Annotated in this window: 51 protein-coding genes (2 of these 51 running past the window's edge); 20 read left to right on the forward strand and 31 right to left on the reverse strand. The window is 71.7% G+C overall.

Translation table 11 applies throughout. The annotated features are described in order from the left end of the window. A protein-coding gene (locus ABD785_RS00730; protein WP_344821136.1) for a LacI family DNA-binding transcriptional regulator crosses the window boundary here: on the reverse strand, window positions 1–712 show its 5' portion. Its footprint begins 278 nt before the window's first position; only the first 712 of its 990 coding nucleotides appear in the window; the start codon lies at window positions 710–712; the stop codon falls past the left edge of the window. Between the two features lie 224 nt (window positions 713–936). Between ABD785_RS00730 and ABD785_RS00735 the strand changes: the two genes are divergently transcribed. From ABD785_RS00735 to ppk2, 4 genes are all read left to right on the forward strand, one after another. Further along, entirely contained in the window at window positions 937–2430 is a 1494-nt protein-coding gene (locus ABD785_RS00735; protein WP_344821137.1) for a cellulase family glycosylhydrolase, read from the forward strand. A 26-nt stretch (window positions 2431–2456) separates the two neighbouring features. Beyond that, on the forward strand, window positions 2457–4457 hold the full coding sequence (locus ABD785_RS00740) for a glycoside hydrolase family 6 protein (RefSeq protein WP_344821138.1): 2001 nt from the start codon (window positions 2457–2459) through the stop codon (window positions 4455–4457). Window positions 4458–4586: 129 nt separating this feature from the next. Next, window positions 4587–5222: a hypothetical protein gene (locus tag ABD785_RS00745; protein WP_344821139.1), complete on the forward strand. Its 636-nt coding sequence runs from the start codon at window positions 4587–4589 to the stop codon at window positions 5220–5222. A gap of 9 nt (window positions 5223–5231) precedes the next feature. After that, entirely contained in the window at window positions 5232–6023 is a 792-nt protein-coding gene (gene ppk2 / locus ABD785_RS00750; RefSeq protein ID WP_344821140.1) for a polyphosphate kinase 2, read from the forward strand. 7 nt (window positions 6024–6030) lie between these two features. Here ppk2 and ABD785_RS00755 read toward each other — a convergent pair whose 3' ends face one another. Next, window positions 6031–6915, reverse strand: coding sequence for a carbohydrate kinase family protein (locus ABD785_RS00755; protein ID WP_344821141.1), 885 nt, complete (start codon window positions 6913–6915; stop codon window positions 6031–6033). After that, entirely contained in the window at window positions 6912–7817 is a 906-nt protein-coding gene (locus ABD785_RS00760; RefSeq protein WP_344821142.1) for a pseudouridine-5'-phosphate glycosidase, read from the reverse strand. Before ABD785_RS00760 ends, ABD785_RS00755 begins: the two co-directional genes overlap by 4 nt. A gap of 114 nt (window positions 7818–7931) precedes the next feature. Here ABD785_RS00760 and ABD785_RS00765 point away from each other — a divergent pair, with 114 nt between their 5' ends. Further along, on the forward strand, window positions 7932–8750 hold the full coding sequence (locus ABD785_RS00765; protein ID WP_344821144.1) for an S-methyl-5'-thioadenosine phosphorylase: 819 nt from the start codon (window positions 7932–7934) through the stop codon (window positions 8748–8750). 11 nt (window positions 8751–8761) lie between these two features. On the opposite strand, the gene ABD785_RS00770 is transcribed toward ABD785_RS00765, so the two are convergent. Genes ABD785_RS00770 through ABD785_RS00785 form a run of 4 tightly spaced genes read right to left on the reverse strand, consistent with a single transcriptional unit; the run spans window position 8762 to window position 13463 of the window. Beyond that, on the reverse strand, window positions 8762–10486 hold the full coding sequence (locus ABD785_RS00770; RefSeq protein ID WP_344821145.1) for a glycoside hydrolase family 127 protein: 1725 nt from the start codon (window positions 10484–10486) through the stop codon (window positions 8762–8764). Continuing rightward, a complete protein-coding gene (locus ABD785_RS00775) occupies window positions 10479–11267 on the reverse strand; it encodes a carbohydrate ABC transporter permease (RefSeq protein ID WP_344821146.1) in 789 nt (262 codons plus the stop codon). The genes ABD785_RS00770 and ABD785_RS00775 overlap by 8 nt, the downstream gene beginning before the upstream one ends. After that, on the reverse strand, window positions 11264–12193 hold the full coding sequence (locus tag ABD785_RS00780) for a carbohydrate ABC transporter permease (RefSeq protein ID WP_344821147.1): 930 nt from the start codon (window positions 12191–12193) through the stop codon (window positions 11264–11266). Before ABD785_RS00780 ends, ABD785_RS00775 begins: the two co-directional genes overlap by 4 nt. A 7-nt stretch (window positions 12194–12200) precedes the next feature. After that, entirely contained in the window at window positions 12201–13463 is a 1263-nt protein-coding gene (locus ABD785_RS00785; protein ID WP_344821149.1) for an ABC transporter substrate-binding protein, read from the reverse strand. A gap of 116 nt (window positions 13464–13579) precedes the next feature. Here ABD785_RS00785 and ABD785_RS00790 point away from each other — a divergent pair, with 116 nt between their 5' ends. Beyond that, window positions 13580–14593, forward strand: coding sequence for a LacI family DNA-binding transcriptional regulator (locus ABD785_RS00790; protein WP_344821150.1), 1014 nt, complete (start codon window positions 13580–13582; stop codon window positions 14591–14593). A gap of 5 nt (window positions 14594–14598) precedes the next feature. Here the strand turns inward: ABD785_RS00790 and ABD785_RS00795 are convergent, their stop codons facing one another. From ABD785_RS00795 to ABD785_RS00810, 4 genes are read right to left on the reverse strand one after another with little or no spacing between them, the layout of a single operon-like run. Beyond that, on the reverse strand, window positions 14599–15600 hold the full coding sequence (locus ABD785_RS00795) for a LacI family DNA-binding transcriptional regulator (RefSeq protein ID WP_344821151.1): 1002 nt from the start codon (window positions 15598–15600) through the stop codon (window positions 14599–14601). A 22-nt stretch (window positions 15601–15622) separates the two neighbouring features. After that, a complete protein-coding gene (locus ABD785_RS00800) occupies window positions 15623–16516 on the reverse strand; it encodes a carbohydrate ABC transporter permease (RefSeq protein WP_344821152.1) in 894 nt (297 codons plus the stop codon). Next, window positions 16513–17430 carry a carbohydrate ABC transporter permease gene (locus ABD785_RS00805; RefSeq protein ID WP_344821153.1) on the reverse strand — a complete coding sequence of 306 codons (918 nt, stop codon included), beginning with the start codon at window positions 17428–17430 and terminating at the stop codon, window positions 16513–16515. The genes ABD785_RS00800 and ABD785_RS00805 overlap by 4 nt, the downstream gene beginning before the upstream one ends. Next, window positions 17430–18734, reverse strand: coding sequence for an ABC transporter substrate-binding protein (locus ABD785_RS00810; protein ID WP_344821154.1), 1305 nt, complete (start codon window positions 18732–18734; stop codon window positions 17430–17432). Before ABD785_RS00810 ends, ABD785_RS00805 begins: the two co-directional genes overlap by 1 nt. A 159-nt stretch (window positions 18735–18893) precedes the next feature. Between ABD785_RS00810 and ABD785_RS00815 the strand changes: the two genes are divergently transcribed. Continuing rightward, window positions 18894–20858, forward strand: a complete 1965-nt coding sequence (locus ABD785_RS00815) for a beta-galactosidase (protein ID WP_344821155.1) — start codon at window positions 18894–18896, stop codon at window positions 20856–20858. Window positions 20859–20912: 54 nt separating this feature from the next. Here the strand turns inward: ABD785_RS00815 and ABD785_RS00820 are convergent, their stop codons facing one another. Continuing rightward, the gene (locus ABD785_RS00820; RefSeq protein ID WP_344821156.1) at window positions 20913–21536 is read right to left on the reverse strand and encodes a sulfotransferase family protein; all 624 of its coding nucleotides are present in this window, start codon (window positions 21534–21536) and stop codon (window positions 20913–20915) included. Window positions 21537–21647: 111 nt separating this feature from the next. Here ABD785_RS00820 and ABD785_RS00825 point away from each other — a divergent pair, with 111 nt between their 5' ends. From ABD785_RS00825 to ABD785_RS00835, 3 genes are all read left to right on the forward strand, one after another. After that, a complete protein-coding gene (locus tag ABD785_RS00825) occupies window positions 21648–22796 on the forward strand; it encodes a serpin family protein (protein ID WP_344821157.1) in 1149 nt (382 codons plus the stop codon). Between the two features lie 69 nt (window positions 22797–22865). Next, entirely contained in the window at window positions 22866–23675 is an 810-nt protein-coding gene (locus ABD785_RS00830; RefSeq protein ID WP_425547711.1) for a class I SAM-dependent methyltransferase, read from the forward strand. A gap of 57 nt (window positions 23676–23732) precedes the next feature. Beyond that, entirely contained in the window at window positions 23733–25520 is a 1788-nt protein-coding gene (locus ABD785_RS00835; protein WP_344821159.1) for an AfsR/SARP family transcriptional regulator, read from the forward strand. Here the strand turns inward: ABD785_RS00835 and ABD785_RS00840 are convergent. Then, entirely contained in the window at window positions 25517–26542 is a 1026-nt protein-coding gene (locus ABD785_RS00840; RefSeq protein ID WP_344821160.1) for a D-alanyl-D-alanine carboxypeptidase family protein, read from the reverse strand. The genes ABD785_RS00835 and ABD785_RS00840 overlap by 4 nt on opposite strands. 248 nt (window positions 26543–26790) lie before the next feature. Here ABD785_RS00840 and ABD785_RS00845 point away from each other — a divergent pair, with 248 nt between their 5' ends. Further along, window positions 26791–27159, forward strand: coding sequence for a YchJ family protein (locus ABD785_RS00845; protein WP_344821161.1), 369 nt, complete (start codon window positions 26791–26793; stop codon window positions 27157–27159). 42 nt (window positions 27160–27201) lie between these two features. On the opposite strand, the gene ABD785_RS00850 is transcribed toward ABD785_RS00845, so the two are convergent. Beyond that, window positions 27202–27648: a nuclear transport factor 2 family protein gene (locus ABD785_RS00850; protein ID WP_344821162.1), complete on the reverse strand. Its 447-nt coding sequence runs from the start codon at window positions 27646–27648 to the stop codon at window positions 27202–27204. Window positions 27649–27733: 85 nt separating this feature from the next. Here ABD785_RS00850 and ABD785_RS00855 point away from each other — a divergent pair, with 85 nt between their 5' ends. After that, window positions 27734–29443 carry an N-acyl-D-amino-acid deacylase family protein gene (locus tag ABD785_RS00855; protein ID WP_344821163.1) on the forward strand — a complete coding sequence of 570 codons (1710 nt, stop codon included), beginning with the start codon at window positions 27734–27736 and terminating at the stop codon, window positions 29441–29443. A 3-nt stretch (window positions 29444–29446) separates the two neighbouring features. Here ABD785_RS00855 and ABD785_RS00860 read toward each other — a convergent pair whose 3' ends face one another. Next, a complete protein-coding gene (locus ABD785_RS00860; protein ID WP_344821164.1) occupies window positions 29447–32644 on the reverse strand; it encodes a hypothetical protein in 3198 nt (1065 codons plus the stop codon). 220 nt (window positions 32645–32864) lie between these two features. Here ABD785_RS00860 and ABD785_RS00865 point away from each other — a divergent pair, with 220 nt between their 5' ends. Beyond that, entirely contained in the window at window positions 32865–34337 is a 1473-nt protein-coding gene (locus ABD785_RS00865) for a CehA/McbA family metallohydrolase (protein ID WP_344821165.1), read from the forward strand. Here ABD785_RS00865 and ABD785_RS00870 read toward each other — a convergent pair. Next, on the reverse strand, window positions 34327–35118 hold the full coding sequence (locus tag ABD785_RS00870; protein ID WP_344821166.1) for a maleylpyruvate isomerase family mycothiol-dependent enzyme: 792 nt from the start codon (window positions 35116–35118) through the stop codon (window positions 34327–34329). The two genes, ABD785_RS00865 and ABD785_RS00870, sit on opposite strands and share 11 nt — an antisense overlap. Window positions 35119–35170: 52 nt before the next feature. Here ABD785_RS00870 and ABD785_RS00875 point away from each other — a divergent pair, with 52 nt between their 5' ends. Further along, a complete protein-coding gene (locus ABD785_RS00875) occupies window positions 35171–35704 on the forward strand; it encodes a DUF1697 domain-containing protein (RefSeq protein ID WP_344821167.1) in 534 nt (177 codons plus the stop codon). Here the strand turns inward: ABD785_RS00875 and ABD785_RS00880 are convergent. Further along, window positions 35691–36302, reverse strand: a complete 612-nt coding sequence (locus ABD785_RS00880; RefSeq protein WP_344821168.1) for a TetR/AcrR family transcriptional regulator — start codon at window positions 36300–36302, stop codon at window positions 35691–35693. The genes ABD785_RS00875 and ABD785_RS00880 overlap by 14 nt on opposite strands. Before the next feature lie 113 nt (window positions 36303–36415). Between ABD785_RS00880 and ABD785_RS00885 the strand changes: the two genes are divergently transcribed. The 3 genes from ABD785_RS00885 (at window position 36416) to ABD785_RS00895 (ending at window position 39175) form a co-directional block, all read left to right on the forward strand. Then, entirely contained in the window at window positions 36416–37168 is a 753-nt protein-coding gene (locus tag ABD785_RS00885; protein ID WP_344821169.1) for a phosphatase PAP2 family protein, read from the forward strand. Then, the gene (locus ABD785_RS00890; RefSeq protein WP_344821170.1) at window positions 37165–38061 is read left to right on the forward strand and encodes a DMT family protein; all 897 of its coding nucleotides are present in this window, start codon (window positions 37165–37167) and stop codon (window positions 38059–38061) included. The genes ABD785_RS00885 and ABD785_RS00890 overlap by 4 nt, the downstream gene beginning before the upstream one ends. A 76-nt stretch (window positions 38062–38137) precedes the next feature. Further along, entirely contained in the window at window positions 38138–39175 is a 1038-nt protein-coding gene (locus tag ABD785_RS00895; RefSeq protein WP_344821772.1) for a calcium:cation antiporter, read from the forward strand. 461 nt (window positions 39176–39636) lie between these two features. Here ABD785_RS00895 and ABD785_RS00900 read toward each other — a convergent pair whose 3' ends face one another. From ABD785_RS00900 to ABD785_RS00940, 9 genes are all read right to left on the reverse strand, one after another. Beyond that, a complete protein-coding gene (locus ABD785_RS00900; RefSeq protein WP_344821171.1) occupies window positions 39637–39948 on the reverse strand; it encodes a hypothetical protein in 312 nt (103 codons plus the stop codon). Window positions 39949–40359: 411 nt separating this feature from the next. After that, window positions 40360–42027, reverse strand: coding sequence for an IPT/TIG domain-containing protein (locus tag ABD785_RS00905; RefSeq protein WP_344821172.1), 1668 nt, complete (start codon window positions 42025–42027; stop codon window positions 40360–40362). 834 nt (window positions 42028–42861) lie between these two features. Beyond that, window positions 42862–43020, reverse strand: coding sequence for a hypothetical protein (locus ABD785_RS00910; protein ID WP_344821173.1), 159 nt, complete (start codon window positions 43018–43020; stop codon window positions 42862–42864). A 17-nt stretch (window positions 43021–43037) separates the two neighbouring features. Continuing rightward, entirely contained in the window at window positions 43038–43478 is a 441-nt protein-coding gene (locus ABD785_RS00915; RefSeq protein WP_344821174.1) for an SDR family NAD(P)-dependent oxidoreductase, read from the reverse strand. A 54-nt stretch (window positions 43479–43532) separates the two neighbouring features. Then, window positions 43533–44657, reverse strand: coding sequence for a phosphatidylinositol-specific phospholipase C1-like protein (locus ABD785_RS00920; RefSeq protein ID WP_344821175.1), 1125 nt, complete (start codon window positions 44655–44657; stop codon window positions 43533–43535). 58 nt (window positions 44658–44715) lie between these two features. Continuing rightward, window positions 44716–45615 carry a phosphatase domain-containing protein gene (locus ABD785_RS00925; protein WP_344821176.1) on the reverse strand — a complete coding sequence of 300 codons (900 nt, stop codon included), beginning with the start codon at window positions 45613–45615 and terminating at the stop codon, window positions 44716–44718. After that, window positions 45615–47801 carry an RNA ligase gene (locus ABD785_RS00930; protein ID WP_344821177.1) on the reverse strand — a complete coding sequence of 729 codons (2187 nt, stop codon included), beginning with the start codon at window positions 47799–47801 and terminating at the stop codon, window positions 45615–45617. Before ABD785_RS00930 ends, ABD785_RS00925 begins: the two co-directional genes overlap by 1 nt. A gap of 59 nt (window positions 47802–47860) precedes the next feature. Continuing rightward, the gene (locus ABD785_RS00935) at window positions 47861–48715 is read right to left on the reverse strand and encodes an alpha/beta hydrolase (protein WP_344821178.1); all 855 of its coding nucleotides are present in this window, start codon (window positions 48713–48715) and stop codon (window positions 47861–47863) included. A gap of 37 nt (window positions 48716–48752) precedes the next feature. Continuing rightward, window positions 48753–51239, reverse strand: a complete 2487-nt coding sequence (locus ABD785_RS00940) for a DUF7824 domain-containing protein (RefSeq protein WP_344821179.1) — start codon at window positions 51237–51239, stop codon at window positions 48753–48755. A gap of 205 nt (window positions 51240–51444) precedes the next feature. On the opposite strand from ABD785_RS00940, the gene ABD785_RS00945 reads away from it, so the two are divergent. Next, on the forward strand, window positions 51445–52422 hold the full coding sequence (locus ABD785_RS00945) for a hypothetical protein (protein WP_344821180.1): 978 nt from the start codon (window positions 51445–51447) through the stop codon (window positions 52420–52422). Window positions 52423–52434: 12 nt separating this feature from the next. Here the strand turns inward: ABD785_RS00945 and ABD785_RS00950 are convergent, their stop codons facing one another. Genes ABD785_RS00950 through ABD785_RS00970 form a run of 5 tightly spaced genes read right to left on the reverse strand, consistent with a single transcriptional unit; the run spans window position 52435 to window position 55459 of the window. Further along, window positions 52435–52929, reverse strand: coding sequence for a YceI family protein (locus tag ABD785_RS00950; protein WP_344821181.1), 495 nt, complete (start codon window positions 52927–52929; stop codon window positions 52435–52437). Next, on the reverse strand, window positions 52926–53996 hold the full coding sequence (locus tag ABD785_RS00955) for an NAD(P)/FAD-dependent oxidoreductase (RefSeq protein WP_344821182.1): 1071 nt from the start codon (window positions 53994–53996) through the stop codon (window positions 52926–52928). The genes ABD785_RS00950 and ABD785_RS00955 overlap by 4 nt, the downstream gene beginning before the upstream one ends. Next, window positions 53989–54171: a rubredoxin gene (locus tag ABD785_RS00960; RefSeq protein ID WP_344821183.1), complete on the reverse strand. Its 183-nt coding sequence runs from the start codon at window positions 54169–54171 to the stop codon at window positions 53989–53991. Before ABD785_RS00960 ends, ABD785_RS00955 begins: the two co-directional genes overlap by 8 nt. 2 nt (window positions 54172–54173) lie before the next feature. Continuing rightward, window positions 54174–54332 carry a rubredoxin gene (locus tag ABD785_RS00965; protein ID WP_344821184.1) on the reverse strand — a complete coding sequence of 53 codons (159 nt, stop codon included), beginning with the start codon at window positions 54330–54332 and terminating at the stop codon, window positions 54174–54176. Next, entirely contained in the window at window positions 54329–55459 is a 1131-nt protein-coding gene (locus ABD785_RS00970) for an alkane 1-monooxygenase (RefSeq protein WP_344821185.1), read from the reverse strand. The genes ABD785_RS00965 and ABD785_RS00970 overlap by 4 nt, the downstream gene beginning before the upstream one ends. Before the next feature lie 87 nt (window positions 55460–55546). Here ABD785_RS00970 and ABD785_RS00975 point away from each other — a divergent pair, with 87 nt between their 5' ends. Then, window positions 55547–56140 carry a TetR family transcriptional regulator gene (locus tag ABD785_RS00975; protein ID WP_344821186.1) on the forward strand — a complete coding sequence of 198 codons (594 nt, stop codon included), beginning with the start codon at window positions 55547–55549 and terminating at the stop codon, window positions 56138–56140. 64 nt (window positions 56141–56204) lie between these two features. Beyond that, window positions 56205–56441 carry the 5' portion of a 2,4'-dihydroxyacetophenone dioxygenase family protein gene (locus ABD785_RS00980; protein ID WP_344821187.1) on the forward strand. It continues 204 nt past the right edge of the window, so only the first 237 of its 441 coding nucleotides appear in the window; the start codon lies at window positions 56205–56207; its stop codon lies off the right edge, out of view.

Consider the following 56441-nt stretch of genomic DNA (forward strand, 5'->3'; position numbering starts at 1 on the left):
GCAGATCGAGCAGCCGGTTCATCGCGTGCTCCCCCGAGGCCTGCAGGAAGTCGCCGTGCGCGACGACCTGGGCGAGCCCGGCGTCGCCGACGGCCTTCCGGTAGCCCTCGAGGCGGTCACCGCCCGCCCGGAGCTCCTGCGGGCCCGCGATGGTGGCGATGCGCTGCCTGCCCAGGTCGACCAGGTACTCGACCGCGCCCTTCGCTCCACCGAGGTTGTCGGCGTCGACATAGGGCAGGCGGACGTCGAAGGCCGGACGCCCGGCGAGAACGATCGGGATGTCCCCGGGCAGCTCGTCGAGCGGGCAGCCGGGACGGGCGCCGACCAGCAGGCAGCCGTCCGCTCCGCCGCCGCGCAGGTAGCGGCCGACCGCCCCCCAGTCCTCGGCCCGGCCCGCCCAGAGCACCATGAGCTGGGGCCCGCCCCGCAGGGCGCGGTTCACCCCCCACAGCAGCCGGGCGTAGAAGGGATCGGAGAAGACGCGGCCCGCCTCGTCGCAGATCACGACGGCGACCGATCCGGTCCGGTCCGGCCGGCCCTGGTGCCGGACGTACCCGAGCCGCTGGGCCGCCCGCTCGACCCTGGCCCTGGCATGCGCGCTGACCGGTGCGGAGCCCCGCAGCACGCGGGAGACCGTGGCCGGCGAGACGCCCGCCAACTCGGCGACCTGGGCGAGGGTGGGCGAGGCCGTGCTCAAGCTGGAAATGCTCACGACAGTCCCTTCTGGGGGTGATTCCGGGCGGCTCGGCCGCGCCGGAACGCAAGGGTGCTGTGGGAGCGCTCCCAAGAATCTGTGAGCCCGGTCACCCTGTCAAGGGCCCGATGAAAGTTTGAAAACGGCGTTCCCCGGACTCCTGCCGCGGGTTACGTTCCTCCTCGTTCGGGAGTGTGGGAGCGCTCCCATGATCTTGACGCATCGACCCGGAGGGACGTCCCGTGAGAAGCAGATGGGTACTGGCCGCCGTGCTGGCGCTGGTCGGACCGCTGTTCGCAGCCGTCACGATCGGCTCCGGCGCGGCGGCCGCCACCGCGTGCAAGGCCGAGTACACCAAGAACGACTGGGGCTCGGGCTTCACCACCACGGTGAAGATCACCAATCTCGGCGACGCGTGGACGAGCTGGACGCTGAAGTACTCCTATGCGGGGAGCCAGGCGCTCTCGGGTGGCTGGAACGGGAAGTGGAGCCAGTCGGGCAAGGACGTCACGGTCGTCAACGAGTCCTGGAACGGCTCCGTGGGAGCGGGTGCCTCGGTCTCGCCCGGTGGCCAGTTCACCTACACCGGCACCAACACCGACCCCACCGCCTTCAGCGTCAACGGCGTGACCTGTAACGGGATCGTCCCCACGACTCCCCCGACCAGCCCGCCCACCACGCCACCCACCACTCCGCCGACCACTCCGCCTCCGGCGACGGGCAAGGCCCCCGCGCTGCACGTGTCCGGGGCCAAGATCGTCGACGCCGACGGCAGGACCGTCACCCTGCGGGGCGTCAACCGCTCGGGCGGGGAGTTCATGTGCGTCCAGGGCTACGGCATCTGGGAGGGCGCGATGGACGACGCCTCGGTGAAGGCCATCGCCTCGTGGAAGGCCAACTCCGTCCGGGTCCCGCTCAACGAGGACTGCTGGCTCGGGGTCGCCGGGATCAAGCCCGAGTACGCCGGCGCGAACTACATCAAGGCCGTCAAGGACTACGTGGCGATCCTCGAGGAGAACGGGATCACCCCGATCCTCGAGCTGCACTGGAGCAACGGCACCTGGACCGGCCAGGACAACCACTGCGCGACCGAGCAGGCCGCCTGCCAGAAGCCGATGCCCGACATGCGCTACTCCCCCTCGTTCTGGACGGGCGTCGCCACCACCTTCAAGAACGACCCGGCCGTCGTGTTCGACCTGTTCAACGAGCCCTACCCGAACAACCTCGGCGTCATGAGCTACGACCAGTCGTGGAAGTGCTGGCGCGACGGCGGCACGGCCTGCCCCGGCCTCACCTACGAGGCCGCCGGGATGCAGGACCTGCTCGACGCGGTGCGCGGCGCGGGCGCGACCAACGTCGTCCTGGCCGCGGGCACCAGCTACTCCAACGACATGAGCGGCTGGCTCGCCAACAAGCCCACCGATCCGGCCGGGAACCTCGGCGCGTCGTGGCACTCCTACAACTTCAACTGGTGCGCGGCCGCCGACTGCTGGAGCAGCACGATCGCCCCTGTCGCCGCCCAGGTCCCGCTCGTCGCCACCGAGATCGGTGAGAACGACTGCGGCCACGGCTACATCGACGGCCTGATGGCGTGGCTCGACGCCCGCGGCATCGGCTATCTGGCCTGGACCTGGAACGCCTGGAACTGCTCGTCGGGACCCGCCCTCATCAGCGGGCTCGACGGGACGCCGACCGCCTATGGCATCGGCTACCGGGACCACCTCCGGTCCCTGTGAACACCCACCCCCGAAGAGGAGAAGGAATGAAGGTGAGACGCGTTCTCTCGGCGTCGGCGGCGTTCACGCTGCTGGCGGCCGGGGGCGTGGCCCTCGTCGAGGGACCGGCGGCGGCCGCGACCTCGTGCAAGGTCATCTACACGAAGACCTGGGACGGCGGCGGCGGGTTCGGTGCCAACGTCACGGTGCAGAACACCGGCGACGCGCTGTCGGCCTGGGAGCTGACCTGGACCTGGGCCGGCACCCAGAAGGTGACCGGCGGATGGTCGGCGGACTGGTCCCAGTCCGGGCAGAACGTCAGCGCCAAGAACATGTCGTGGAACGCCTCCCTGGGCGCGGGGGCATCGGTCGGGCTCGGTTTCAACGGCAGCTACACCGGGACCAACGTGGACCCGGCGACCTTCAAGCTCAACGGCGTGACCTGCGGTGACACCACCCCGGCACAGTCACTGATCGTCACTCCGACGACCCTGACGGTCCCCGAGGGCGGCACCGCGAGCTACGCCGTCAAGCTCCAGTCGCAGCCGTCGGCGAACGTCACGGTCACCACCTCGGCGGGCACCGGCGACGGCGACCTGACCCTCGGCGGCGGTTCGAGCCTGACCTTCACCCCGGCGAACTGGAACACCGCGCAGAACGTCACGGTCGCGGCCGCCCAGGACGCCGACAACGACGACAGCTCGCGGATCTTCACGATCGCGTCGGCGGGCCTGACCTCGGTGAGCGTCACCGCGGTCGAGGACGACGACGACACCACCACGCCGCCGGTGGGCGACCATGTGGAGAACCCGTACGCGAACGCGACGGGCTATGTGAACCCCGAGTGGAAGGCCAAGGCCACCGCGGAGCCCGGCGGTTCCCGGATCGCCAACACCTCCACCGGCGTGTGGCTCGACCGGATCGCGGCCATCGCGGGCTCGAGCTCCTCGATGGGGCTGCGGGCCCACCTGGACGCCGCCCTCACCCAGGACGCGGCCAACGGCACGGCCCCGGTGACGATCCAGTTCGTCATCTACGACCTGCCCAACCGCGACTGCTCGGCGCTGGCCTCCAACGGTGAGCTGAAGATCTCCGAGAACGGCCTCGCCCGGTACAAGACCGAGTACATCGACCCGATCGCCGCGATCATGAACGACCCGAAGTACGCGGCCCTGCGGATCGCGACCGTGATCGAGATCGACTCGCTGCCCAACCTGATCACCAACCTCAACGTCCCCGCCTGCCAGGAGGCCCAGACCTCCGGCGCCTACGTGCAGGGCATCCAGTACGCGCTCAACAAGCTGCACGCCATCCCGAACGTCTACACCTACATCGACGCCGCCCACCACGGCTGGATCGGCTGGGACACCAACTTCGGGCCGACCGCGACCCTCATCGCCTCGACGGCCGCCGGCACCACCGCCGGGACCGCCAGCGTCGACGGGTTCATCACCAACACCGCCAACTACTCGGCACTGACCGAGCCCTACTTCACGATCAACTCGACCGTGAACGGGCAGACCGTCCGCCAGTCCAAGTGGGTCGACTGGAACTACTACGTCGACGAGCTCACCTTCGCCCAGGCCTTCCGGACCAAGCTCATCGCGAGCGGCTTCCCGGCCGGCATCGGCATGCTCATCGACACCTCCCGCAACGGCTGGGGCGGCGCGAACCGTCCCACGGGCCCGAGCACGTCGACCGTCATGGACACCTTCATCAACGACTCCCGCATCGACCGCCGCATCCACGCCGGCAACTGGTGCAACCAGAGCGGAGCCGGCCTGGGCGAACGCCCGAAGGCCGCTCCCGCCGCGGGCCTCGACGCCTACGTCTGGATCAAGCCGCCGGGTGAGTCCGACGGCGCCAGCTCCGCCATCGCCAACGACGAGGGCAAGGGCTTCGACCGGATGTGCGACCCGACCTACACCGGCAACATCCGCAACGGCAACAGCCTGACCGGCTCCCTGCCGAACGCCCCGCTGTCCGGCCACTGGTTCTCCGCCCAGTTCCAGCAGCTCATGCAGAACGCCTACCCGGCGCTTCCGTAACCAGGGGCTCGTTTCGGAGCGGGGCCGTCGCAGACGGCCCCGCTCCTCCCGTTTCAAACGATCATGGGACGGACGGCGCCGGGTGGTCCCGACATTTCCATCGGGGTGGGCGTAGGGAAGAATGGGGACATGTTCATACAGGTCATCCAGGCGCCCGCCGAGGACGCCGACGCCCTGCGCGCCGCGAGCTACCGCTGGGCCCACACGCTGGGATCCACCTCGGTCGGCTGGCTGGGGTGCACCGGAGGGGTGACCGCCGAGGGGACCTTCCTCACCGTGGAACGGTTCGAATCGGAGCAGAAGGCCATCCTGGAGTCCGGGCGTCCCGGGCGGCGCCGCTGGTGGCGGGACATGACCGCCGGGCTCGGCGGCGACGCGACCTTCACCAACTGCCGCACGGTCCACGTGTCGGCCCTCGACCCGGCCGGAATCGATCATGCCGGATACGTGCAGATCGTCCAGGGCCGGGTCAGGGACGCGACCATGCTCGCCACCCTGCTGCGGACCCAGGAGAAGGAGATGGCGCTGTCCCGTCCCGACCTGCTCGGGTCCACGCTGGCCTTCCATCCCGACGACGGCTACACCCACCTGCTCTACTTCGTGTCCGAGGACACCGTCATGGACGCCGAGCTGCGGGAGACCCCGCCGCGGCTGAAGGCCGTCATGGACGCCCTGTACGAGCTGCACGAGGCGGCCCCGGCCCACCATCTGCTCACCGACCCCTGGATGCACACCCGCCGAGACACCCTGCCCGCCACCGTCTGAGGAGATCCGATGTCCTCCACTGTGAAGAAGAAGGCCTACGAGGCGGAGCTGCTGCGGCTCCAGACCGAGCTGGTCAAGGTCCAGGAATGGGTCAGGCAGGAGGGCGTCCGGCTGGTCGTCCTGTTCGAGGGCAGGGACGCCGCGGGCAAGGGCGGCACGATCAAGCGGGTCACCCAGTACCTGAACCCCCGCGTCGCGCGGATCGTCGCGCTGCCGAAGCCCAGCGACCGCGAGCGCGGCCAGTGGTACTTCCAGCGCTACGTCGAGCAGCTCCCGGCCGCGGGGGAGATCGTCCTGTTCGACCGGAGCTGGTACAACCGGGCGGGCGTCGAGCGGGTCATGGGCTTCTGCACCGACGACGAGTACGAGCGCTTCCTGCGCCAGTGCCCGGTGTTCGAGCGCCAGCTGCTCGAGGACGGCGTCCTGCTGCGCAAGTACTGGTTCTCCGTCAGCGACGACGAGCAGGAGCGCCGCTTCCGGGACCGCGCCGAGGACCCTCTGCGCCGCTGGAAGCTGTCCCCGATGGACCTGGAGTCGATCTCCCGCTGGGAGGACTACTCGCGGGCCAAGGACCAGATGATGCTCCACACCGATCTTCCGGAGAGCCCCTGGCACGAGGTCGACAGCGACGACAAGCGCCGGGCCCGGCTGAACATGATCGCCCATCTGCTGTCCACGCTGTCCTACAGCGAGGTCCCCGAGCCGAAGATCGAGATCCCGGCACGGCCGAAGTCCGAGGGGTACGTCCGGATCCCGCGCGACCCCGATCAGCGCGTCCCGGACATCACCGCGAAGCTCTGACGCGCGCTCAGGGGCGTCCGGAGACCCTGGTGACGGCGGCCGCGCCGCTGGCGCAGCCCGCGGTGAGGGCGGCGTCGTCGTCCGCTCCGGACAGGTGGGCCAGCAGGAAGCCCGCGGCGAAGGCGTCGCCCGCTCCGGTCGAGTCGAGGGCGGTCACGGACGCCCCCGGCACCCGGGCGGTGATCCGGCCGGGACGGCCCGCGACCGCCCCCTCCGCGCCCATCTTGACGGCGGCCAGGCCGTAGGAGCCGCAGAGGGCCAGCGCGGCCGCCTCGGCCGTCGTCTCCCCGGTGAGCAGCAGGGCCTCGTCGAGGTTGGGGAGGATCACGTCGGCGCCCGCCGTGGCCTGGACGAAGGCCGCGGGACCGAAGTCGCGCAGGAACCCCGTCGAGGCCGGATCGACGCTGACCGTCAGCCCGCGTGACCTCGCCCGGGCCGTCGCCAGGTCGGCGAGCGCCCGGCCCGAGGGGGTGAACAGCAGGTAGCCCGACAGGTGCAGATGACCGACCCCGGTGAGCAGGCCGTCGTCCCAGTCGTCCGGGGCGAGCAGCGCGCCCGCGCCCCGGTGGGCGAGCATCGTCCGCTCGCCGGAGCGTTCCACCATCACCACGATGGTGGCGGTCGGCTGGTCGGGTCTGACGCGCAGGACCGGGCTCACCCCGGCGGCGAGGAGCACGTCGCGGTGCCAGTCGCCGGTGTCGGATCCGACGCTGGCCAGCAGCCGGACGGACGCGCCGAGCGAGGCCATCCAGGCCGCGGTGTTGGCCGCCGACCCGCCCGGCTGGACCGAGATGTCGGCGCGGGTGTCGGACACGGCGCCGGGCTCGAGCGCGTCGCCGTGCCGGGCCAGTACATCGGTGACGACGTCCCCGATGACCAGCAGGGAGATCATCGCGACCACGCGACGGCGATCCGCGCGCCGAGCCCCACGTTGCCGCGGACCGCGGCGAGATTGGCCTCGAGCGAGGCCCCCTCGGTGTGCTCGACCAGGTAGCGGAGCAGGAACGGGGTGGTGGCCTGCCCGGTGATCCCCGCCGCGTCGGCCGCGGCCAGCGCGTCCGCGAGCACCCGGTCGTGCAGGGCGGGGTCGAGCTGCTCCGTCTCGGCCACCGGGTTGGCGACGACCAGGGCGGCGGCGGGGCCGTCGAGGGCGTCCTGGCCGCGCATGACCGCGGCGACCTCCTCGGGGGCCTCCAGGGTCCAGTCGACGGGCTCCCCCGAGCTGGTCAGGTAGAAGCCGGGGAAGGTCGTGGTCCGGTATCCGGCGACGGAGACGTTGAGGGTCTCCAGCCGCTGGAGCGTCGCGGGGACGTCGAGGATCGACTTCACCCCGGCGCAGACGACCGTGATCCGGGTCCGTCCGAGGACGGCGAGGTCGGCGGACTCGTCCCAGGTCTCGATCCAGCCGCGGTGGACGCCGCCGAGCCCGCCGGTGGCGAACACCCGGATCCCGGCCCTCGCTGCGAGGAACGCGGTGGCCGACACGGTGGTGGCACCGCTCGCTCCGGACCCGAGCGCGAGCGGCAGGTCCCGGTAGCCGAGCTTGCGCAGGCTCCTGTCGGTCCCGATCCGCTCGATCCGCGCCTCGTCCAGGCCGACGTGGGCGACACCGTCGAGCACGGCGACGGTCGCGGGCACCGCCCCCTGCTCGCGGACGACCCGCTCCAGCTCCCTGGCGACCTCCAGGTTGCGGGGCTCCGGCAGCCCGTGCGAGATGATCGTCGACTCGAGGGCGACGACGGGCGCCCCCTCGGCCAGCGCCGTCCGTACCTCGTCCGCCACCAGGATTGACATCCGATAACCCCCACTTTGCTCCAGTAAAACTGTTTTGACACGTTAGGGCGATCATGGGGCGGATATCCACCCCAGCCGCGCGGAAGATCGCGTTCACGATCTAGAATCTCTCCAGTGAAGGACAGTGCGGAGATCGGGATCATCGGCGGGTCGGGGCTCTACACCCTGGTCGACGGGCTGAAGGAGATACGGGTCGAGACGCCCTACGGGGCGCCGAGCGACGCGGTCTTCGTCGGCGAGGCCGGCGGCCGGAGCGTGGCCTTCCTGCCGCGGCACGGGCGCGACCACAAGGTGCCGCCGCACCGGATCAACTACCGGGCGAACCTGTGGGCGCTGCGGTCGCTCGGAGTCGGGCAGGTGCTCGGCCCGTGCGCCGTCGGCGGCCTGCGGGCCGAGTACGGGCCCGGCACGCTCCTCGTGCCGGACCAGCTCGTCGACCGGACCAGCGCCCGCGAGCAGACCTACTACGACGGCCGCCCGCTGGCGGACGGCACCGTGCCGGACGTCGTGCACGTCTCCATGGCCGATCCCTACTGCCCGCAGGGCCGCAGGGCCGTCCTCGCCGCGGCGGACGGCGCCGGCTGGGACGCCGTCGACGGCGGCACCCTCGTGGTCATCGAGGGCCCCCGCTTCTCCACCCGCGCCGAGTCCCGGTGGTTCTCCGGCAACGGCTGGTCGGTGGTCGGGATGACCGGCCACCCCGAGGCCGTCCTGGCCCGCGAGCTGGCCCTCTGCTACACCTCCGTCAACCTCGTCACCGATCTCGACGCCGGCGTCGAGCAGGGCGAGGGCGTGACCCACGCGGAGGTCCTCGCCGCCTTCTCCCGCAACGTCGACCGCCTGCGGACGGTCCTGTTCGACGCCGTCGCCGCCCTGCCCGCCGCCCGCGACTGCGTCTGCTCCCACGCCCTCGACGGCGTCTCCGGCGTCTGACGTCGCCGGGGTCAGCCGGCGGGGAGCCAGACGCGCATGGTGGCGGGGCCCCGCTCGCCCCACCGGTGGTAGGGCAGGAGGCCGAGACCGACGGGCCCGCCGGAGAGATGGCGGGCGGTGACCTCGAGTTCCACCCGGTCGGGTGCGATGGCGTGCTCGATCGGCGGCGCGGACGGATCGACGGAGATCTCGGCGAGGCGGTCCTCGTCTCCGGGCGACTCCGCGCAGTAGACGAGCGGACCGCGTTCGACGGCTACGCAGCCGCGGACCGCGTCGATCCTGGGATCGGGTCTGGTCCAGCGGGCCGTCATCGGCAGCTCCACCGCGAAGGTCTCGCCGCGCGACCAGACCCGGGGCCGGTCCTGATGGGGGACGTAGACCCCGGCCGCCCAGGGCGGCAGCCGGAACGCGATCCGCCGGGGCTCGGCGGGTGCCTCCAGCACGTGGACGGTGACCGTCCCCGCGTAGGGGTAGTCGGTCTCGACCCGCAGGGTGAGCCCGTCGTGCCGGATCTCGCAGGGCGTGGGGTGGTGGAGCTGGACGCCGTCCGGGGTCTCGGTCGCGACGTAGGCCGGCAGCGAGGCGAAGGTGCGGGCCAGGTTGGTCGGGCAGCAGGAGACGGAGAACCAGGGGGCCCGCAGGGCGCCGGTGGCGCGGGGGTTGACGCCCTGCGCGGGCCGTCCGGGGACCCTGACCTGAAGTGGGTTGGTGTAGAAGAACGACCGGCCGTCCGGTGCGGGCGAGGCGGCGACCACGTTGTAGAGGGTCCGTTCGGCCTGGTCGGCGTAGCGGGCGTCGCCGGTGGCCAGCAGCAGCCGGTGGGAGAGCATCACCGAGGCGACGGCGGCGCACGTCTCGGCGTAGGCCCGGTCGGGCGGGAGCTCGTGGTCGTCGCCGAAGGACTCCCCCCAGTGCCGTGACCCCATGCCGCCGGTCAGATGGGTGCGGCGCTCGACGGTCCGGTCCCACTGCCGCCGGACGGCCGCCAGCAGTTCCCCGTCGCCGGTCTCGACGGCCACGTCGACGGCCCCGCAGGAGAGGTAGAGGGCGCGCACGGCGTGCCCGCGCAGCACGGACGCCGATCTGACCGGCATGTCGTCCTGGAAGTAGGACCGCCCGAACTCGACGTCGGCCAGGGCGCGCCGCCCCCGGCGTTCGACGAACCGGCGCGCCATCTCCAGATACCGCTCGATCCCGGTCAGACGGTACAGCTCGACCAGCGCCATCTCGATCTCCGGATGCCCGCAGGCCTCCGTGCCCTCGAGGAAGCGGGCGCACACGTGGTCGGCGGCCCTGCGCGCGGCGTCGGTCAGCGGCCCCTCTCCCGACGTGCGCCACCGCGCGACGGCCGCCTGTAGGAGATGGCCGTGGCAGTACAGCTCGTGCCCCCACTCCAGGTCGCGGTAGCGGCCGCCGCTCCAGCGGGTGTTGAGATAGCCGTCGTCCTCCTGGGCGGCGACCACGACCGCGGCCAGCTCGTCGAAGCGGGGATCGTCCGCCCAGGCCATCGCCTCGAGCAGCTTGTAGACCTCGGAGTCCGCGAACTCCCTGCCCCGGCTCGGCCCTCCCCTGAAGTTGCCCACCCACCCGAGCTTCTCCATCCACTCCAGGCAGTGCTCGATGATCACCTCACGGGCGAGTTCGCGCCGGTCTCCCCAGAACCCCGGGGTGAGGCGGACGGCGTCGAGGCCGAGCGGGGCGAGGACCCCGGTGGACGGGATGACGGGACTAGCCACGCAGTGCTCCTGACATGAATCCACGGACGTAGAAGCGCTGCAGGACCAGGAACAGCGCGAGGCAGGGGGCGGCCATGAACATCACCCCGGCCTGCATGGTCGGGTAGTCGACCGCGCCGAAGTCGTGCAGCCGCATGTTGACGATCGCGACGGGCAGCGGGAAGCGCTCGTCGGAGCTGATGAGGATCAGCGGGGCCACATAGTCGTTCCACGAGGCGAGGAAGGCGAACAGCCCGACCGTGACCAGGCCGGGGGCGACCGCGGGCAGCAGCACCCGCATCAGGACCCCGAAGCTGCCGCAGCCGTCGATCAGGGCGGCGTCGTCGAGGGCCCGCGGCACCGCGGCGAAGGAGTTGCGCATCATGAACACCGCGAACGGCAGCTGGAACATGATCATCACCAGGGCGAGGCCGACCAGCGAGTCCTGGAGGCCGAGCTTGCCGAGCAGTACGTAGAGCGGGATCAGGATCGTCGGATAGGGGACCATCAGGATCGCCAGGATGAGGCCGAACAGGATCCGCCGGCCGGGGAAGGCGAACCGGGAGAAGGCGTATCCGGCCAGGGTGGAGACCGCGACCGTCCCGGTGACGGTCAGCACGACCAGCAGCACCGTGTTGGTCAGGTAGACGCCGACCCCCTCCCCGTAGGTGGCCAGGCGGCGGTAGCTGTCGAGGCTGAACCCGCTGCCCGGCCGGACCGAGGACCAGCCGCTCCACAGGATCGGCAGGACGAACAGCGCGGCGAGGAACGCCGAGCCGAGATGGAACGCCGGACGTCTCACGAGTCCCTCTTTCTGATCGCGGCGAACTGGAGCGCGTTCAGCAGCACGAGCGCGACCAGGACCAGCACCGACAGGGCCGCCGCCGAGCCGAGGTCGAACCGCACGAAGGCCTCCCGGACGATGACCATGACCACCGAGGTGGTGGAGTTGCCGGGACCGCCCCTGGTGAGGATGTAGAACTGCTCGAACCCGAGCATCGAGCCGGTCACCATGAGGCACAGGACCAGCGCGATCGTCGGCCGCATCATCGGCAGGGTGATCCGCCGGAACGCCTGGACGGGGCTCGCCCCGTCGACCCTGGCGGCCTCGTACAGCTCGACCGGGATCGACTGGAGCCCGGCCAGCAGGATGATCATGTTGAAGCCGGCCCAGCGCCAGATGACCAGGACGACCGTCGAGCCGAAGGCCACCGAGGGGTCGCCGGCCGTCCAGGAGACCGGCTCGTCGATCAGCCCGACGCTCTCCAGCAGGCCGTTGACGGGCCCGATCTGATCGCTGAGCAGCCCGAAGAACAGCAGGGTCGCGGTGGCCCAGCCGACCGCGGCGGGCAGGAAGTAGGCGCCCCGGTAGATCCCCACCCCCCTGCGGCGGTTCTGGACCAGCAGCGCCAGCCCGAAGGAGACCGTGAACAGCAGCACGGTGACGACGGCGGTGTACCGCAAGGTGAACAGGATCGCGTCGGCGACCAGGCTGTTGTCGGCGATCCGGGTGTAGTTGTCCGGGGCGTTGAAGGCGGGGGCCGCCAGCAGCGGCCACTTGTGCAGCGACATCCACACGACCAGGACCAGCGGCGCCAGGAAGAAGAGCCCGACGACGACGGCGGCGGGGGCGGCGTAGACGAGGCCGATCAGGTCCGGCGACCGCCGCCGGGCGCGGGGCCCGGCGGCGGTCACGCGTGGGATCTTGCGGATCTCCAGCAGGTTCACGGGCCCGTCACTGCTTCAGCGAGGCGGTGATGGTCCCGGCGCCGTCCTTCAGCGCCTTCGCCGGGTCGCTGCCGAACAGGGCGTCGCGGAGGGTCTTCAGCCAGGGGCTCTGCGAGTCGTTGTAGGACTCGTTGAACTTGAGCGCGTAGGGGGTGCGGCCGAGCGCCATGATCTCGTTCATGGTCTGGACCCTCGGGTCCGTCGCGGTGAGATCGGTGCGGGCGACGGTCGACCTGCTCTTGGCCTGGAGGTCGGCCTGGACCTTGTCGGACAGGGTGAAGGCCAGGAAGTCCCACGCGACGGCCGCGTGCTTGCTGGTAGCGCTAACACCGATGACGTCGCCACCGACGAAGGTCGTCTTGCCTCCGTTCACCCCGGGGATCGGGGCGACGCCGACGTCGATGCCCTTGTCCTGGAGGAGCCCGAGCCAGGCGGACGGTCCCGGCGCGACGCCGATGTTCCCCGACTGGAGGGCGCCCAGCCAGGTGGTGCCGTTCTCGTCCTTGGAGCCGGGGGCGGCGACCCCGTCGGCGTAGAGCTTGCGGTAGAGGTCGAAGACCGCGGCCATCTGCGGGGCGTCGACCGTGCTCTGGGTGCCCTCGGGGTTCATGACCTCGCCCCCGTCCGCCCACACCGACGGCCACAGCGTGAAGACGTTGCAGCCGCCGCAGTTGCCGCCGAAGTAGGTGCCGTAGGTCTTCCCGCCGGCCTTCTTCCGGATGGTCGTGGCCTGGGCCGCGAACTCCTTGAGCGTGGCGGGCGGCTTGTCGGGGTCGAGCCCGGCCTTCTTGTACAGGCCCCGGTTGAGGAACAGGACGGAGATGTCGACGGTGTGCGGGACCGCGTACAGCTTGCCCTCCTGGGTGGCCTCCTTGATGTGGGCGGGGGCGACCTTGTCCTTGTAGGGCAGGGCGGCGAACCGGTCGGTGACGTCCTGCCAGAGGTTCTGCGCGACGTAGTTGGGCGCGAACACGACGTCGGAGGCGAACAGGTCGGGCAGATTCCGCCCGCCGGCCGCCGTCGCGATCTTCGCGGGGTAGTCCTCGTTCGGATAGGCCGTCACCTGGATCTTGTCCTGGTGGGCGGCGTTGTAGGCGTCGGCGAGCGCCTTGGTGTGGGTCTCCGTCGCCGCCCTCGTCCACACGGTCACGGTGACCGGGCCGTCCGGCTTCTCGGCCTTCTCCCCGCCGCCGCAGGCCGCGACGAGGGCGGTGGCGCAGAGCACCGCGGTGACCGCGATGCCGGGGCGTCGGGGTGATCGGACTCTCATGCTCTTCTCCTCTGTGTCCCCCGACCGAAAACTACCTAAAAGGTTTTCGGTAGCGTAGGCTCGCCCGCAAAGCTCGTCAATGGGGAAATTTTTCAGGAACAGAAAAGGGTTTCGACGTGGATCCGCAGCGCCCTCCGACCATCACCGACGTGGCCGCCCGTGCCGGGGTGTCGATCGCGACCGCGTCCAAGGCCATCAACGGCCGGGCCCAGGTCCGCGCCGAGACCAGGACCCGGGTCCTGCTGGCGGCGGAGGAGCTGGGGTTCCGTCCCAACGCGCTGGCCCGCAGCCTGCTGTCGGGGCAGTCGCGCACCGTGGGGCTGCTGACCAGCGACAGCGTCGGACGTTTCGGGATTCCGGTGCTGCTCGGAGCCGAGGACGCCTTCGGCGCCGGGGAGATGGCCGTGCTCCTGTGCGACGCCAGGGGCGACTCCATCCGGGAGCAGTACCATCTGCGGACCCTGCTGGACCGCAGGGTCGACGGCCTGATCGTGGTGGGGCAGAGCACCAACGCCCGGCCCTCGCTCAGCCGCGACCTGCCCGTGCCCGTCGTCTACGCCTACGCGCCGTCGGAGGACCCCCGGGACGTGTCGTTCGTCCCCGACGACGTGGGCGGGGCGAGGCTGGCCGTCCGGCACCTGGTGACCTCGGGACGCCGCAGGATCGCCCACATCACCGGGCCCACCGGCTACCGGGCGGCCGTGGACCGGGCCGCGGGCGTCGGGGCGGCCCTCGCCGAGGCCGGCCTGGAGCAGTGCGGCGAGACCCTGTTCGGGGTCTGGTCACAGCGCTGGGGACGCCAGGCCGCGGAGATCGTCTTCCGGTCCTCGCCGGAGATCGACGCCGTGGTCTGCGGCAGCGACCAGATCGCCGCGGGCTTCGTCGAGGCGGCCAGGGAGCGGGGCCGGCGGATCCCCGACGACGTCGCGGTCGTCGGCTACGACAACTGGGAGGTGCTGGCCACCGAGACCAGGCCGCCGCTGACGACCATCGACATGAACCTGGAGTTCCTCGGCAAGACCGCGGCCCAGCACCTGTTCGCCGCGATCGACGGCAAGGCCACGCCCGGCGTCCACCGGATGCCGTGCAGCCTGGTCATCCGTGACTCCACCGCCCCCGCCGCCATGTGAGGGGCTCAGGCCGAGTCGCGGACCACGAGCTGGGTCGGGAGCATGATCGCGCTCGGCTCGGCGCCGTCGATGACGGCCAGCAGCAGGCGGACCAGCTCCCGGCTGAGCTGGGTCCACGGCTGGCGCATCGTGGTGAGCTTCGGCGCGGTGGACATCGCGACCGGCGAGTCGTCGAACCCGCCCACCGCCACGTCCTCGGGGACCCGGCGGCCCGACTCCCGCAGCGCGATCAGCGCGCCCGACGCCATCAGGTCGGAGGCCACGAAGACCGCGTCGAGGTCGGGGTGGGCGGCCAGCAGCCGCTCCATCGCCGCCCGCCCTCCGGCGAGGGTGTAGTCGCCCTCCGCGACCGGGGCGCCGTGCCCCGCCACCTCGCGGAAGCCCTGGAGCCGGTCGACGCCGCCGGAGGTGTCGAGCGCGCCGGTGATGGTCGCGATCTTGCGGCCGCCCCGGTCCATCAGGTACCGGGTCATCTGCCGGGCGCCCTCACGGTCGTCGGAGACCACGTAGGGGACGTCGCCCTCGTGGCCGAGCGGACGCCCTATCGTCACGACCGGGATGTCCTGGCCGCGCAGCTCCTCGATCAGCGGGTCGCCCGAGTGCGACGAGACCAGCAGCGCCCCGTCGACGTGCCCCGAGGTGATGTAGCGGCTGACCCGTTTGCGGTCGTCGATGTTGCCCGCGATGGTCAGCAGCAGCATGATGTCGTGCTCGGCCAGCGCCCGGGTCGCCCCGTGCAGCAGCACGTTGAAGTTCGGATCCTCGAACAGCCGCTCCTGCGGCTCGGCGAGGATGAACGCCACCGAGTGGGACCTGCTGGTCACCAGGCTCCTGGCGTGCTGGTTCACCACGTAGCCGGTGTCCTTGACGGCCTTCTGGATCGCCTTCGCCGCGCCGGGGCTCACGTTGTGACCGCCGTTCAGGAACCGTGAGACCGTCCCCCGCGACACCCCCGATGCGGCGGCCACGTCGTGAATGGTCGGGCGGCGGCGTTTCTGCGTCACCATGTCATCATCCCCCGAATCGAGATCATCCCTTGACGGCTCCCGAACCGAGATCGACCCGCCAGTACCGCTGGAGCGTCAGGAACAGAGCGATCATGGGCAGGATCGCCAGCAGCACGCCGGTCGTGATCAGCGTGTACTGGGCGGGCTGGTTGGCGCCCTGCTTCATCATCGTGAACAGTCCCACGGTGACCGGGAACTTGGTGTCGTCGCCGAGCATGATGAACGGCAGCAGGAAGTTGTTCCAGATCGCGACGAACTGGAACAGGAAGACCGTCACCAGGCCGGGCGCCATCATCGGCAGCACGACCCTGCGGACGATCTGGAACTCGCGGGCGCCGTCCATGCGGGCGGCCTCCAGCACCGAGTCGGGGATCGCCGCCCCGGCGTAGATGCGGGCGAGGTAGATGCCGTACGGGCTGATGATCTGCGGCAGCAGCACGGAGGCGTAGGTGTCGGCGAGCCCGAGCTTCGACAGCAGCAGGTACTGCGGGATCGCGAGCATGATCTGCGGCATCAGTACGCCGCACAGCAGCACGTTGAACAGCGCCGTCTTGCCCGCGAAGCGGAACTTGGCCAGCGCGTACCCGCTGATCCCCGACACCGCGGCCGACAGCAGCGCGCCGCCGCCCGCGTAGAGCGCGGAGTTGGCGACCCAGTGCCAGTAGACGCCGTCCCGGTAGGAGCTCAGCCTGCTCAGGTTCTCGAACAGGTGGCCGCTCGGGGTGAACGCCGAGCTGTCGAACAGCTCCCCGAGGTTCTTGGTGGAGGCCACCACGACCCAGAGCACGGGCAGCAGCATGTAGAAGGCGCCGAGCAGCAGGATCGTCGTGGGGACCGCCCCGCCACCGCGGCGGCGCACCCTGGGACGCCCCGCCGCGCGGACGTGCGGGCGTTCCCTCGTCAGCGTCGTGGTCATGATCCTCCTTCGGAGGCGAAGGCCCGGTCGCCCACCAGCCGCAGGAAGCCGAAGGACAGCACGAGGGTGGCCACGGCCAGCAGCACCGAGGTGGCGGCCGCGCTGTACAGGTCGCCGCGCTCGAAGGCGTCGGTGTAGACCTTCATCAGGGGGCTCCAGGTGCTGATGATCGAGTTGCTGAGCGGCTTGAGCGCCATCGGCTCGCTGACCACCTGGAGGGTCGAGATGATCGCGAAGACCGCGGTCATGACCAGCGACGGGACGATCAGCGGGATCTTGATCCGGAACGCGATGCGCAGCTCGGAGGCGCCGTCGATCCGGGCCGCCTCGTAGAGGTCGGACGGGATGGCCCGCAGCGAGGTGTAGATGACCATCATGTTGAAACCGGTGCCGCCCCAGACCGCCACGTTGGCGATCGAGTAGAGGACCGTGGACGGCGCGAACAGATCCGCCCCGCCCAGCAGATCGACGATCGGCGACACCGAGGGCAGGTACAGGAAGCCCCACATCAGCGAGGCGATGACGGTCGGGATCGCGTACGGCAGGAAGATCGCGATCCGGGCGGACCTGACGAGCCGCGCCCGGGTGCCGTCCAGGAGGAGCGCGAACAGCAGCGCGAGCCCCAGCATCATCGGGACCACGATCAGCCCGTAGCCGAGCACCCGCAGGACGCTGTGGATCAGCTCGGGGTCCTTCAGCGCGTTCGCGTAGTTCCGGGTTCCCGCGAACACCTCGGTGCGGTCGCCCGGCCGCAGCCCCAGGCCCTTGACCTGGGCCTTGCGCAGGCTCATGTAGACCGAGTAGCCGATCGGGACGATGCAGAAGACCACGAACAGGACGATGGCGGGGGTGAGGAAGGCGTACGGCACGGCGGCCGTACGCCCCCTCCTCCGCCGGCTGGCGGCGACGGTCATCAGGAGACCTTGAAGCCGTTCTTCTTCATGTCGTCGACGGTGCTCGTCTGCATCTGGTCCAGCGCCCCGTCGAAGGCTCCGCCGGAGGCGATGGCCTTGGCGAAGGCGTCCTTGTAGGCGCTGTAGGTGACGTTCACGTTCGGCCCGAAGGTGAAGCCCTGCGCGGTGCCCGCGATCTGCCCGGCGACGGTGTAGAAGTCGGGCTGGTTGGAGAAGAACTCCGGCGCGCTCTGGAGGGCGGGGCCGGTCTGGGCGGAGGTCGCCGCGGGGTAGACCGCCGACTCCTTGACCAGGTCGGTGGTCGCCTCGGAGTCGGTGTTCAGCCAGGCGGCGAACGCGGCCGCAGCGGCCTTGTTCTTGGAACCGGCGGAGACGGCCGTCGCCGAGCCGCCCCAGCTTCCGGTCTTGTTCTCGCCCGCGGCCCACTGCGGCAGCGGAGCGATCTTCCACTTGCCCGCGGTCTTGGGCGCGTTGGCCGCCAGGACGCCCGGTCCCCACACGGCGCTCGGCCAGGACAGCAGCGTGCCGTCGGCCAGGGCCTTGTTCCACTTGGGCGTGTAGGACGGCTGCTTGTCGATCAGATCCTTCTGGACGAGGCCGCTCCAGAAGCCGGCGACCTTCCTGGTGGCCTCGTCGTTGACCGCGACCTTCCAGGTGTCCCCGCTGGGCGACCACCAGGAGGCCCCGGCCTGCTGGGCCAGGCCGGTGAACCAGCCCGCGTCCGCGGCGGAGAAGTTCGTGAGGTACTTCTTCGGGTCCTTCTTGTGCAGGATCTCGGCCTGCTGGGCGAACTCGTCCCAGGTCGTGGGCACCTTCAGGCCGTACTTCTCGAACAGGTCGGCCCGGTAGTAGTACATCATCGGGCCGGAGTCCTGCGGGATCGCGTAGACCGCGTCGCCGCCCAGGGTGACCTGGGACCAGACGCCGTCGGCGAACCTGCTCTTGAGGTCCCCCGCCTCCTTCGCGATGTCGGCGACGGCGTTGTTGCTGATGTAGGTCGGCAGGACCTGGTACTCGGCCTGGAACACGTCGGGGGCGTTGCCCGCCTTCGACGCGGTGAGGATCTTGGTCGCGAGGTCGTCGCCGTTGGCCTGCTGGCTGAAGGTGACGTGGACGTCCGGGTGGGACGCGTTCCACTTGGCGACGATCTTCTCGATGTTGGGTGCCCAGGACCAGAACGACAGCTCGACCTTGCCCTGCGCCTTCGGCGTCGTCTCCGGCGACTCGTCGTCGCCGGAGGATCCGCACGCGGTGGCGAGGAGGCTAAGGGCCAGGACGCCGGCGACGGCGAACTTCACTCTCATCGGGGGTAACTCCCTTGGGGCGGGGCTGTGAACGTTCACAGTGTTAGCGGCACCACTTTGAATGTCAACAGGATACGTAAGATTTAAATCTTCCTGGTCAAGCCCTATAGTGTCGCGCTGTACGGCATTGGGAACGTTCACAGTCAGGAGCCCGAACCGGTGGAGAAGCACAGGGACGCCATCGCCTACGGCGGCGACTACAACCCCGAGCAGTGGCCCGAGGAGGTCTGGCTCGAGGACATGGAGCTGATGCGCCGGGCCGGGGTGAACCTGGTCAGCGTCGGCATCCACTCCTGGGCGCTACTGGAGCCCGCCGAGGGGGTGTACGAGTTCGGCTGGCTCGACCGGCTCCTCGATCTGCTGCACGAGCACGGCATCCGCGCCGACCTGGCGACGCCGACCGTCGCGCCGCCCGCCTGGCTGCGCCTGCACCACCCCGACAGCCGGTCGGTCGACCGGGACGGGCACGTGCTCGGCGGCGGCACCCGCCAGTCCTACTGCCCCTCCTCCCCTTCCTACGCGGCGGCCTGCGCGACGATCACCGAGCGGCTGGCCGCCCGCTACGCCGACCATCCGGCGCTGGTCATGTGGCATGTCAGCAACGAGTACGGCTGGGGCCCGGCGCACTGCTACTGCGAAGTCTCGGCCGAGGCCTTCCGGGTCTGGCTCCGCGAGAAGCACCACGACCTCGACACCCTGAACGCCGCGTGGGGAACCTCGTTCTGGGGCCAGCGCTACGGCGGCTGGGCCGAGATCGAGCCGCCGCGGACCGCTCCCCCGGGCGTCAACCCGGCCCTCCAGCTGGACTTCCTGCGCTTCTCCCAGGACGCCCACCTGGCCAACTTCCGGCGCGAGCGGGACATCATCAGGCGGCACTCGGCCAAGCCCGTGACCACGAACTTCCAGCTCGCCAACTGCAAGTGGATCGACTACTGGAAGTGGGCCCGCGAGGTCGACGTCGTCTCCAACGACCACTACCTCCAGGCCGAGCGGCTCGACAACCAGATCGAGCTGGCCATGTGCGCCGACCTGACCCGGTCGGTGGCGGGCGGCGAGCCGTGGCTGCTGATGGAGCACTCCACGGGGGCGGTCAACTGGCAGCCGCGCAACCTCGCCAAGCTCCCCGGTGAGCTGGCCCGCAACAGCCTGTCGCATCTGGCGCGCGGCGCCGACGGGATCATGTTCTTCCAGTGGCGGGCCTCCGCCTTCGGGGCGGAGAAGTTCCACTCGGCGATGCTGCCGCACGGCGGGCCCGGTACCCGGATCCACCGGGAGGTCGTCGCGCTCGGCGCCGACCTGGAGGCCCTGGCGCCCGTCCGGGGCGGACGCGTCGAGGCGGACGTGGCGATCGTCTGGGACTGGGAGTCGTGGTGGGCGGTCGAGCTGGAGTGGCGGCCGTCGGCCGATCTCGGCTACCGGGAACGGATCGAGGCCTACTACGAGCAGCTCTGGCGGGCCAACCTGACCACCGACTTCGTGCATCCCGAGGGCGATCTCGCCCGGTACCGGATGGTGGTCGTCCCCAGCCTCTACCTGACGACCCCCGCGGCGGCCAAGAACCTCGCCGCCTACGTCGCCGACGGCGGCACCCTGGTCGTCTCCTACTTCTCGGGGATCGTCGACGCCATGGACACCGTCCATCCGGGTGCCTACCCGGGAGCGCTCCGCGACGTCCTGGGGCTGACGGTCGAGGAGTTCCTGCCGCTGCGGACCGGGCAGGGGGTCACGCTGTCGGGCGGCATGACCGGTGATCTCTGGTCCGAGGACGTGATCACGGTGTCGGCGGAGGTCGTCGCGGAGTACCTGGACGGGCCCGCGGCCGGGCGTCCCGCGATCACCCGCAACTCCTGCGGCGAGGGGACCGCCTGGTACATCTCGACCCGGCTGCCGGGCGACGATCTCCGCGCCGTCCTCGACCGGGCCTGCGCCGACGCCGGGCTGGTTCCCGACCGCACGCCCGTCGAGATCGTCAGGCGCGGCGGCCACGTCTTCGCCCTCAACCACTCCGGCCGCGACGTGCCGGTGAAGGTCACCGGCCACGAGCTCCTCACCGGCACCGACTGCGCGGGAACGCTCCAGGTCCCGGCGGGCAAGGTCCGGATCGTCCGGGAGCCCGGCCCCTGACGGCAGGGACCGGGCCAAGGGGCCGGGCCAAGGGGCCGGACCAAGGGGCCCCGGTCAGCCGAGGAGGTCGGGGTTCCAGGCGACACCCAGGTGGTCGCAGAGGCGGCGGGCCTCGGCGGCCGGGTTCCGCACGAGGTCCTCGTGACGGACGGTCAGCCCGGTCAGGGCCGAGCGCGCCTCCGCGAGCGCCTGGAGGTACTCGGGGGCTCCGGTGCCCTCACGGGTCAGGAACACGAAGCGGGCGTCGGGCCACGCCCCGGAGATCCGCCGCCACAGCAGGACGTTCACCGGCGAGTCGTCGACCACGATCCGCTTGCCTGAGCGGCCCAGCTCGTGGTGGAGGACCCGGTCCCACAGCAGGTGCTCCAGTTCCTGGCGGTCCAGGCCGAGCGCGCCCATGACGTCCTCGGTGTAGCCGCGCTTGGGCTCCACCTTGATCGACGGAAGCCCGAGATCGTCGGGGGCGGTGATCCCCGGGTGCCGGTTGAGGATCCCGCGCAGGAGTTCGCCGCCTGATCCGGGGGCCGACAGAACGAACACCGGCGAGGAGACCAGCCGGGAGCCGCCGACATAGGTGGCGGGCGCTACCGTTGCGGGCGGAGCCGGCCGCAGGGCCTCCGCGAGGTGCTCGGTCCTCCGCTGAATGGCCCGCTTTGCCCGCTTTCGTACCTGACTCATGGAGGGAACATATCGGCAGGTGAGGGCGTCGAAGCGGGCGAGTGATCGACTCTCATCAAATTTTCATGCAACCCAAGAGCCCGTTCATGTGTCGGGCGGTGAGGTGGGCGAATGTCCCCGGCGGTGACCGCTGCCAACGCCATGACCCGGTTCTGGGCGGAACGGTTCGACGAGGAGTCCACGGTCTGCTCGGGAGCGGGCGCGTGGCCGCTGCTCGCCCTCCTCGCCTGGGCCTCCGGCGGCCCCGCCCGCACCGAACTCGAGGACGCGCTCGGGGTCCCCGCCCGGGAGGCCGCCGGGCACGCCCGCGAGCTCCTGGCCGTCCTCGCCGCCTCCACCGACGCCGAGGCCGCTCTCGGGCTCTGGACCCACCGGGCGCTGGAGCTGAAGAGCACCTGGCTCGCGGCGCTGCCCGGAGGCTGCGCCGAGACGCTCACCGGCGACTCCGCCGCGGACCAGGAGCGGCTCGACCGGTGGGCCCGCGAGCGGACCGGCGGCCTGATCGAGCGGATGCCGGTCTCCGTCGACGCCGAGACCCTGCTGGTCCTGGCGAGCGCGCTGACCGTCCGGACCAGGTGGCGGGTGCCGTTCAGCGAGTGGACCGCCCGTCCCGGCGAAGGCCCCTGGGCGCACCGGGAGGTGCCGACCCTCGGGCGCCGCGGCGCACCGGCCGACGACCTCTCGGTCCGCTCCACCCCCGCCGGGACGATCACCGACGTCCGGGTGACCGGCCAGGAGGACGTCGACGTCCATCTCTTCCTGGGCGCGGAGTCCCTGCGGGCGCACCGGGTCCTGCCCGCCGCCCTCGCCGCGCTGGCCGGGGGCGCCCCCGCCCCCCTCGCGGACGGCCCCGGTGTCACCGTTTCCGAACGCCGCTCGCACACCCCCGAGGACGTCCTCGACGTGACGGTCCCCAAGTTCGCGGTCGCGGCCGAGCACGATCTCCTGGCGCTGCCCGGTGTCTTCGGGCTCGCCACGGCGACCGACGCCTCCCGGGGCCACTTCCCCGGCGTCTGCGAACGGCCTCCGCTGGCGATCCAGCAGGCGAAGCAGCGTGCCGTCGCCCGTTTCGACGCCCTCGGCTTCGAGGCCGCGGCCGTCACGGCGTTCGCGGCGCGGGCGGGATCGGCCTACCGGCCGCCGCCCCACCTGGTGAAGGAGTACGCGGTCGCCTTCGAGCGGCCCTTCGGTTTCGCGGCCGTCCACCGGCCGAGCGGGCTGGTGCTGTTCGCCGGATGGGTCACCGATCCGGACGGGTGAAGGCGTCACACGGGCGCTCACACGGCGGCGCGGTCTCCTGGTTCCAGCACACCAACGGGAGGAACCGAAATGTCCGTGGACTTTGCAACGATCAAGAAGACGCAGCGGGCCGGCTGGGAGACCGGCGACTATCCGCGCGTCGGCAACACCCTGCAGATCATCGCCGAGCTGCTCGTCGAGTCGGCCGACGTGCGGTCGGGGACCCGCGCGCTGGACGTGGCCTGCGGCCAGGGCAACGCCGCGATCGCGGCCGCCCGCAGGTTCGCCGCCGCGACGGGGGTCGACTACGCGGTGAACCTGCTGGCCAAGGGCCGGGAGCGGGCGGCCGTCGAGGGGCTCGACGTCGAGTTCACCGAGGGGGACGCCGAGGCGCTGCCGCTCCCCGACGGGCACTTCGACCTGACGATGAGCACGGTCGGCGTCATGTTCGCCCCCGACCACCAGCGGGCGGCCGACGAGCTCGTCCGGGTCACCTCGGTCGGCGGCCGGATCGCCCTGGCCTCCTGGACGCCCGCCGGGATGGTCGGCGAGATGTTCCGCACCGTCGCCCGCTGGGCCCCGCCGCCCGCGGGCGTCAGGCCCGCCACCCTCTGGGGCACCCGCGAGCACCTGGACGGCCTGTTCGGCGACCGGGTCGAGTGGATCAGCGTCACCGAGCGGCAGTACGTGTTCCGCTACCTGTCGCCCGAGCACTTCTCGGAGTGGTTCCGCGACTTCTACGGGCCGATCACCCGGCTGTCCGGCGGCCTGTCGCAGGAGGACCTGGCGACGTTCGCGGCGGAGCTCGGCGACGTCGCCCGCCAGTACAACAAGGCGGACGACGGGACGGTCGCCGCCCCGGCGGACTACCTGGAGGTCGTCGGCATCCGGCGCCGGTGATCACTGGCCCGGCGGCGGATCACTCGGCATGATGGCGGAGAAGGGGGTGGGCCCGTGGTGACGATCAGGTTGCTCGGGCCGCCCGCGATGGACCGGCCGGGCGGAGCCGCCGGGCAGCCGCGCGGGCGCAAGGCGTGGGCGCTGCTGGCCTATCTGCTGCTCGCCGAGCGGCCGCCGGCCCGGGGCCGGCTGGCCGAGCTCCTGTTCGCCGACGCCGACGATCCCCTCGGCGCGCTGCGCTGGACCCTCGCGGAGCTGCGCCGGACCCTCGGGGTGCGGCTGGACGGCGATCCCGTCGCCGTGACGGTCGATCCGGCGACCGTGGTGGACGTCCGCCGGGTCCTGGCAGGGCGTCCGGATCCGGCGCCGCTCCTCGACGTCGAGGGCGAGCTCCTCGAGGGCGTCAGGCTGGACTCCTGCCTGGAGTTCGAGTCGTGGCTGGTGGTCGAGCGGCACCGGATCTCGGCGCTGGTCGAGGCCCGGCTCCGCGAGGCCGCCGCCGGGCTGCTGGCGGCGGGCCGCGCCGCGGACGCCACCCCGTTCGCCGCCCGTGCGGTGGCCCGCAACCCGCTCGAGGAGGGCAACCACGAGCTGCTGATCCGCTGCCTGACGGCGGCGGGCGACCGGGTCGCCGCGGCCCGGCAGCTCGCCGTCTGCGAGGACCTGTTCGACCGGGAGCTGGGCGTCGAGCCGTCCGCCGCGGTGCGTGAGGCGGCGGGCGGGAGCACGGGCTCGGCGATGATGCCGCCGCTCGGCGGCAGGGCGGCGGCCGTCAGCCAGCTCGAGGCGGGCCAGGCCGCGATCGCGGCGGGCGCGCTCGAGGCGGGCCTGCAGTGCCTGCGGCGGGCGGTCGCCGAGGCGGGCCGCTGCCGCGACACCGGGCTGCGGGCGCGGGCGCTGGCCGCCCTCGGCGGCGCGCTGGTCCACGCCGTGCGCGGCAGGGACGGCGAGGGGGTCGTCGTGCTGCACGAGGCGATCCTGCTCGCCACCGAGGCGGGCGAGCGGGCCACGGCCGTCACCGCCCATCGCGAGCTGGGCTTCGTGGAGGTCCAGGCGGGCCACCGGCTGACCGGGGAGGCCTGGCTGGCCAGGGCCCAGGAGCTCGCCGAGACCGACGCCGAGCACGCGGCCGTCCTCGGGGTGCGCGGCATGAACGCCTCCGACCGCGGCGACTACCCCGCGGCCTTCGCGCGTCTGGAGGAGTCGGTGGAACGGGCCCGCCGCGGGGACGACGAGCGCCAGGAGGCCTGGTCGCTGTCCCTCCTGGCCAGGGCCCATCTGCTGCGCGGCGAACGCGCCCAGGCCACGGCCGCCCTCGACCGCTCCCTCGACCTGGTCCAGCGCCAGCGCTGGCTGGCCTTCCTGCCCTGGCCGCAGATCCTCAGGGCCGAACTCGACCTGCACGGCGGCGACACCGGCGCGGCCGCCGACTCCCTGGAGCAGGCCTGGTCGCTGGCCTGCCAGCTCGACGACCCCTGCTGGCTGGGGATGGCCGCCCGGGGCCTGGCCCTGCTGCACACCGCGCACGGCGACCATCCGGCCGCCACCGAGTGGCATCTGCGCGCCTCCTCGGTCTGCTCCCGTACGCCCGACCGCTACCAGTGGGTCCACGGACATGTCCTGGACGCCGCCGTCACGACCGCGATCGAACGCGGCGACCACGAGCGAGCCGTCCCGCTGACCACGGCCCTGGCGACCCTGGCCGCCCACTGCGACCTGCGCGAGCTCACCGTCCGCGCCCATCTCCACCGCCACGCCCTCGGCGACGCCACCGCCCTGTCCTCGGCCAGGCTCCTGGCCGCCGACATCGACAACCCCGCCCTCACCCGCCTCCTGCGAGGCTAGGGACGTGTCTTACGCCTCGGCAGGCCCTTGCGGAAGGCGAGGCCCAGGACTCCGGCCGCGAACGCCGTCAGCAGGGCGGGCCAGGGGAAGGAGCCGGAGGACGTGCTGGAGGACGCCAGCCGGACGGCCTCCGTGGCCGGGGTGCTCGCCGGCGGGGCGGAGGCTCCTGCGGCCGGGGCGGGCAGGGCGCCTGTGCCCTTGGTCTTTCCGGTGGCCTTGAAGCCCCAGTCGAGGAGGGCCGCGGAGTCCTTCCAGAGGGTGGAGTTCCCGCCGAGCTCGGCGACGATGATCGTGTGGCCGCCGCGCTGAGCGGCTCCGACGTAGGTGCGGCCGGCCAGGTGGGTGGAGCCGTTCTTGCCCGCGATCATGCCGGGATAGCTCGCGAGGAGCTTGTTGCCGTTGGTCAGCGTCCCGCCGCCGGGGAAGGACGCCCTGCGGGTGCCCGCGTAGCGGCGGAAGTCGGGGAGCTTGAGCGCCTGGCGCATGATGACCGCCAGGTCGCGGGCCGAGGTGTGCTGGGTCCTGACCGAAAGCCCCAGATCGCGGTCCAGCCCGTTGGGGCTGGCGGCCAGGGTGTCGGTCGCGCCGAGCCTGCGCGCCTCCGCGTTCATCGCGGAGATCGTCGCCTTGAGCCCGCCGCCCGCCTGGGCGAGGGCGTAGGCGGCGTCGTTCGCCGACTTGAGGAGCATCGCGCGGAAGAGATCATCGGCCCGGTAGGTCCTGGACGCGCGCAGCCCGACCTTCGTGGGGATCACGTTCACGGTCTGGCGGTTCGGCCGGACCCGCGTCGAGGGCTTGACCTTGGGGATCAGCGTCACCGAGGTCAGGACCTTGATCACGCTGGCGGGCAGATACCGCCCGCGCTGGTCGCGGGAGGCCAGGATCCGGCCGGTCCCGGCGTCGGCGACCACGTAGGCCTTGGCCGACACCCGGGGCACCGGCGGCACGGCCGCCGCGGAGGCGGTGGCGGGAACGGTCAGCGGCGCCAGGGCCACGGCCGCCGCAGTAACGATCTTCAACACGTCTGCCTCCACTCGAATCCTGACAATCCGTCAAGCATACGTATACATTGAGTAAAGAAGACCGCGACGAGGGTGATCAAGGTTCAAGGGAGGGCCCGATCCGCGGAATGCGCATAGGTTGAGGGCATGAAGGTGGAACCCGGTGACGTGTGCTGGCTGGGCAAGGAGGACCCGGACTTCCGGTCCGAGTACCCGCCCGACTTCCCCGCCGACGAGCCCGAGGAAGATCAACCGGCAGAATGAAGGGCATGAACGACTGCCCGTGCGGCCTTCCCGCCTCCTACGACGCCTGCTGCGGGCACTTCCACGGAGGCGAGGCCGCGCCGACGGCCGAGCTCCTCATGCGCTCGCGCTACGCGGCCTTCGCGGTCGGCGACGAGAAGTACCTCGAACGCACCTGGCATCCCCGGACCCGTCCCGGCCGGATCGGCCTGGACCGCAAGACCCGCTGGACCGGGCTCGAGGTCCTGGAGACCACCGAGGGCAGCCCGTTCCACACCAAGGGGACCGTCCGGTTCCGGGCGCACTACCTGGAGCGCGGACGCCGCGGCCAGATGGAGGAGCACAGCCGCTTCGTCCGCCTCGACGGGGACTGGGTGTACGTCGGCGCCCTGTGACGGGTCCCGATCGGTCACTGGACCTCGATCACGGCCTTTCGGTCACGGCACTTCACCGGTGACGTCCACGAGCCAGGACAGGTCGGCGTTGTCGAGCCGGTCGTGCCAGGCGGCGGGGGCGGCCGACATGAGGGTCCCGAGGTCCCAGTAGTCGCGCCAGAGGGTGATGACGCCGTCGGAGACGTGCTGGACGGAGACGAAGGGCAGGGTGACCTTCTCCCCCGTCGGCCACTGCCAGAGCTCGGTGTGCTCGGTGATCACGACCTCGCCGTCCACGAAGGAACGGGACGTGCCGTGGGCGTAGGAGGTGAGGCCCTCCAGACCCAGCCTGAGCCGGGCCTCGATCCCCTCGGGGCCGCGGGCGGCGGTGGCCGGGCCGGTCGGGACGTCGTAGTAGATCGAGGACGGCCCGAAGAAGGTGCGCACGCGGGGCCAGTCGCGGTCGTACAGGGCGTCCCAGAAGGCCGCCACCGCTTCCCGAGGATCCATGCCCATCGGTTATCCCTCCCAGACCGAAAATCAGACCTATCGCTTGCTTGGCTGGAAGGTTAGCCTCAGCGGCGAGGAGGCAGCAATGCATGATCTCGTTATCGCCGACGCCCTCGTGGTCGACGGCACGGGCGCGCCCGCCCGGCACGCCTCGGTCGCCGTCACCGACGGGGTGATCACCGAGGTGGGCGCCGATCCGGGCCCGGCCCGGCGGCGGGTGGACGCCCAGGGCGCCCTGCTCACCCCGGGATTCGTCGACATCCACACCCACTACGACGGGCAGGCGACCTGGGATCCGGTCCTGGCGCCCTCCTCGCAGCACGGGGTGACGACGGTCGTCATGGGCAACTGCGGCGTCGGGTTCGCGCCCGCGCGGCGGGACCGGCACTCCTGGCTGATCGGGCTGATGGAGGGCGTCGAGGACATTCCCGGCTCGGCGCTCACCGAGGGGATCACCTGGGAGTGGGAGTCCTTCCCCGAATACCTGGACGCCCTGGACCGCACCGGCCGGGCCGTCGACGTCGGAGCGCAGGTCCCGCACGGAGCCGTCCGCGCCTATGTGATGGGTGAGCGGGGCGCCAGGAACGAGCCGGCGACCCCCGAGGACATCGCGGCGATGAAGGCGATCGTCAAAGAGGGCCTGGCCGCCGGCGCCCTCGGCTTCACCACCTCCCGGACGCTCGCCCACCGGGCGATCGACGGCGAGCCGGTGCCGGGCACGTTCGCCGCCGAGGACGAGCTGTTCGGGATCGGCGAGGCGCTGCGGGAGCTCGGCCGGGGAGTGTACGAGCTCGCGCCGGCCGGAGCCGCCGGCGAGGACACCGCCGCCCCGGTCAAGGAGGTCGCCTGGATGCGGCGGCTGTCGGCGGAGATCGGACGGCCCGTCTCCTTCGCGCTGCTCCAGATCGACGCGGTGCCCGAGCAGTGGCGGGAGATCCTCGAGCTCTCCTCGGCCCCGGACGCCCGGCTCTACCCGCAGGTCGCGGGCCGCCCCTTCGGGATGCTCGTCAGCCTCGAGACTCTGCACGCCTTCGCCGACCACCCGGCCTACGCCGCCGTCGCGCTGCTGCCGCTGAAGGAGCGGGTCGCCCGGCTGCGGGACCCGGAGCTGAAGGCCCGCATCCTCGCCGACCATCCGGCCGAGGAGGATCCGCTGTCCTCGATGGTGCGGATCTTCTCCGACCGGCTGTACCCGCTGTCGGCCGAGCGGCCCGACTACGAGCCGCACCCGTCGGCCAGCATCGCCGCCCGCGCCGCGGCCGAGCGCCGCGACCCGATGGAGCTGCTCTACGACCTGCTGCTCGAGGACGACGGCAAGGCCATGTTCCTGCTGCCGATCCTCAACTACGCCCACAGCGACCTGGACGCCATCCGCGAGATGCTCACCCATCCGCGGGCCGTCCTCGGGCTCGGCGACGGGGGCGCGCACTGCGGTTTCATCTGCGACGCCTCACTGCCCACCACGATGCTCTCCCACTGGGCCCGCGACCGCTCCCGTGGCGAAGGGCTGCCGCTGGAGCACGTCGTCCGGCTGATGACGCGGGACACCGCCGCCCTCTACGGGCTGACCGACCGGGGTGTCCTCGCGCCCGGCATGAAGGCCGATCTCAACCTGATCGACTTCGAGCGGGTCGCGAACCGGCGCCCCGAGGTCGTCCACGATCTTCCCGCGGGCGGGCGCCGGGTCCTGCAGTCGGCCGACGGCTATCTCGCGACGTTCGTGTCGGGCGTCCAGACCTTCGACCGGGGACGGCACACGGGCGCCGTCCCCGGAAGGCTGGTCAGGGGCCGCTGAGCGTCACTCCTCCTCGCCCGGGACGTCGCCGTCGACGTCCCAGGCGAGCTGCCGGATCTCCCGATGCGGCGAGCCGCGCAGCGCGTCCAGCGCGGTCCGCCACTCCGGTTCCCACCCCCCGTCGCGGCCGCCGTGCTCCACCAGGGCGAGGGCCATCAGTTCCCCGGTGAGGTCGCCGCGGGCGGTCAGGGTGCGGACCGTGGGCAGCAGCGGTGCGGCAGGAGACCTCCAGCCGAGTCCGCCCGCCAGAGTCCGCCCGGTCTCCGCCGCGAGGTGCGGTGATCCGTGGAGCAGGTCGGCCAGGGTGTTCGCGTCCAGGGCCAGCACGAGCGGGTCCACGTCTCCGGCCGTCATCCGGTGCGCCAGCAGCCGCGCGGCCTGCGGCAGGTGCAGCGGATCGGCGGCGAGCAGCCGGGCGGCGGAGCGGGCGAGCTCCGCCCGCCAGGCCTCGGCGTTCCCCCGGTGGTCGAGCCGCCGGGCGAGGCGGCGCACGCGGGTCCGGTCCCCGGCCTCCAGCAGCCGCCGCAGGACGGTCACGGCCTCGTCCCTGACCAGGCCCTCGCCGACCAGGGTGAGGAAGACCGTGAAGTCCGCGCCGGTGCCGGAGACCGCCGCCTCCAGGACCTCGTCCAGGCCGTGCCGGTACCAGCGCACCCAGGTCGCGAACGCCTTGGCGGCCCGGAACCGGACTCCGGGCCCTTCCGCCGCCTCCAGCAGGGAGCGGACCAGACCGGCGACGGCCGGGCGGTGTCCGGGCGCGTACTCCGCCGGTGCCGCCTGAAGGAGCGTACGGAACATCGTCTCGCTCCGGTGGTGCTCCGGCACCTCGGCCAGGGCGGCGAAGGCACGCGGGTCCTCCGGGAGGCGCCGGAGCGCGACGGCCACCGCGATCCGGGCGTCCGGATGGAGAGCGGGATCGGCCCACGCCCGCAGCAGGAGATCGGCGGCGCCCGGCACCCGCTGGGTGACGAGCTGGCGGGCGGCGAGCTTGCGGGCACCGACCCCGCCCTCGAAGAGCGCCTTCTCCAGGGTCACCGCGAGCTGCCGTGGAGCCGTCCTCCCGCAGGCCGCCGAGGCGGCGGCCAGGGCGACCGGACCGCCGAGCCGCAGCAGCAATCGCGCCAGCGTGCGGGGCGCGGCCGCGCACACCCCGATCGCCGCCTCGGAGACCACCGGTTCCCCGCCGAGGGCGTGCCGGACGATCACCGCATGGGCGTGCGTCATCATCCCGAGGCCGCGCAGGGCCCGGACCCTCTCCTCGACCGGCAGCTCATGGGCGTCCGCGACGGCTTCGAGAGCCGAGCGGATCCCGTCGCGCTGGGTGCCGGTCCACCGGCCCGGCATCCCGTGTTCCACCGCGCAGCCGGGCGGGACCCGTGCGGGAAGGAGGTCGGTGCGGCGGGTGGCGATCACCCACCAGACCGGCGGCAGCCGGAGGAGCTCCGGCGCCTCGGCCGCCAGCGCCGCTGCGGCCTCCTCCTTGCGGGGGCGCCGGGCCAGCCAGAGCGCCGCCGCCTCGGCGGCCTGCTCGCCGGTCGCGCCCAGAACGGCGAGCCGCAGCTCGTCCTGGAGGGCGGGCAGCCGGCGGGCGCGGGCGCCCAGGGAGCGGGCCAGCGCGAGGACCAGGGTGTGGTCCTCCGCCGCGCGGGCCTTCCGCACCCGGGGCAGCAGCAGGTCGAGCAGGGCGTGCTCGGCGCCGCGCGGAAGCACCCGGCCCAGGGTCGCGGGGGCGGGCGTCCGCTCCCGCCAGCCCGCCGACGGCTCCGGGCGGTCCAGGCCCGCGGCGCCGTGCCGCTCGACGAGCTTGTCGTAGACGCCCAGGGCCCACCCGGTGAGCGCGGGGACCCCGCGCCGGGAGAGCTGCCGGTCGGCGAGGCGGAGCAGGGTCTCGCGGGTCGCCGCCGAGGTGTCGGGCGCGGTGGCCACCCGGTCCGCCAGGGCCTCGAGCGCCGGGACGTCCCCGTCGGCGAGCCGGACGCCGCGCAGGGCCCGCAGGAGTTCGCGCCGGACGGGGTCGCGCTCGTTGAGCGTCCGATCCGCGAGCTCCCCGACCGTCCGGGACAGCAGGGCGGCGTCGCCGGTGCGGTCCGCGGCCTCCAGCAGGAGACCGCGCGCCAGTTCACGGCGGCGGGGATCACCGGTGAACGCCGCGGCGCGGAGCTCGGCCTCCGCCTCGGCGAAGGGGAGATGGACGGCGATCCGCAGGGTGATCTTGGGGTCGTCGAGATGGGCCCTCGCCGAGTGCCAGACCGAGGCGTGCCAGTCGCGCAGGCGGCGCGCCTCGGCGGCGGCCAGCTCGCGCGGCAGCAGGCCCAGGATCGGCAGCACCTCCAGGCCCGGCGACTCCAGCCGGGCGTAGAGGGCGGCCCGCCGTCGAAGCGGCACGGCCCGCAGGAACCGCTCGATCCGCCAGGCGTCCGCCGGGACGATCGCGTGGAGCGCCTCGTCCGGCAGCCGCGCGAGATTCCGCAGCAGCGACCGGCTCGGCGGCCTGCGGCCCCAGGTCCTCCCGGCGAGCAGCCGCGCGGTGCGGACGGGGTCGGCGCGCAGCAGCGGGCCGAGGCACCGGCCGCCGACGCGGACCGCCCAGGCCCCCTGGTCGTGCCGTTCGAGCAGGTCGAGCACCCGCAGCGGTTCGGCCTCGGCGACCTGGGCGATCACTCCGCTCCGCCGTTTCCACACGCTCCAGCCGTCGGAGTCGGCGAGTTCGGCGGCGAGCTGGTCCACGACCGCCGACGGGTGCCGCCGCACGAGCGGCCGCCAGCCCGCGACGGCGTGGGCGAGCGACGGCAGCCACCGGGCGACGGTCCGCGGCCCGCAGGCCGGGAGGAGGACGGCGGCCTCGCGGGCGCCCCACCGGGCATGGACCTCGGGCAGCAGCCGTTCTGCCAGCGCGGTGCGCCCGGAGTGGACGACGGCCTTGAGGACCGCGAGCCGCAGGTCGGCCGGTGCCTCCTCCAGCGCGGGCGGCACCGCGTCGTCGGGGACGGGCAGGGTACGGACCGCGCGCAGCGCCGCCCGCCGCAGTTCGGTGTCGGGACCGGCGAGGATCTCTGCGATGTAGGGAAGGTCCGCGGCCGCCATGGCCAGGTGGAGCGCGGTGCGCCGACCGTAGTGCGCCTGGTCCGCCAGGTCGCGCAGGAGGGCGGGGAAGCCGGGGTGGCCGGCGTGTTCTCGGGCGTGGAGCGCCAGAGCGCGCATGCGCTCGGGATACGGCAGGGACTCCACGCGGTTCAGCAGGACGGAAGCCGGTTCCAGGACCGGCGCGGGGCTCAAAGGCCGGGGCGCCGAACGCCCTTTCCACTCGTCATGTGGCCAGTATGCACCAGAAGTGAATCTTTGAGAACGTCGCGAGAAGACCGTTGTGACGGATGAGGAGAATATGTCACGGTGGGCGCCCCCGATGCTGTGAGGAGCCCCCATGTGCCGGAACCACGAGAGCTCGCGGAGAGACGTGCTGCGGGCGGGTGTGCTGGCGCTCGGCGGGCTGGCCGCGCTGGTCCCCGCGACGGGCGTGCGGGCCTCGAGCAGGGCCGAGGGCTCGACGGTCGTGAAGACCTTCACCGGCCGCTCGGGATACGGGTTCGACCAGTGGGCCTACGTGCCGTTCGACGTGCCCGCCGGGGTGCGCCGGATCTCGGTGCGGCGCACCTTCGAGGCGTTCGTCGTCGTGCCCGGTCTGCTGTCGAACGTGCTCGACCTCGGCGTGTTCGGTCCCGCCGGATGGGAGCCGGGCGCGGAGAAGGGGTTCCGCGGCTGGTCGGGCGGCGCGCGCGGGGAGTTCGCGCTCTCGGCCACGGAGGCGACGCCCGGCTATCTGCCGGGCCCGATCGAGCCGGGGACCTGGGCGGTGGCGCTCGGCCCGATCGTCTACAACCCGGCGGGCATGGCCTGGACGGTCGAGGTGACCCTCGAGTCCGGCCCGGAGGGCCCGGCGTTCGTGCCCGAACCCGCGCCCGTGTCGGCGAAGGGCCGCGGTCCCGGCTGGTACCGGGGCGACATGCACCTGCACACGGTCCACTCCGACGGCCACCGGACGCCCGCGGAGCTGGTGGCCGCGGCTCGCGCCCGCGGGCTGGACTTCTTCGCCTCGACCGAGCACAACACCCGCTCGGCCAATCTCCAGTGGGGCCGGTTCGCCGCCGACGACCTGCTCATCATCTCCGGTGAGGAGGTGACCACCCGGCACGGGCACTGGCTCGCGATCGGCCTCCCCCACGACACGTGGATCGACTGGCGCTACTCCCCCTCCGACGGCCTTCTGCCCGCCTACGCGAGGGCCGTCCGGGAGCTCGGCGGGCTGGTCGTGGCCGCCCATCCCGTGGTGCCGGGACCCGGCTCGGTCTGGGAGTTCGGCTACGACCACGTGGACGCCGTGGAGGTCTGGAACGGGCCCTGGACGCTCGACGACCAGGCCGCCGTCATGGTCTGGGACGGCCTGCTGCGCGAGGGCCGCCGGCTGCCGGCCGTCGGCAACAGCGACTCCCACTCCGCCTCCGACGTCGTCGGCCTCCCCCAGACGGTCGTCCACGCCGGGGGCCTGTCCCGCGACGCGGTGCTGAAGGCCGTCCGGGAGGGCCGCTCCTACCTGGCCGACAACGCCGGGATCGCCCTGCACCTGACCGCGGGGACCGCCCTGCCCGGTGACACGGTCCCGGCGCGCACGACGGTCGAGTGCACCGTCACCGGCACGCCGGGCGCGACCCTCAGCCTGTTCACCGCAGCCGGAAAGGTGGCGTTCGCCCTCGTTCCGGCCTCGGGGAGCGCCCGGGTCTCCTGGACGGCCGCCGCGGGCGCGAAGTACGTCCGGGCCGAGGTCCGCTCCCTCAAACCGGGCTCGACGAGCCTCACCACGATGGCGGCTCTGTCGAACCCGATCTGGATCACGGGGTGACGCCCATCCCGGCCAGGATGCGGGCGCCCAGTTCCGCGTCGCCGGTCACCTCGACGACCGCGTCGGCCGGACCGCGCCGCCCGGCCGCGAGCAGCGTGTAGGTCTCGAAGCTCATGGCGAGCCGCACCGTGGGCTCGGCGGGGACCGGGCCCCGGGAGGCCCTGCCGCCCGCGTCGACCAGGACGGCGGCCTCCCGGTCGCCGACGGCGAACACCGCCGACTGGCCGGGCAGCGCACCGCCGCGCTTGGCCGTCACCATGGGCAGGCCCCGCGACAGGATCGTCCAGGCGCAGCGGCCGGCGGGGGCGTCCAGATTCCCCGGGACGCCGACGGCCCGGCGGATGTCCTGTTCGTGGATCCAGCAGTCGAAGGCACGGAACATCAGGAACTCGGTCGTCGTGCCGGGACGCCCGTCCGGCAGGGCGGCGGGGCCCTCGGGGTCGAGCCCGGGGATCTGGGCGAGCCTGCGGTCGAGCGTCTCCCGCAGCTCGGCCAGGACGGCCTCGCCCGGCAGCGGCCGCCGGACGTCCACGCCGATCTCCAGCACCCTGGCCATGTCGTTCTTCACGTGCGGCAGATCGGGCAGCTCGTGGTCGGGCAGCGGGTCTCCCAGCAGCATGACCTCCAGGCTCACCAGATGGGCGACGACGTCCTGTACCGACCAGCCGGGGCAGTCGGTCGGCAGCCGCCACTCGGCCGTCCCGAAACCGGAGGCCAGCTCGATCGTCGAGCGCACCGTCTGCTCGAAGGCCACGACGTGAGAATCGAATTCGGTACTCATGCGGGGAACCTCCCACAGCGGTGTCCGGCGCGGCAACGGATACGCTCGCGACATGCGGTACGTGGCGCTCCTGCGCGGGATCAACGTCGGCGGCAAGAACAAGGTCGCGATGGCCGACCTGCGGACGATCATGACCGATCTCGGCCACGCCGAGGTCAAGACCCATCTGCAGAGCGGAAACGCGGTCTTCACCGCCCCCGAGACCGATCCCGAGACCCTGGAGTCGGCGCTGTCGGCCGCGATCGAGACCGCCCTCGGCACCAGCCTCCGGATCATGGTCCGCACCGAGGCCGAGATCGCCTCGGTGGTGGAGAACGCGCCCTTCACCCCGGCCGACGGCGCCAGGTTCCAGGTCTGCTTCCTCGGCGCTCCGCCGGAGAAGGGCCTGTTCGACGACGTGGCGGACGCCTACCCGCCCGAGCGCCTGGCCGTGGCGGGACGCGAGATCTACCTCGATCTCCCCGACGGCATCAGGGACGCCAAGCTGCCCGTCCTCGTCGACCGCAAGCTGAAGAAGGACCTGACGGCCCGCAACTGGAACACCGTGCTGAAGGTGCTGGAGATCTGCCGCCTCAGCAGCGGTTGAACACTCCGGCGGCCTCGCTGAAGGTCGGCGGCATGACCGTCAGCGGCGCCTCCCCCTGGAGCCCCTCGATCAGCAGCTCCAGATAGCGCCGCCACGAGCCGGGAGCCCTGCGGGCCACCGCGCCGACCATGCACATGAGCATCGGCACGTCCTGCGGGGCGAAGTCCTGCCGCAGCCGTCCCCCCGCCTGCGCCCGGGCGACCAGCTCGGTGACCAGCGGAACGATCTTCTCTCTGAGGTCCTCGATCTTGCGCTGGGCGAGCCCGCTGCCCATCAGCACCTCACCGAGCCCCTGGTCCTCGGCGTGTGAGGCGGCCGTGTTCCACAGGTAGGAGGTGAAGCCGGCCCACGGATCGGGATTCTCCAGCCCGGCGGCGGCCCAGCCGAGGATCCGGTCGACCTTCTCCTCGAACAGTGCCTCGACCAGCGCCTCTCGCGTGGGGAAACGGCGGTAGAGGGTGCCGATGCTCACATCGGCCTTCTCCGCGATGCTCTCGAGCGTCGCGCCCAGGCCCTCGGCGGCGAACACGGCGTCGGCGGCGTCGAGGATTCTGCGCCTGTTGCGCTCCGCGTCCTTCCTCAGGGGCCGGTTGTCCATGTGATCGACCATACGCGAAAATGTGGAGGCTTATCTGCAAGTTTGGTGTTACGGTCAAGTGTCAGCGAATGACACCTTTAATGTGATCTTCAAAGTCGGCCGTGGGGGTGGGCGTGAAGTCCGAGGCGGGGCGCCCGGGACTGCTGCGTGAGCTGCTGCTCATCGCAATCCTCTACAGCGGCTACCGCTTCGGCCGCCTCTCGGCCAACGGCCACGTCGAGCGGGCCCACCGCAACGCCGGCGACGTCACCCGCCTGGAACGCTTCCTGCACCTGCCGACCGAGTCGAGCGTCCAGAACCTGCTCCTGCACAGCGAGCCGCTGACCAAGGCCGCCAACGCCTTCTACGCGGGCGTCCACTTCCCCGCCACCATCGCCTTCCTGATCTTCATGTTCTGGCGGCATCCGGTGCACTACGTGTGGATCCGCCGCGTCCTGACCGTCCTGACGCTCGGCGGGCTCATCGGGCATGTCCTGGTCCCGCTGGCACCGCCCCGGATGCTGGGACTTCTGGACACCGGCAGGGTCTTCGGGCCGACCGTCTACGGCGACCCCGACCCGCACTCCCTGGCCAACCAGTACGCGGCGATGCCCTCGCTGCACATCGGCTGGGCCCTGGTCGTCGCGATCGGCATGATCGCGGTGCTGAACTCGCGGTGGAAATGGCTCTGGCTCGCCTATCCCACCACCACGCTCCTCGTCGTGGTCGCGACCGCGAACCACTACTGGCTCGACGGAATGGTGGTCACGGTGCTGCTGGTCCTGTCGTTGGCGCTCGTCCCGGCTCCGGGACGGCCCTGGTCGATGCCCGCCCTGCGCGACCGCGAGCAGTTCGCGCCGACCCTCGCCGCCGGGAGAGGGAGATGAGCGCGATCGGAGCGGCCCTCGGCCTCTCCCTGCTGTCGGCGCTCGGCTACGCGGGCGCCGCGGTGATCCAGGAACGGATCGCCCGCACCGGACGCACCGCGGTCAGGGTCCTGGTCTCCCCGATCGGCATGGTGACCACCTGCCTCAACGGGTTCGGCGCCCTGCTGCACGTCGTGGCGCTGAAGTTCGGGCCGCTCAGCCTGCTCCAGCCGATGGGCGTGCTCACCCTCGTGGTAGCCGTGCCGCTCGGGGCGAGCCTCGCCCGCCGCAGGGTCTCGGCCCGCGAACGCCTCGGGGTCCTGTGGACCATGATCGGGCTGGCCGGGCTGCTGCTGGTCGTCGCCCAGCCGGTCCTGGTGCGCAGCCTGAACGTCGAGCAGGTCCTCCTGGTCTCCGTCGCCACCGTCCTGGTGCTGGGGATCCTGCTGCACGGGCCCGACCGCGGCGGGCTGCGGCGCGCCGCTGCGTCCGGGATCGCCTTCGGCGTGGCCTCGGCCTTCACCCAGACCGCGGCCGAGCATCTCGGCGGCCCGCTCTCCACCGCCTTCCTCCTGCCCGCGGCGCTGGTCGTGCCGTTGATGATCTCGGGTCTGGTGCTGGCGCAGAGCGCCTACACCGGCGGGCTCGGCGCCCCTCTCGCGGTCCAGAACCTCGTCAACCCGGCCGCCGCGGCGATCATCGGGCTGTTCCTGCTCGGCGAGCACTTCCGCGGCGGGCCGCTCGGCCTGTCGGTGGGGATGATCGCCGCCGCCGGAGCGGCCCGGGGCGTGGTCCTGCTGACCCGCCGCGCCGCGCACGACGTCCCGGACGATCTCCAGGGAGACCTACCGGAGGACCTACCGGAGGACCTACCGGCGGCGGCCGGGCGGGCCGAGGTGTGCCTCCGGGCCTGACGGGTAGGGCTCCCGAAGATCGTTTTCCGGGGGGCGGATCTACTTGCGCTGGACCACCATCGTGCCTGCCGTGGCCATGGCCGCACTCGTGCTGACCTTCGGCCGCGAGATCAACGGCGTCCTGGTCGTCGTCGACGCGCTCATCCTGGCGGCGGCCGTGCTGGCCGCCGTCCACCACGCCGAGGTCATCGCCCACAAGGTCGGCGAGCCCTTCGGCTCGCTGGTCCTGGCCGTGGCCGTGACGGTCATCGAGGTGGCACTGATCATCAGCGTGATGATCTCCAGTGGGCCGAAGGGCGCGACCCTCGCCCGCGACACGGCGTTCTCGGCGATGATGATCTGCTGTACGGGGATCGTCGGCGCCTGCCTCCTGACGACCGCGCTCCGGCACCGGACCGCAGTGTTCAACGCCGAGGGCACCGGCGGGATGCTCGCCACCGTCGCGGCGCTGGTCACCCTGACCATGGTCCTGCCGACCCTCACCACGAGCGCGCACGGCCCGAAGTTCTCCGGCGCCCAGCTCGCCTTCGCCGCGGTCGCCTCCCTCACCCTCTACGGGCTGTTCGTCCTCACCCAGACGGTCCGCCACCGCGACTACTTCCTGCCCGTCACCGACGACGGCGGCATCGTCGAGGACGACCACGCCGAACCGCCCTCCGCGAAGGAGACCAAGACCAGCCTCCTGCTGCTGCTGATCTCCCTGGTCTCCGTGGTCGGCCTGGCCAAGGTCGAGTCACCGGTCATCGAGCGCGGCGTCCAGAACGCCGGACTCCCCCACGCCGTCGTCGGCGTCGTGATCGCCCTGCTCGTCCTGCTGCCCGAGACCCTCGCGGCCGTCCGCGCCGCCCGCCGCGACCGCACCCAGACCGCCCTCAACCTGGCCCTCGGCTCCGCCACCGCCAGCATCGGCCTGACCATCCCGGCCATCGCCCTGGCCTCGATCTGGGTGAAGGGCCCACTGGAACTGGGCCTCGGCCCCACCCAGATCGCCCTGCTCGTCCTGACCGTCGTCGTCTCCGCTCTCACGATCGTCCCGGGCCGCGCCACCCTCCTCCAGGGCGGCCTCCACCTCGTCATCTTCGCCGCCTTCATCTTCCTCACCATCAGCCCCTGAACCACCCGCCCGGACCGTCCGAGCCCGCCCAGAATCCCGTCCAGCAACAGCCCACCCGGCCATCACCGGCCTCCGGCTCTCCAAGCCCAGGAGCCGACCGGACCGGCTCCAGCGAAGATCTCCTCGGCTCCGGGCGCGCCTTCCCAAACGGGTCCATCGACCGCCCCGACCTCTGCCTCCCTTGGGCCCCTGATACTGCCTCGGCTCAACTCCTCCTCTCCTCTGGAGCGGAGACCACGGACTCCAGCCCAGCCACCGTGACCGGCTTCTCCTGCTCATGCTCCAGCCGCGATTCGTACTCTCTCACCACCCGAAACCGCAGACCGGCTCCACCAGTTGCGCCGAGGCCGGTCACCTTCGCGCCGCCTGCGCTGGAGTCCCGCCGCGGCCACCGCTGCCCCCACCTACTTGGCCGCTCGCCCATGGTCATGACGTCAGAACGGCCGAGAGCTCGGCGATCCTCACGGCGTCATGGCCCCGGAGCAGGGAGCGCAGGTTCCCGCAAGCGCGATCGTGCTCCGCTCCATCAGGCGGACCGCTTTGCGAGACAGCACCCAGTCGACGTCGGAGGTGGCCTCCGCGAGCAGCCGCAGCCCCGTCTCGCCATCGTGCGGGCCGTGCAGCTTGGGCTGGAGCGCGGGCCGGCGGGCGGCCATCTCGGCGACGAGGATGAGATCGATCGCTTGGGCACGGCTCAGGCCGGTACCGCCCTGGACCGTCATCCGAGCGAGGACCCGCAGATAGAACTGCCAAGCGGTAAGGAGACGTTTCACCTCACGGACCGGCCGGATGCCCGCAGGCCTGGATCGGACACCTCAAGCCGGGATGCTTCGGTGTGACGTGGAGTGTCGGAGGCTTGGACGACGAGCCGCTGTCCGGCGACCGCCGGGCATCGCCGCCCTGCTCTGAACAGGAGTCTCGATGAGCCGTTCCGTCCCGTTCGTTCTGACCATCTCTGCCCTTCTGGCCGCTTGGTCGTGAGGGATTCGTCGTCGATGGTGAAGTGGACGGTCTCGCCCGGTGTGATCGAGTCCTCGGGACCGATCGGTCGTTGACCCGGCGCCGTCCTGTTGGGTGACGCTGTGGGGTTCTGCCGGGCTTCGGAATTCTTGGGTGGGGCGGCCGGGACTCGCAGGTCCCGGCCGCTGGCGTGCTGGGTGGGACGGTCGATCTGCTGGGGTTGGTCAGCAGGTGGCGAGGATGATCGAGATGACGTGGCAGGTCTTGGTGGCGGTGTCGTTGGCGGAGTTGGGATCGGCGGGGGCGCTGGTGGTGCGGACGCCGGTGACGGTCACGGGGCCGAGGGAGAGCAGGTTGAGGGGGATTCGGAAGGTTTTGTCGACGTTGGCCGCGTTGGCGATGGCACCGTATACGCAGGTGAGAGTGGGTGCGGTGAAGGTGCAGCCGGTCGAGAGGTTGGTGGCGGCGGCGCCTGCCGGGAGGGTGGCGGTGAGGGTGGCCGAGGTGACGGGGTCGGGGCCGGTGTTGTGGGCGGTGAGGGTGTAGCGCAGGTAGGGCACGAGGATGCCGAGGTGGGGCTGGGCGGTCAGGTCCACGTCGATGTCGGCTTTGGGCGGGGCGAGGTAGGTGTACTGGCCGGCTGCGCTGGTGGCGCTGGTGCCGGCCTGGGTGGTGACGGTGACGTCGACGGTGCCCGCTGCGTGGGCCGGGGCGGTCGCGGTGACGGTGGTGGCGTTGACGACGGTCACACCGGTGGCGGGGGTGCCGCCGAACTTCACTGCTGTGGTGCTGTAGAGGTGGCTGCCGGTGATGGTGACGGAGGTACCGCCCGCGGCGGGGCCGCTGCCGGGGGTCACGCCGGTGACGATGGGCTTGGCGGGTGAGACGTCGACACCGTAGGGGGTGTTGCCGACACCGATGGTGGCGGTGACGGCGTTGGTGGTCAGGTCGATGACCGAGACGGTGCTGTTGCCGCTGTTGGTGACGTAGGCGGTGCCGTCAGCGGGGTTGACGCGGATGCCCGCCGGTGCGGTTCCGACCGGGATGGTGGCGGTGACGGTGCTGGTGGCGGTATCGATGACGCCGACGGTGTTGGTGGTGGCGCCGGCCGCGTAGAGGCGGGTGCCGTCGGGGCTGATCGACAGGTCCTGCGGGCGGGTGAAGGGAATGGTGCCGGTGATCGTACTGGTCGCGAGGTCGATGACGGAGATGTTGTTGCTGTTGTAGTTGGCGGTGTAGGCGTACGCGCCGTCAGGGCTGATCACCACGCCGGCCGGGGTCTGGGCGCTGGGGTCAGTGATGGTGGCGGTGACGGTGTTGGTAGCGGTGTCGATGACCGTGACCGCGCTTCCGACGAAACCCGCCACGACCGCCTTGCCGCCGTCGGGGGTGACCGCAATGTCGAAGGGCTGGCCGGTGATACCGATGGTGGCCGTGACCGCACGGGTGGCGGTGTCGATGACGCGGACGCCCTGGGCTCCTCCGCCGAGACTGACGCCGACGTAGACGTGCGCGCCGTCCGGGTTGAACGCCACGGGGTTGGGGTTGGAGGAGACCGGGATGGTCGCCGCCACGGTGTTCGTGGTGGCGTCGATCACCGAGACGCTGTTGGCGCCCTGGTTGGTGACGTAGACCTCGTTCCCGTCGGGGGCGACGGAGACTCCGCCGGGGAACGAGCCGACCGGGACGGTCGCGGTCACCGTTCCAGTCGTGGCGTCGATGACCGAAACGGAGTTGCCTCGCAGGTTCGTGACATAGGCAGTGGCGCCGGGCGCCGCCGCGTGCGCGGGCCCGGAAGGCGCCGCCAGCCCGGCGGTGGCCAGGGCGAACGCGACGGTCAGGGAGGTGAGCCGCTTGCGCGCTCTCTGGCGGGGACGTGCGATGGGGGTCAAGGGGAGGACTCCTCTCGGCTTCCGCGCCGCCGCCGGCGGGCACCGAACGGGGCCCTGGAACCGTCGGCGATGCGGTCGATTCCGGACGTGCGAGCCCGCCAGCGCGGAAGCGGATCTCCCCCAAGGCGAACGCCGACAGCTTGCCGAATGGTCACGGGGAGCAGTCATGCGTATGCCCTGAGTCGCCTTCGGGAAGAATCACACGCGGCCCCGAAGGCCACAAGAAGTTAGGGGTCGTAACTTTGTGCGACTTCGGTTGTTGGGTCGATTTCAGCCCGGCCGTTATTGCGGAGCCCTTCGGGACGTGTCGGGCGGCCCGCCTCCCACCGCCTCGACCCTTCTGGAATCCCTGAGCGCCGCCCGCGTTCGACTCGACCGGAACGGCCGGGCCGGCTCGGAGCCTTCGGCTGCGGGCGGCATGTCGGCACGCACACCACATCGCTCGGACGATCCGCAGGATAGTTCCCCTTTGGGATTCTCTGCTTTATGTAACGGTTTTATCGCCACATATCGGCCATTCGTGCTCTCGGGTGCCTCCAGGATGGCGCTCCCCAAGGGGGGAGCGGTCGGGCGTTCCAGGACCGGAACCGCGACGACCCTGACCGCCGCAGAACTCACCCAGACTTGGCCCACGCCACAAGCGGTGATCAGGCTGTTCTTCGGCTATCTGCGAGATCGGGGGCTGGTCATGGGGCTGCCGTTTCGGCTCGCGGGCCGGCGGGGTCGATCAGCTCCTGAGCCATCGTCATCGCACGCCGTCCGGCAGCGCCACATCGGGTCCGCTGCGCCGATCGGAGTCTGAACACATGAACTCGCGAGGGAAGATCAGAGGTCTCACTTGGGGAGAGGACAGCTTGTGAGGTCCTCGGTCGCCTCGAGGAAGGCCCGTCGGCCTTCGCGGCCGGCCTCGCTGATGGCGTGGGCGAACAAGACGCAGCCACCGGTGGCTTGCGGCTCGTCCAGATCGGTCTCGATGTCGCCACGTGCCTGCATGACGGCTCCGTGAACGGTCAGGTCGTCCTCGTAGGCCAGGTGCAGCACGTAGTCCCAGAAGCGAGCGGTCTCCTACTCAAGGACGTAGCGGGCAAGAGCAGCCCCATCCAGGGAGCCCTTGAACAGGGAGGCAGTGATGCTACTCGCGGCCTCGGGGACGGCAGCCGTCGCCTCGTCGGCGCGTCTCCGAACCTGCGCCTCCACGCCTCGATCGGCCCCAGCTCCGCCTCGATCCGGTCCGCGGCGTCCTTCACCTGCTGGTAGTCGGACACGTCGACCTGGTAGGCCCGTCCCTCCACCTCCTCGGCGACGGCCTTCAGCCCGGCGTCCCCCCGGGCGATCAGCGCGACCAGCGCGCCGTGCGCGGCCGGTTCCCGGGCGGTCGCCCGCCCGACCCCGCCGCTGGCCCCCGTGACCACGACGACCTTCCCGTACAGCGATCCCGGCGTTCCGAACATGGCGCTCCCCTCTCCTCGCAGGAAGAGGGGAGTGCCCCGGGGCCCGGGCTCGAACTACGGCCGGACCGAACGGCAGGACTGCGGGGCGCTGACCGGGTTGCAGCGGGCGGTGACGAAGCCCGGCAGGGCGGTGTAGTAGCCGGTGGCGAAGCGGGCGGCCAGGCCGGGGACCGGGTAGTCGGTGCTGACCCACTGGGCGCCGCCGGCCAGGGCCGCGTCGCGCATGGTGGTGTCGCCCGTCCTGGCCTGGACGGTGTCGGCGTCGGCGCGGGTGCGGACCAGGTAGCCCTTCTCGACGAGGGCGGCGATGCCGGAGTTCGGGTCGTTGCGCTGGACGAACGCGGCGTCGTCCTGGCCGGGGGTGCCGGCGGTGAAGACGAGGCGGCCCTCCAGGCTCGGGTTGCCCTCGAGGTAGGCGGCGCGCTGGGTCTGGTTGCCGTCCATCAGGAACATGACCTTGCCGCGGACGGAGTCCAGGAGGGGCCAGCCGTCGGTCAGCACCGACTGCTCCAGGCTCTTGCCGGGGCTCCTGACGTCGTCGGGGGCCAGGATGTCGCCCCGCGCGAAGACCGAGAGGATCTCCTGTTCGGCGTCGAGCAGGCGGGCGCGGGTCCAGGTGGTCAGCGGGACGGGCGGGATGCCCTTGACCGGGATGTCGAGGGTGTCCTTGAACTCCAGCAGGATCGCGATCGGGATATGCGAGGGGTTGGCGTCCGACCACTTCTTCACGGCCCGGAGGCAGGCCGTCAGCGACACGCAGGTGCTGTGGTAGTCGAGGCCCGCGATGTGCAGGACCTTGGTGCCCGGCTCGTTCATCGCCGGGTCGTAGTCGGGCTTCTGGCCGGTGATCAGCCGGATCGGCGGCCTGGCGTACTGGCCGCCCTTCGGATCGGCGTACAGGTCCAGCTCGATCTGCCGGACGTGCTGCCCCGCGAACTGCTGGTCGAGCGGCGGATGGCTGTACTGGAGCCCCTGGGTGACCGAGCCGCCGACCACCGAGACGGGACCGAACTCATTCGGCGGAAGCTCGACGTGGTAGCTGTTGTGCGATCCCACGACCTGGATCTGGTTGAGGCGCAACGCCGGGGCGTCGGCCTGGCTGCGGAGGGCTGGAGCGGCGGCGAGTGCTGCGAGCGCGGTGAACGCGACGACGGCACGCCTCGAGGGGTGGGGGGCCATGGACGCGAATGAAGCCCAGTCTCCCCCTCCGCGTCAAGGGTCCCAGCGGAAACGGCCGTCAGAAGTCGCCCTCGGCCACCTGGAGGACGGTGAGGCCGAGGGCGCGCCAGGCCTCGACGACCTGGTCACGGTCGTCGAGGACGCAGACCACGTCATAGGCGTCCCGGACGTGGGCGTCGAACAGCTCGATCTTGACGACGGCGTCCTTGCGCGAATCCCCCGTCGGGCGCATGAACAGGCCCTCGAACGGCACCCCGACGTGCAGCGCCAGCCAGGCCGCGGTCTCGTCGTGGCACTCCGCCGGACGGCCGGACAGGAACACGATCCTGTTCCCGGCCGCGTGCATCGCCCGGACGACCTCGATCACCGGTGTGTTCGGCAGGTCCTGGTGGACCCGGCTGCTGTCGTAGGGGCTCCGGCCGGAGATGAGCGCGGTGGTGCCGTCGATGTCGACGAGGACGGCCCTGGGCGTCCCCTGCTTCGCCTCGTAGGGCACGACCGGCTTGCCGATGTCCTCCGGGAGCGGCAGCGGGTGCTTCCGGCCGGCCAGGAACCGCAGGTGCAGGTCCTTGATCCGGTCGGCCCCGACCGGGTGCTCCCGGGCGGCGTCCCGCTCGACACAGGTCTCGAGCGGGACGCCGGTGAAGTCGTGCACCTCGAAGCCCGCCCCTGCGGCGTGCGCCAGCCTGGCCAGGTCGCGGGCCATCTTCTGGGGCAGGTTGGTGTCGTCGCTGACCACGTCATAGCCGTCGCGGAGCAGCCGGGTGATCGCCGCGTCGCGTGCGGCGATCACCCGCTGCTCGGTCAGGCCCTTGACGTGCACGCCGTCGTCGAGCATCTTGCGCAGGTCGTCACGGTTGATCCGGACGCGGTGCGCCCGGTCCTCGGCCGTCCAGGCCCTGGCCCAGGTGGACTTGCCGGACGCGGGAAGGCCTCGGGTGATGTGCAGCGTTGCCATCAGGCGGTGTCCTCGGAGACGTTGACGGGCCGGAGATCCCCGGCGGGCTTGAGCGAGTGCCACATCTTGGCCGAGGCGTCCTTCCCGTCGAGCGCCAGGAACAGCCACCCCCGGTTGGCCGACCGCCCCGCGACCGCCGCGTACTCCTTGCGCCCCCAGCCGTCCGGGAGCCCCGAAACGATCCTCGCATGCTCCTCCGCGACCCGCGCGACGAGCTGATCCCGCTGTGCGAACAGCTCCTTCGCCAGACCCTGGACCCACCCGTGGAACTCGTCGGGCAGCCCCTCGCAGATCCCCTGCACCGAGTCCCCCGCCCCGAGCCGCTCCCACACCCCTCGCGCGTTCAAGCCAGTGATCACCCGGTGGAGGGCCACGTAGTCCTCCTGCTTGACCTTGATCATCAGATCGGCCTTGTCGGGGAACCTGATGACAAGGCCTTCTGCCCCGCGACGGGGTTCCGCGGCCAGGACCTCGGCCAGAGTTCGGTACGCGAACGTCTCGGATCGAGGGCCCCGATAGCTCAGATCGGCGGGTGCGATGACCTTTCCCGTCAGCTTCTCTACGCCGCCGAGCAGAACCAGGTCGTCGAGGTCCCCGTAGTCGCAGACGATCCGATTCTGCGGAAAAATGATCTCGAACAACCAGGTCACACCGTCGTTGACCTCGGAACCGGCCGCATAACGGTCGCGCCAGACCTTCGAAGCGTGGGCCGACTGCTCCGAACCGAAGCTCCCCCTCGTGGCGATGGCGTGGCCGTCCGGCGTCGGATAGAGGATCCCGAGACTGTTGTGGACGAGGACACCGCGGGCCAGATAGTTCTCGGTCGTGGTCGAGACGTCGTAGCCGACACGGCCGTGAGGAAAGTTCTGTTTGGTGACCTCTACTCGCTCGACCGAGAGCACCTCCGTCTCCTCCGCCCGGCTGAGCTCACGTCCCACCGGCATTTCCCGGTAGGGCACGTCTTGGTGCCGTTCAGGGAGCTTGTAACGCATGGTGGGGTGGACATGCGGCGCGATCGCCGCCCACAGCCGTTCGATCTGCTGTCTGCGCCCGGAGTTGATGACCAGTGTGTGCCCCCGGCCCCCGTCATCGACGGTGTGCCAGGAGATGCCGTAAAGCTCGGCCAGGCGATCACCCAGTCTGGCGATCTCCTCGAGGGTGAAAGAATGTGTGGCGAAGCTGATCCGATCGGCTTGCGCCTTGAACCGCTGCCGGTAGCCGTCGTCCATGAGCCATTTCGCAACGGCGAAATCATCGAGCCATGAAAGATCGGCGGGAACTCTCTTCACGCCGTCGGGGTACCACTCCCTGCGGAGGTCGCCGAAGTCGGTGTACTCCTTCGTCCCCACCCACATGATCCGGCTCCCGTAACCCGAGACAGTGTCCGCCCGCACGGAAACGCAGTCGCCCATGGCCTTCCGGAGCGCCTCGACATAGTCGCCCTGACGGGCCGAATGGCCCTCCTGGTACTTTGCCTGGTCCGGCTTCGTCGCCGATCGCATGACACAGCCGTCGCCGAGCAGTGACGCCCTGACGAGGTTGTACACCTCCGCGCTCGGCTGCCAGGCCTGCCGGACCATCCGGTCACCCGGCCGGACATCGCAGGCCGGGACGTAGGCGCCGTTCACGTAGAGATGGTGGTTGACGGTGACCCTGAGAACATTGGCGTGGCCTCCGGCACCGCTCCTCCGCGAGACCGGGCAGCCGACCGTCACATCCAGCCAGTGGTCTTTCGTGCCGTTGTAGTGCCAGTCCGTAACGGTCGCCGGGACCAATTCGCCTGCTTCGTCCATCCCGACCAGCGTCACAGGCAGCTTGTTCCTGACGACCTCACCGATGGTGATCGTCCCTCCGCCCCAGAGATTGAGCGTGGTGGATCCGACGAAGCAGCCGTCCATCTTGTCCGTGACCACGACCCTCGCATCAAGATCGAATTGGCTGGCCTCGTGCTCGGAGTAGTTGAAGAACTTCGGGAACGGGCGTGCGACGACGTAGTCATCCGCGTCAATGACCAATCCGCGGCATGCCCGGGTCACGGCGGTCCAGGCACGTTCATACTGCGTCTTCTCCGTGTAGTTCAGAATGCGCAGCGGCAGGTGGGGATGGGCCTGCACCCTGACGTAACCGGCCTCGATCGCCTCGGCCAGCTCTCGTCGGTCCATCAGTTCGCTGAGGTGAAGCCGCATCCGTTCCCCCTGACTCGAATCTCAAGATTGTGTCGGATCGCGCCCAGTTCGTCTCCCGGTTATAGGGCCCCGCCCAGGAAGGTGAGGACGTCGGGGAGGACGCGGCGCCAATAGCCGATGGAGTGCAGGCCGGGGGTGAAGGAGGTGTGCTCGGCTCCGGAGAGGGCCCGGGCCGGCTTGTAGAAGGGGTCGTCCGTGCCGCACCAGACGCCCAGATGGCCGGCCACGGGGCCGGCGGCGTTGAGCGGTTCGTGGGCGGCCCAGTCGGCCTGGTCGGCGTAGGCCCCCACCGTGGTGGAGTCCTTCCAGGTCGGGAACAGTGCGGGGCTCACGGCGGCGACCCCCTTGAGGGTCCCTCCGCGCAGGCGCGCGTACTGGAGGGCTCCGGAGCCGCCCATCGAGATGCCGAGGGCGAGGCTCGGCGGGGCCAGGCCCATCCTGGACAGCCAGGCGGGAAGCTCCTTCACCAGCATCAGCTGGGGGTCGTCGCCCTGGTGGAGCTCGTGCCAGTAGGAGTCGCGGCCACCGTCGACGGCCACGACCGCGAACGGCGGGACGCCCGCGGCGAACGCGGCGCCCAGGAACCGGGGCAGGCCGAGGTCGAGCCAGTAACCGGCCTCCGCGCTGCCGCCGTGCAGGGCCACGCAGACGTTCTTGGCCCCCGGAGGAGCCATGGCGATCATCGAGATCTCGGTGCCGCGGGCCTTCGAGAAGCGCCGGACGGTGCGGGTCGGCACCGGTTCGGCGTTCGGGACGACCCCGTCCTCGCCGGTCAGCCCCAGAGCCCGGCGGAACCGGGCGCGGCCGGGCAGCAGTCCGGAGTCGACCGCGAAGTAGCCGCCCCCGACCACTCCTGCCGCGCCCGCCGCCCCGACCACCCCGCCGAGCAGCACCGCACGCCGTGAAACCGCCATGTATCCCCCAAAAGATCATCGGAAGAATACCGGCTCATCACCCTCGATTCACTGATTTGTCCTCAATGTGAGACAACGCTCGCTCCAGCCCCGTGGCCTCGCCGACAAGCCTGCTGGAGCCGCCCCTGCTGGTCACGCTGCGGAGCCCGGGAACGGAGTCGGTGACCGCGTGGAGCTCGGCGTTGAGGGTCGCTGCGGCGACGAACTCGGGCAGCCCGGCCCGGGGACGCTCCCCGATGACCGGCAGCAGGGCGGGGAGCGCGGCCCGGAACATCGGCCAGAGGTCGGCGCCGCCCCTGATCGCCTCGGACGCCGACCGGGCGAGCCGGTTGAGCTTGATCTCCTCGACGGCGTCGGCCAGCGCCTCTCCCAGGACGGCGGCGGAAGGGGAGCCGTGGGCTGCGGCCGCCAGCAGCCCGCGGACCCCCGCGGCGCGGTCGTCGGGCCGCTCTCCCGCCAGGGCGAGCAGCAGCACGGTGGCGGTGGCCTTGCCCGCGGGGGCTCCGGCGTCCGTCAGCGCCTCGACGGTCGGGGCGAAGGTGGCCGCCTTGCGGTCGGCCCAGGCCAGCAGGTGGGCGGCGACCAGGTCGGGGTGGGAGGGCAGGATGGGCGGCCACCAGCCGGTGCCGCCGGGGAAGGACGGGCCGCGCGGTTCCCGGTAGGCGATCTCGCCGAGGGCTGAGCCGGTGACGGAGGCGGTGTCCCAGCGTGCCGCCAGGCCGGGCCAGCCGATGGTGACCACCGGTTCGGGCGGGCCCTCGCTGAGTACCGCGTGCAGCCGTCTTCCCGCGGCCGAGCGGAGCGCCCGGGTGGCGGGGGTCGGGCCAGCGGAGCGCGGCAGCCGCAGCAGTGCCTGCTCCAGGTCGAGCGGGCCGGGTTCCACGCCTTCGCGTTCGAAGATGCCGAGCCGCCCGGTGAGGACGTCCGGGTCGACGTGCCCGGTGGAGTGGGTGGGGGTGGCGAGCAGGATCGGCTGCTCTCCCAGCCGCCGGGCCGCCTCGTCGAACCGCCCGGAGACCACCAGCTCGGGGACCGGACGGTCGCGGTCGCCGAGGAGGCGGCGTTCGGGCGGCAGTGACAGCCGGGCCCAGTGCGGCCGGGCCGAGGGCTGGATGAGCGATCGCAGGACGGCGTTGGTCCCCCGGACGTACTCGCGGGCGCCGGTCAGGATCCAGGGCCTGGCCGCCCGGACGATCACCTCCAGCCGCTCGGCGGCGTCGGGGCCGTGGGTGACGAGCCCGGCCAGCAGCCGTTCGCCCTCGGCCCAGCCGCGATCGGGCGTGGCCAGCCGTTCGGCGACCGCGTCGGCCAGTTCGGCGGCCGAGCGGATCGGGTCGTCCAGCTCGGTGACGGCGGGCGGGCGGGGACGTGGCGGCGGGACGGCCCCGCTCCTTCCGGGCGTCAGGCCGAGGAGCCGCCGCAGGCCCGAGGGCAGCCCGGTGGCGGCCTCGGCGACGTCCGCGGGATCGTCGAGGTGGGCCGCCGCCAGCCGCACCGCCCGTTCCCTGAGATCGAGGTCCTCGTGGCCGAAGCCGGTGACGGCCGCCCGCACCGCGGCGGCCGATCGCGCGGGGGTGTGGGCGGAGCGCTCCATCCATGCCAGGGTGTCGCGGACGAGCCGTTTCTCCCTCCGGTCCATCAGGCTCTCGGCGGCCTCCGCGAATTCCTCGTCGGACAGTGGTGACCACGCGTCTGCGAGCCTGATCTGCCGGAACGCCAGGTCCGCGACGGGCGCGGGTCCCGAGGCGAGCATGCCCAGGTAGTCGCCCAGCCGGGCGGAGCGTTCCCGCTCGTCCGGGTCCATCGCCTCGTGCAGGCGAACGAACCAGCGCAGTTCGGCCGGGGTGCCGCCGCGCAGGAGGCGGCCCATGAGCCCGTCGAGGACGGCGCCGCGGTCCGGATGCCGGGTGAAGGCGCGCAGCCAGCCGGACCGCTCCTCCGGTTCGCGGTCCAGCAGGACTCCGAGGCCGTCGATCTCGAAGACCCTGAGGGCGAGCTCGGAGAACCACGGATCGTCCTCCGCCCGGCCCTCGGCTCCTCTTCTGGCCGAGACCCAGCCCGCGGTGAACGCCTTCTCCGCCGGGGTCCGTGCTCCGCCCGGCCCGATGAGGCCGGCGGCGAGTCCCCAGTCGGCGCGTCCGTCCCGGCCGCGGAGCTGCTCGGCCAGGCCGAGCCGGGCCGCCAGCCTGCCGCCGAGCTCCATCCGCCAGGCCGGGGGCCGTCCCGCGACGGCCTCCAGGACGTCGGCCGCCGAGTCGGCCGCGGGATCGCGCAGGTCGCGGCGCATCAGCCAGGTGGCGGCCGCGGCCGGGCTCTCGAGGCAGCCCGCGCCCGCGGCCAGCACGGCCGTCCGCCGGGACTCGCGCAGTGGTTCGGGGAGGTTGCGCCAGTAGCGGGGCAGTTCGCCCGCCACGCGCAGGCGGCCGTCCTCCGGCAGGGCGCGCACCAGGGGGGCGACGCTCTCGCCGCGCCCCGCGTCGATCGCGGAGCGGACGGCGGCCCAGGGGTCGCCGATGACAGTCATGCTTCGTGCTCCCGGGGGGTGAGGGGGCCGAGCCGAGACTGATGTTCTACCGTCTCGCCTTAATCCCCGGGGAGCACTCGGGAAACACTGGGGACAGTCACCGACATTTACGCAATATCCAGTAGTATCGGCTGACCTTCAGACCCTCCCCTGAGGGACGTCGACCCCCAATTCGCGGGAGGAACTCCCTGTTATGCGCGTTCCGGTGACCGGACTGCTTCTCGGTTGTGGCCTGCTAGCGACGCTCCCGTTCGGCGGGGCGGCGGCCGAACCGGCGGCGAGCACCCTGGTGGTGCACACGACGGTCACGACGGCGACACCGCGCAGCGGGATGAACGTGCAGGCCCAGGTCTGGGTGGCCGCGACCGGCGACGCCGCCACGAACGCGACGCTCTCCTTCTCCGCCGATCCCAAGACCGGTGTCTCGATCAGCGCGCTGTGCACCCGCTCGCCGCAGGGCTACTGCAAGCTCGGCGACGTGGACTCCGGCGGCGCGACGGTCCCGTTCACCATCAAGCTGAAGGCCAGGACCTCCCCGGTCACGGTGACGCTCGGCGTCTGGACGAGGGCCGAGAACGTGAAGGCCGCCTGGGAGTACAAGAAGATCAAGTTCCGGGCGGCGGCCCCGGTGAGCCCGAAGCCGAGCTCGACGCCCTCCAGCACCACACCGTCGTCCCCGCCGTCCACCCCGCCCTCGACGACCACGACGACCCCGCCGGTCAGTTCCTTCACCCCGGTCGTCCCGCCGACGGACCCGATGCTGCCGACGGTCCCCACCACCACGAACGGGGTCACGGTCGCGCCGACCACCTCGATCACCCCGGGAGCGGGCGGCCTGCTGACGACGGCTCCGAGCGACGTCACGACCTACCAGCCGCCGGGCGGCGAGAGCACCCCGCCGGACACCTCGCTGACGGGCAGCCAGGACGAGGTCCCCGCCGCGCTGGCCCTCGGCCAGAGCCTCTGGCTGGGCGCCCTGCTCGCCGCCTGCGCGCTCGCCGCGGTCCTGGTCTTCCGGCGCGGCCAGCGGGTCCGCCGCCGCCCCGACGACGGCAAGCACCGGCCGAAGCCCGTCCTGACCGGGACGGTCCTCACCCCGACCCCCTGGCCCGAGGACGCCCCCACCGTCCAGGAGCCCGCACAGGGCCCCGCCTGGGGCGAATCCGAGAAACTGGACGACTGAGCGCGTCCCGGGTCAGCTTTCGGTGAGGTCGAAGGTGACGGTGACCTCGTCGGCGAGTTTCAAGGCGCCGAAGAAGGCGGAGAACGGCTTGATGCCGTGGTCGGACTGGCGGATGACGACGTCGCCCCTGGCGTGGCCGTCCTCGACGGCCGCCGTGACGCGCAGCGGCCGGGTGACGCCCCTGACGGTCAGTTCGCCGACGGCCTCGGTGCCGCCCTCGACTCCGATGCCGCCCTCGACCGCGGCCCGGAAGGTGATGGTGGGGTGGCGGGCGACGTCGAGGATCTTGCGGAGGTTCTTCCCGATCTCCCGCCGGTCGGAGTCCGTGAGCGGCAGGACCCCGCCCGTCCCTTCGACGACCTCCAGGGAGGCGGCCTCGACCGTCACCTCCACGCCGTCCGCCGTGCGGGTGACGTTCCAGCGGGCGGGCTCGAGCAGGAGGTCGTGGCCGACCTTCCGGCCGAGGCCCGCGCGTGCCGTGCTGACCTGGAGTCTTCCGTCGATCATGTGCCCAGGTTAGCCCGCAGGGTGCGGAAGTCCTTCGGGCGGTTGAAGCAGACGGCGCCGGTGAGGACGCCGTCGCTGATGAAGGAGACCGAGGCGTCGAGCTCCGAGGGGTCTCCGTCGATCTTCTGCTCGCCCTCGAGCGCTCCGCAGATCTGCAGGGTCAGGCCGTACTGGTCGGACCAGCACCAGGGGGCCGCGGTGTGCGGGAGCGCGGCGCCGAGCATGTTCCGGGCGGCCGTGACGCCCTGCGCCTGGGCGTCGGACCAGTGTTCGCGCCGTCCCGACGGGGTCCTGGCGGCGTCGCCCGCCGCGTAGACCGCCGGATCGGAGGTGGCCAGCCGGGCGTCCACGACGATCCCGTCGGCGACCGCGAGGCCGGCGCGCTCGGCGAGCCCTGTCTCGGGCTCCGTCCCGATCGCCGCGAGCACGTGCGTGCCCGGTGCCGCGCCGGTGAAGGCCCGGCCGGTGTGGAGTTCCACGCCGTGCTCGCGGTGCAGCCGCTCGATCGGCTCGGCGAGCGGTCCCGGCAGGATGCGGCCGAGGACCCGGGGGGCCGCCTCGACGACCGTGACGTCCGCGCCGAGGCCCCGGGCGGTCGCCGCGACCTCCAGCCCGACGAGGCCGCCGCCCACGACGGCCAGCGGACGGCCGTCGTCGAGCGCCGCCCGCAGCGCCAGCGCGTCGCCGAGGGTCCGCAGCGTGGACGCGCCGGGCAGCGTGCGCGGACGTCCCCCGGTGGCCAGCAGCAGCCGGTCGTAGGGCAGTGAGGCGCCGTCGGCGAGCAGGACCCGCCCCTCCCCCGCCGCCACGGCCTCGGTTCCGGTCCGCAGCCCGATCCCCCGCGTCTCCCAGTACTCCGGCGCCTTGATCCGGAGCCGTTCGGCAGGGACGCGCCCGGCCAGCAGGTCCTTCGACAGGGGCGGCCGGCGGTAGGGCTCGGCCGGTTCGGCGCCCACCAGGACGATCGAGCCGGTGAACCCCTCGTCCCTGAGGGTCAGCGCGGCGGTCGTGCCCGCGATCCCGGTGCCGACGATCACGATCCGGCTGGGACGCGACGGGTCAGGCACGGGAGACCTCGACCATCTCGAAGTCGGCCTTGGCGGCGCCGCAGTCGGGGCAGGTCCAGTCGGCGGGCAGGTCGGCCCAGCGGGTGCCGGGCTCGATGCCCTCGTCGGGCCAGCCCTCGGCCTCGTCGTAGCGCAGCCCGCAGACCAGGCACTCCCACAGCTTGTACTCGTCCATGGTCAGGCCCTCTCGAAGTCGATCTTCTCGCGGACCCCGCAGTCGGGGCAGCACCAGTCGTCGGGCACGTCGGCCCAGGGGGTTCCGGCGGGGAAGCCCTCGCGGGGCTCCCCGGTGGTCTCGTCGTAGACGTAGTCGCAGACGGGGCAGCGGTGCCTCACGCGGCCACCCCGTAGCGGGCGTGCCGTCCGGGCTGGAGGTTGGCGCGGGAGACGTCGCCGCCGTAGTGGGCGATGACCCTGCGGTCCATGACCCGGCGCCACAGCGGCGGCACGTACGCCAGGACGATCATCGTCGCGTAGCCGGACGGCAGCTCGGGCGCCTCGTCGAAGTGGCGCAGCGCCTGGTACCTGCGGGTGGGGTTGGCGTGGTGGTCGCTGTGCCGCTGCAGGTGGTAGAGCAGGACGTTCGAGGCGATGTTGTTGCTGTTCCAGCTGTGCTGGGCGGTGCACCGCTCATACCGCCCGGACGCGGTCCGCTGCCGCAGCAGGCCGTAGTGCTCCAGGTAGTTCACGACCTCGAGCAGTGAGAACCCGAACACCGCCTGGATCGCCAGGTACGGCAGGACCGACGGCCCGAAGGCGAGCGTGAGGACGGCGAACAGCGCGGCGCTCATCGCCCAGGCGTTCAGGACGTCGTTGCCGATCCGCCACGGCCCCCTGCCGGAGCGGGCCAGCCGCGCCTTCTCCAGGTGCCAGCCCGACCGCAGGCTCCCCCACACACTGCGCGGCAGGAACCGCCAGAAGGTCTCGCCCAGCCGGGAGCTGGCCGGGTCCTCGGGCGTCGCGACCCGGACGTGGTGGCCCCGGTTGTGCTCGATGTAGAAGTGGCCGTAGCCCGTCTGGGCGAGCGCGATCTTCGACAGCAGGCGCTCCGCGGACTCCTTCTTGTGCCCGAGTTCATGGGCGGTGTTGATGCCGACTCCGCCGACGACGCCGATCGTCAGGGCGAGACCGGTCTTGTCGACGGCCGTGAGCCCGCCGCGCGTCCACAGCCAGCAGGCGAGTGCGAGGCCCGCGTACTGCAGCGGCAGGAAGGCGTAGGTGCACCAGCGGTAGTACTTCTGCCCCTCGAGCCAGGCGAGCACGCGCTCGGGCGGGTTCACCGCGTCGGTGCCGACGAGCTGGTCGAGCAGGGGGAAGATCACGAACAGCAGGATCAGCCCCGACCACCAGAAGACGCCGGCCCCGGTCAGCTCGGCCAGGCCCCAGGCCACGAACGGGAAGGACGGCACGAACAGGCCGAGCAGCCACAGGTACTTCTTCGGATCCACCCACGTGGTCTCCACGACGCCTCCACTGGACATTTTGCCTCTTTAGTGTCCAAAAACTAGACATCGGCTCGCAAACTGTCAATGGCCGCTACAGTGACATACGTGACGGAGTACAGGGAGTCGGTGCGTTCCCTCCTCAAGGAGCGCCTGCTGGACGCGGCCTACGAGCTGGTCACCGGCAACGGATGGGCCGGGCTGCGGATGGCGCACATCGCGACGACGGCGGGGGTCAGCCGGCAGACCGTCTACACCGAGTACGGCACCAAGGACGCGATCGGCCAGGCGCTGGTGATGCGCGAGGTCGAGCGGTTCCTGACCGGCATCGCCCAGCACCTCGACGCCCACCGCGACGATCCGCAGGACGCCTTCGAGGCCGCCGTCGGCTACACCCTGGCAGCCGCCGCCGAGAATCCGCTGCTCAAGAGCATCCTCACCAGCTCCCGCGGCGGCGACGACGATCTCCTCGCCCATCTCACGACCCGCTCCGAACCGCTGATCGACACGGCCAGCGCCATGCTCGAGGCACACACCGGCGAGGCCTGGCCGCAGGTCGCGGCGGCCGACCGGGCTCTCGCGGTCGAGACCGCCGTGCGGCTGTCGGTCAGCCACATCGTCCAGCCGGTCGGGCCGCCGGAGGTCTCCGCGGCCCGGATCGCGCTCGCCGTCATCAGGGTCGCCCGCCTGCCCGAACGATGATCCCCTTGCGCTCGACCACCTCGCAAACCTAGCGTTTGCTTGAGTCAAGGACGAGGAGCCACCGATGACGCAGGCGACCCCGCTGGTCGGGCATGTGAACGAGCAGGACATTCCGTGGGTGTGGGCGGGTGATGTGGGGATCCAGCTGCTGCGGGTCTCCACGGAGGGTTTCGTGGTCCGCAACCGGTTCAAGGCCGGATTCCAGCTGCCGACCCACAAGCACACGGGCCAGGTGAACGCCTACACCTTCAGCGGCACCTGGTGCTACGCCGAGCAGGAGGTCCTGTACACCGCGGGGACC

Origin of the sequence: Actinocorallia longicatena (assembly GCF_039534125.1) — a bacterium.
GTDB classification, from domain to species: Bacteria; Actinomycetota; Actinomycetes; order Streptosporangiales; family Streptosporangiaceae; genus Actinocorallia; species Actinocorallia longicatena.

Excerpts from the sequence above, each read along its gene's own strand:
- ABD785_RS00850 (WP_344821162.1), bottom strand. The coding sequence starts at position 27,648 with ATGGATCCTCGGGAAGCGGTGGCGGCCTTCTGGGACGCCCTGTACGAC.
- ABD785_RS00795 (WP_344821151.1), bottom strand. The coding sequence starts at position 15,600 with ATGGTGACGCAGAAACGCCGCCGCCCGACCATTCACGACGTGGCCGCC.
- ABD785_RS00755 (WP_344821141.1), bottom strand. The coding sequence starts at position 6,915 with ATGATCTCCCTGCTGGTCATCGGGGACGTCGTCACCGATGTACTGGCC.
- ABD785_RS00910 (WP_344821173.1), bottom strand. The coding sequence starts at position 43,020 with ATGCAGGCACGTGGCGACATCGAGACCGATCTGGACGAGCCGCAAGCC.
- ABD785_RS00830 (WP_425547711.1), top strand. The coding sequence starts at position 22,866 with ATGTCCGTGGACTTTGCAACGATCAAGAAGACGCAGCGGGCCGGCTGG.
- ABD785_RS00915 (WP_344821174.1), bottom strand. The coding sequence starts at position 43,478 with ATGTTCGGAACGCCGGGATCGCTGTACGGGAAGGTCGTCGTGGTCACG.
- ABD785_RS00920 (WP_344821175.1), bottom strand. The coding sequence starts at position 44,657 with ATGGCCCCCCACCCCTCGAGGCGTGCCGTCGTCGCGTTCACCGCGCTC.
- ABD785_RS00825 (WP_344821157.1), top strand. The coding sequence starts at position 21,648 with ATGTCCCCGGCGGTGACCGCTGCCAACGCCATGACCCGGTTCTGGGCG.
- ABD785_RS00855 (WP_344821163.1), top strand. The coding sequence starts at position 27,734 with ATGCATGATCTCGTTATCGCCGACGCCCTCGTGGTCGACGGCACGGGC.
- ABD785_RS00930 (WP_344821177.1), bottom strand. The coding sequence starts at position 47,801 with ATGCGGCTTCACCTCAGCGAACTGATGGACCGACGAGAGCTGGCCGAG.
- ABD785_RS00760 (WP_344821142.1), bottom strand. The coding sequence starts at position 7,817 with ATGTCAATCCTGGTGGCGGACGAGGTACGGACGGCGCTGGCCGAGGGG.
- ABD785_RS00950 (WP_344821181.1), bottom strand. The coding sequence starts at position 52,929 with ATGATCGACGGAAGACTCCAGGTCAGCACGGCACGCGCGGGCCTCGGC.
- ABD785_RS00895 (WP_344821772.1), top strand. The coding sequence starts at position 38,138 with ATGGCCGCACTCGTGCTGACCTTCGGCCGCGAGATCAACGGCGTCCTG.
- ABD785_RS00870 (WP_344821166.1), bottom strand. The coding sequence starts at position 35,118 with ATGAGTACCGAATTCGATTCTCACGTCGTGGCCTTCGAGCAGACGGTG.
- ABD785_RS00940 (WP_344821179.1), bottom strand. The coding sequence starts at position 51,239 with ATGACTGTCATCGGCGACCCCTGGGCCGCCGTCCGCTCCGCGATCGAC.
- ABD785_RS00875 (WP_344821167.1), top strand. The coding sequence starts at position 35,171 with ATGCGGTACGTGGCGCTCCTGCGCGGGATCAACGTCGGCGGCAAGAAC.
- ABD785_RS00860 (WP_344821164.1), bottom strand. The coding sequence starts at position 32,644 with ATGCGCGCTCTGGCGCTCCACGCCCGAGAACACGCCGGCCACCCCGGC.
- ABD785_RS00745 (WP_344821139.1), top strand. The coding sequence starts at position 4,587 with ATGTTCATACAGGTCATCCAGGCGCCCGCCGAGGACGCCGACGCCCTG.
- ABD785_RS00890 (WP_344821170.1), top strand. The coding sequence starts at position 37,165 with ATGAGCGCGATCGGAGCGGCCCTCGGCCTCTCCCTGCTGTCGGCGCTC.
- ABD785_RS00960 (WP_344821183.1), bottom strand. The coding sequence starts at position 54,171 with ATGGACGAGTACAAGCTGTGGGAGTGCCTGGTCTGCGGGCTGCGCTAC.
- ABD785_RS00785 (WP_344821149.1), bottom strand. The coding sequence starts at position 13,463 with ATGAGAGTCCGATCACCCCGACGCCCCGGCATCGCGGTCACCGCGGTG.
- ABD785_RS00935 (WP_344821178.1), bottom strand. The coding sequence starts at position 48,715 with ATGGCGGTTTCACGGCGTGCGGTGCTGCTCGGCGGGGTGGTCGGGGCG.
- ABD785_RS00800 (WP_344821152.1), bottom strand. The coding sequence starts at position 16,516 with ATGACCACGACGCTGACGAGGGAACGCCCGCACGTCCGCGCGGCGGGG.
- ABD785_RS00865 (WP_344821165.1), top strand. The coding sequence starts at position 32,865 with ATGTGCCGGAACCACGAGAGCTCGCGGAGAGACGTGCTGCGGGCGGGT.
- ABD785_RS00925 (WP_344821176.1), bottom strand. The coding sequence starts at position 45,615 with ATGGCAACGCTGCACATCACCCGAGGCCTTCCCGCGTCCGGCAAGTCC.
- ABD785_RS00740 (WP_344821138.1), top strand. The coding sequence starts at position 2,457 with ATGAAGGTGAGACGCGTTCTCTCGGCGTCGGCGGCGTTCACGCTGCTG.
- ABD785_RS00845 (WP_344821161.1), top strand. The coding sequence starts at position 26,791 with ATGAACGACTGCCCGTGCGGCCTTCCCGCCTCCTACGACGCCTGCTGC.
- ABD785_RS00880 (WP_344821168.1), bottom strand. The coding sequence starts at position 36,302 with ATGGACAACCGGCCCCTGAGGAAGGACGCGGAGCGCAACAGGCGCAGA.
- ppk2 (WP_344821140.1), top strand. The coding sequence starts at position 5,232 with ATGTCCTCCACTGTGAAGAAGAAGGCCTACGAGGCGGAGCTGCTGCGG.
- ABD785_RS00805 (WP_344821153.1), bottom strand. The coding sequence starts at position 17,430 with ATGACCGTCGCCGCCAGCCGGCGGAGGAGGGGGCGTACGGCCGCCGTG.
- ABD785_RS00810 (WP_344821154.1), bottom strand. The coding sequence starts at position 18,734 with ATGAGAGTGAAGTTCGCCGTCGCCGGCGTCCTGGCCCTTAGCCTCCTC.
- ABD785_RS00820 (WP_344821156.1), bottom strand. The coding sequence starts at position 21,536 with ATGAGTCAGGTACGAAAGCGGGCAAAGCGGGCCATTCAGCGGAGGACC.